The sequence below is a fragment of the Kitasatospora sp. NPDC032121 genome, from assembly GCF_055580145.1.
In genome coordinates this window covers 1186493-1244163 of the sequence record NZ_JBVILX010000001.1, presented here as the reverse complement: position 1 = coordinate 1244163, position 57671 = coordinate 1186493, and the positions used below count along the sequence as shown (strand labels likewise).

General features: G+C 72.7%; 47 protein-coding genes and 2 tRNA genes (1 of these 49 cut by a window edge). 36 read left to right on the top strand and 13 right to left on the bottom strand.

The features are described from left to right. The 4 genes from ACZ5OX_RS05780 to ACZ5OX_RS05765 all read left to right on the top strand — a co-directional run. A protein-coding gene (locus ACZ5OX_RS05780) for an ATP-binding protein (protein WP_465628858.1) crosses the window boundary here: on the top strand, positions 1-1929 show its 3' portion. 660 nt of this gene lie to the left of the window's left edge; the window shows 1929 of its 2589 coding nt (coding positions 661-2589); the start codon falls outside the window, past its left edge; its stop codon occupies positions 1927-1929. A 120-nt stretch (positions 1930-2049) separates the two neighbouring features. Continuing rightward, entirely contained in the window at positions 2050-2730 is a 681-nt protein-coding gene (locus ACZ5OX_RS05775; protein ID WP_049657530.1) for a response regulator, read from the top strand. Positions 2731-2795: 65 nt separating this feature from the next. Further along, positions 2796-3203: an OB-fold nucleic acid binding domain-containing protein gene (locus ACZ5OX_RS05770; RefSeq protein WP_392884363.1), complete on the top strand. Its 408-nt coding sequence runs from the start codon at positions 2796-2798 to the stop codon at positions 3201-3203. A gap of 2 nt (positions 3204-3205) precedes the next feature. Continuing rightward, positions 3206-3934: a DUF3159 domain-containing protein gene (locus ACZ5OX_RS05765; protein ID WP_465628857.1), complete on the top strand. Its 729-nt coding sequence runs from the start codon at positions 3206-3208 to the stop codon at positions 3932-3934. 97 nt (positions 3935-4031) lie between these two features. On the opposite strand, the gene ACZ5OX_RS05760 is transcribed toward ACZ5OX_RS05765, so the two are convergent. Continuing rightward, on the bottom strand, positions 4032-4703 hold the full coding sequence (locus tag ACZ5OX_RS05760) for a potassium channel family protein (RefSeq protein WP_359829049.1): 672 nt from the start codon (positions 4701-4703) through the stop codon (positions 4032-4034). Further along, positions 4703-5371: a potassium channel family protein gene (locus ACZ5OX_RS05755; RefSeq protein ID WP_392884361.1), complete on the bottom strand. Its 669-nt coding sequence runs from the start codon at positions 5369-5371 to the stop codon at positions 4703-4705. Before ACZ5OX_RS05755 ends, ACZ5OX_RS05760 begins: the two co-directional genes overlap by 1 nt. 248 nt (positions 5372-5619) lie before the next feature. On the opposite strand from ACZ5OX_RS05755, the gene ACZ5OX_RS05750 reads away from it, so the two are divergent. Together ACZ5OX_RS05750 and ACZ5OX_RS05745 are read left to right on the top strand one after the other, a co-directional pair. Further along, positions 5620-7695 carry an APC family permease gene (locus ACZ5OX_RS05750; protein WP_465628903.1) on the top strand — a complete coding sequence of 692 codons (2076 nt, stop codon included), beginning with the start codon at positions 5620-5622 and terminating at the stop codon, positions 7693-7695. Between the two features lie 377 nt (positions 7696-8072). Then, positions 8073-9422, top strand: coding sequence for a class I SAM-dependent RNA methyltransferase (locus ACZ5OX_RS05745; protein ID WP_449792698.1), 1350 nt, complete (start codon positions 8073-8075; stop codon positions 9420-9422). A 186-nt stretch (positions 9423-9608) separates the two neighbouring features. Here the strand turns inward: ACZ5OX_RS05745 and ACZ5OX_RS05740 are convergent, their stop codons facing one another. After that, positions 9609-9803, bottom strand: a complete 195-nt coding sequence (locus ACZ5OX_RS05740) for a hypothetical protein (protein ID WP_402417116.1) — start codon at positions 9801-9803, stop codon at positions 9609-9611. A 325-nt stretch (positions 9804-10128) separates the two neighbouring features. Here ACZ5OX_RS05740 and ACZ5OX_RS05735 point away from each other — a divergent pair, with 325 nt between their 5' ends. From ACZ5OX_RS05735 to ACZ5OX_RS05720, 4 genes are all read left to right on the top strand, one after another. After that, positions 10129-11079, top strand: a complete 951-nt coding sequence (locus tag ACZ5OX_RS05735) for a LysR family transcriptional regulator (protein WP_465628856.1) — start codon at positions 10129-10131, stop codon at positions 11077-11079. 156 nt (positions 11080-11235) lie between these two features. After that, entirely contained in the window at positions 11236-13878 is a 2643-nt protein-coding gene (locus tag ACZ5OX_RS05730; RefSeq protein ID WP_465628855.1) for a collagenase, read from the top strand. Between the two features lie 256 nt (positions 13879-14134). Further along, positions 14135-14371, top strand: a complete 237-nt coding sequence (locus ACZ5OX_RS05725) for a toxin-antitoxin system HicB family antitoxin (RefSeq protein WP_355260484.1) — start codon at positions 14135-14137, stop codon at positions 14369-14371. 29 nt (positions 14372-14400) lie between these two features. Further along, complete coding sequence (locus tag ACZ5OX_RS05720; RefSeq protein WP_449792699.1) at positions 14401-14796, top strand: fic family toxin-antitoxin system, toxin component; 396 nt, start codon at positions 14401-14403, stop codon at positions 14794-14796. A gap of 100 nt (positions 14797-14896) precedes the next feature. Here the strand turns inward: ACZ5OX_RS05720 and ACZ5OX_RS05715 are convergent, their stop codons facing one another. Beyond that, positions 14897-15775 carry a GNAT family N-acetyltransferase gene (locus tag ACZ5OX_RS05715; protein ID WP_465628854.1) on the bottom strand — a complete coding sequence of 293 codons (879 nt, stop codon included), beginning with the start codon at positions 15773-15775 and terminating at the stop codon, positions 14897-14899. A 286-nt stretch (positions 15776-16061) separates the two neighbouring features. Here ACZ5OX_RS05715 and ACZ5OX_RS05710 point away from each other — a divergent pair, with 286 nt between their 5' ends. The 6 genes from ACZ5OX_RS05710 (at position 16062) to ACZ5OX_RS05685 (ending at position 21757) form a co-directional block, all read left to right on the top strand. Next, positions 16062-16967: an ATP-grasp domain-containing protein gene (locus ACZ5OX_RS05710; RefSeq protein ID WP_465628853.1), complete on the top strand. Its 906-nt coding sequence runs from the start codon at positions 16062-16064 to the stop codon at positions 16965-16967. Next, on the top strand, positions 16964-17779 hold the full coding sequence (locus ACZ5OX_RS05705; protein ID WP_465628852.1) for an ATP-grasp domain-containing protein: 816 nt from the start codon (positions 16964-16966) through the stop codon (positions 17777-17779). Before ACZ5OX_RS05710 ends, ACZ5OX_RS05705 begins: the two co-directional genes overlap by 4 nt. A gap of 163 nt (positions 17780-17942) precedes the next feature. Then, on the top strand, positions 17943-18782 hold the full coding sequence (locus tag ACZ5OX_RS05700; protein ID WP_465628851.1) for a putative RNA methyltransferase: 840 nt from the start codon (positions 17943-17945) through the stop codon (positions 18780-18782). 255 nt (positions 18783-19037) lie between these two features. Then, positions 19038-20468 (top strand): AAA family ATPase, encoded by a 1431-nt coding sequence (locus tag ACZ5OX_RS05695; RefSeq protein WP_465628850.1) that lies wholly within the window; start codon positions 19038-19040, stop codon positions 20466-20468. Between the two features lie 32 nt (positions 20469-20500). Then, a complete protein-coding gene (locus ACZ5OX_RS05690) occupies positions 20501-20875 on the top strand; it encodes a nucleotide pyrophosphohydrolase (protein ID WP_449792700.1) in 375 nt (124 codons plus the stop codon). 165 nt (positions 20876-21040) lie between these two features. Beyond that, a complete protein-coding gene (locus ACZ5OX_RS05685) occupies positions 21041-21757 on the top strand; it encodes a DUF6099 family protein (RefSeq protein WP_465628849.1) in 717 nt (238 codons plus the stop codon). On the opposite strand, the gene ACZ5OX_RS05680 is transcribed toward ACZ5OX_RS05685, so the two are convergent. Next, on the bottom strand, positions 21703-21939 hold the full coding sequence (locus tag ACZ5OX_RS05680) for a hypothetical protein (protein WP_449807408.1): 237 nt from the start codon (positions 21937-21939) through the stop codon (positions 21703-21705). The genes ACZ5OX_RS05685 and ACZ5OX_RS05680 overlap by 55 nt on opposite strands. Before the next feature lie 490 nt (positions 21940-22429). Here ACZ5OX_RS05680 and helR point away from each other — a divergent pair, with 490 nt between their 5' ends. Then, entirely contained in the window at positions 22430-24586 is a 2157-nt protein-coding gene (helR, locus tag ACZ5OX_RS05675; protein ID WP_465628848.1) for an RNA polymerase recycling motor ATPase HelR, read from the top strand. 135 nt (positions 24587-24721) lie between these two features. Further along, positions 24722-25021 (top strand): DUF6087 family protein, encoded by a 300-nt coding sequence (locus ACZ5OX_RS05670; protein WP_392884343.1) that lies wholly within the window; start codon positions 24722-24724, stop codon positions 25019-25021. Positions 25022-25228: 207 nt separating this feature from the next. On the opposite strand, the gene dapD is transcribed toward ACZ5OX_RS05670, so the two are convergent. Continuing rightward, a complete protein-coding gene (gene dapD, locus ACZ5OX_RS05665; protein ID WP_465628847.1) occupies positions 25229-26233 on the bottom strand; it encodes a 2,3,4,5-tetrahydropyridine-2,6-dicarboxylate N-succinyltransferase in 1005 nt (334 codons plus the stop codon). A gap of 141 nt (positions 26234-26374) precedes the next feature. On the opposite strand from dapD, the gene ACZ5OX_RS05660 reads away from it, so the two are divergent. The 3 genes from ACZ5OX_RS05660 to argF all read left to right on the top strand — a co-directional run bounded on the left by ACZ5OX_RS05660 (position 26375) and on the right by argF (position 31839). Continuing rightward, entirely contained in the window at positions 26375-27952 is a 1578-nt protein-coding gene (locus tag ACZ5OX_RS05660) for a 3' terminal RNA ribose 2'-O-methyltransferase Hen1 (protein WP_465628846.1), read from the top strand. Beyond that, positions 27949-30660, top strand: coding sequence for a polynucleotide kinase-phosphatase (locus ACZ5OX_RS05655; RefSeq protein WP_465628845.1), 2712 nt, complete (start codon positions 27949-27951; stop codon positions 30658-30660). The genes ACZ5OX_RS05660 and ACZ5OX_RS05655 overlap by 4 nt, the downstream gene beginning before the upstream one ends. A gap of 177 nt (positions 30661-30837) precedes the next feature. Next, positions 30838-31839 carry an ornithine carbamoyltransferase gene (argF, locus tag ACZ5OX_RS05650; RefSeq protein ID WP_465628844.1) on the top strand — a complete coding sequence of 334 codons (1002 nt, stop codon included), beginning with the start codon at positions 30838-30840 and terminating at the stop codon, positions 31837-31839. Between the two features lie 113 nt (positions 31840-31952). On the opposite strand, the gene ACZ5OX_RS05645 is transcribed toward argF, so the two are convergent. Both ACZ5OX_RS05645 and ACZ5OX_RS05640 read right to left on the bottom strand, forming a co-directional pair. Further along, a complete protein-coding gene (locus ACZ5OX_RS05645) occupies positions 31953-32486 on the bottom strand; it encodes a superoxide dismutase family protein (RefSeq protein ID WP_465628843.1) in 534 nt (177 codons plus the stop codon). A gap of 96 nt (positions 32487-32582) precedes the next feature. After that, positions 32583-32990, bottom strand: coding sequence for a type II toxin-antitoxin system VapC family toxin (locus tag ACZ5OX_RS05640; RefSeq protein WP_465628842.1), 408 nt, complete (start codon positions 32988-32990; stop codon positions 32583-32585). 464 nt (positions 32991-33454) lie between these two features. On the opposite strand from ACZ5OX_RS05640, the gene ACZ5OX_RS05635 reads away from it, so the two are divergent. The 3 genes from ACZ5OX_RS05635 (at position 33455) to ACZ5OX_RS05625 (ending at position 37920) form a co-directional block, all read left to right on the top strand. Next, positions 33455-33610, top strand: coding sequence for a hypothetical protein (locus ACZ5OX_RS05635; RefSeq protein ID WP_465628841.1), 156 nt, complete (start codon positions 33455-33457; stop codon positions 33608-33610). Positions 33611-33793: 183 nt separating this feature from the next. Beyond that, on the top strand, positions 33794-36439 hold the full coding sequence (gene acnA, locus ACZ5OX_RS05630; RefSeq protein ID WP_465628840.1) for an aconitate hydratase AcnA: 2646 nt from the start codon (positions 33794-33796) through the stop codon (positions 36437-36439). 173 nt (positions 36440-36612) lie between these two features. Then, positions 36613-37920, top strand: a complete 1308-nt coding sequence (locus ACZ5OX_RS05625) for a glycoside hydrolase family 18 protein (protein ID WP_449792688.1) — start codon at positions 36613-36615, stop codon at positions 37918-37920. 139 nt (positions 37921-38059) lie between these two features. Here the strand turns inward: ACZ5OX_RS05625 and pepN are convergent, their stop codons facing one another. Further along, positions 38060-40651 carry an aminopeptidase N gene (gene pepN / locus ACZ5OX_RS05620; protein WP_465628839.1) on the bottom strand — a complete coding sequence of 864 codons (2592 nt, stop codon included), beginning with the start codon at positions 40649-40651 and terminating at the stop codon, positions 38060-38062. 225 nt (positions 40652-40876) lie between these two features. Here pepN and ACZ5OX_RS05615 point away from each other — a divergent pair, with 225 nt between their 5' ends. Beyond that, positions 40877-41509 (top strand): mycothiol-dependent nitroreductase Rv2466c family protein, encoded by a 633-nt coding sequence (locus tag ACZ5OX_RS05615; RefSeq protein WP_402413188.1) that lies wholly within the window; start codon positions 40877-40879, stop codon positions 41507-41509. A 151-nt stretch (positions 41510-41660) separates the two neighbouring features. On the opposite strand, the gene ACZ5OX_RS05610 is transcribed toward ACZ5OX_RS05615, so the two are convergent. Continuing rightward, entirely contained in the window at positions 41661-43088 is a 1428-nt protein-coding gene (locus ACZ5OX_RS05610) for an amino acid permease (RefSeq protein ID WP_465628838.1), read from the bottom strand. A gap of 265 nt (positions 43089-43353) precedes the next feature. Here ACZ5OX_RS05610 and ACZ5OX_RS05605 point away from each other — a divergent pair, with 265 nt between their 5' ends. The 4 genes from ACZ5OX_RS05605 (at position 43354) to ACZ5OX_RS05590 (ending at position 46807) form a co-directional block, all read left to right on the top strand. Next, positions 43354-43953 (top strand): biotin transporter BioY, encoded by a 600-nt coding sequence (locus ACZ5OX_RS05605; RefSeq protein ID WP_465628837.1) that lies wholly within the window; start codon positions 43354-43356, stop codon positions 43951-43953. A 113-nt stretch (positions 43954-44066) separates the two neighbouring features. Then, positions 44067-44552, top strand: coding sequence for a ribose-5-phosphate isomerase (locus ACZ5OX_RS05600; RefSeq protein WP_392884322.1), 486 nt, complete (start codon positions 44067-44069; stop codon positions 44550-44552). Between the two features lie 352 nt (positions 44553-44904). After that, complete coding sequence (locus ACZ5OX_RS05595; protein WP_392884321.1) at positions 44905-46131, top strand: PP2C family protein-serine/threonine phosphatase; 1227 nt, start codon at positions 44905-44907, stop codon at positions 46129-46131. A gap of 478 nt (positions 46132-46609) precedes the next feature. Then, positions 46610-46807, top strand: coding sequence for a hypothetical protein (locus tag ACZ5OX_RS05590; RefSeq protein WP_359914825.1), 198 nt, complete (start codon positions 46610-46612; stop codon positions 46805-46807). 57 nt (positions 46808-46864) lie between these two features. Here ACZ5OX_RS05590 and ACZ5OX_RS05585 read toward each other — a convergent pair whose 3' ends face one another. Further along, positions 46865-47656 carry a DUF6348 family protein gene (locus ACZ5OX_RS05585; protein WP_465628836.1) on the bottom strand — a complete coding sequence of 264 codons (792 nt, stop codon included), beginning with the start codon at positions 47654-47656 and terminating at the stop codon, positions 46865-46867. 190 nt (positions 47657-47846) lie between these two features. On the opposite strand from ACZ5OX_RS05585, the gene ACZ5OX_RS05580 reads away from it, so the two are divergent. After that, the gene (locus ACZ5OX_RS05580) at positions 47847-48404 is read left to right on the top strand and encodes a DUF6197 family protein (protein ID WP_465628835.1); all 558 of its coding nucleotides are present in this window, start codon (positions 47847-47849) and stop codon (positions 48402-48404) included. A gap of 83 nt (positions 48405-48487) precedes the next feature. Here ACZ5OX_RS05580 and ACZ5OX_RS05575 read toward each other — a convergent pair. Further along, a tRNA-Gly gene (locus tag ACZ5OX_RS05575) sits at positions 48488-48558 on the bottom strand. A gap of 192 nt (positions 48559-48750) precedes the next feature. Here ACZ5OX_RS05575 and ACZ5OX_RS05570 point away from each other — a divergent pair. The 5 genes from ACZ5OX_RS05570 to clpX all read left to right on the top strand — a co-directional run bounded on the left by ACZ5OX_RS05570 (position 48751) and on the right by clpX (position 53704). After that, positions 48751-48824 (top strand) — tRNA-Pro (locus ACZ5OX_RS05570). A gap of 303 nt (positions 48825-49127) precedes the next feature. Continuing rightward, positions 49128-50510 carry a trigger factor gene (tig, locus tag ACZ5OX_RS05565; protein WP_465628834.1) on the top strand — a complete coding sequence of 461 codons (1383 nt, stop codon included), beginning with the start codon at positions 49128-49130 and terminating at the stop codon, positions 50508-50510. 267 nt (positions 50511-50777) lie between these two features. Beyond that, the gene (locus ACZ5OX_RS05560; RefSeq protein WP_392884367.1) at positions 50778-51398 is read left to right on the top strand and encodes an ATP-dependent Clp protease proteolytic subunit; all 621 of its coding nucleotides are present in this window, start codon (positions 50778-50780) and stop codon (positions 51396-51398) included. Positions 51399-51454: 56 nt separating this feature from the next. After that, positions 51455-52117, top strand: coding sequence for an ATP-dependent Clp protease proteolytic subunit (locus ACZ5OX_RS05555; protein ID WP_392884317.1), 663 nt, complete (start codon positions 51455-51457; stop codon positions 52115-52117). 297 nt (positions 52118-52414) lie between these two features. Beyond that, complete coding sequence (gene clpX / locus ACZ5OX_RS05550; protein WP_045696864.1) at positions 52415-53704, top strand: ATP-dependent Clp protease ATP-binding subunit ClpX; 1290 nt, start codon at positions 52415-52417, stop codon at positions 53702-53704. A 71-nt stretch (positions 53705-53775) separates the two neighbouring features. Here clpX and ACZ5OX_RS05545 read toward each other — a convergent pair whose 3' ends face one another. After that, positions 53776-54645, bottom strand: a complete 870-nt coding sequence (locus tag ACZ5OX_RS05545) for a hypothetical protein (RefSeq protein WP_465628833.1) — start codon at positions 54643-54645, stop codon at positions 53776-53778. A gap of 192 nt (positions 54646-54837) precedes the next feature. Here ACZ5OX_RS05545 and ACZ5OX_RS05540 point away from each other — a divergent pair, with 192 nt between their 5' ends. Continuing rightward, positions 54838-57477: a valine--tRNA ligase gene (locus ACZ5OX_RS05540; RefSeq protein ID WP_465628832.1), complete on the top strand. Its 2640-nt coding sequence runs from the start codon at positions 54838-54840 to the stop codon at positions 57475-57477. The last annotated feature ends 194 nt before the right edge of the window (positions 57478-57671 follow it).

The following is a 57671-nucleotide window of genomic DNA, read 5'->3' as shown; positions in this document are numbered from 1 at the left end:
GAGCAGGGCATCGAGGGCACCTGGCAGGCCCGGGAGCGGATCGTGGTGGGTCTGACCGGCGGGCCGGAGGGGGCGACGCTGATCCGTCGGGCGGCCCGGATCGCCGCCAGGGTGTCCGGCGGCGAGCTGCTCGCCGTGCACATCTCCCGCTCGGACGGACTGGTGGGCACCGGCTCGCCGCAGACGCTGATCGAGCAGCGCGCGTTGGTGGAGAGCCTCGGCGGCTCCTTCCACGCCGTCCTCGGCGACGACCCGGCCGCCGGGCTGCTGGACTTCGCCCGGGGCGTGAACGCCACCCAGATCGTGTTGGGCACCAGTCGGCGGCCCGCCTGGCAGTACCTGTACGGGCCGGGCGTCGGCACCACGGTGACCAGGGAGGCCGGGGACATCGACGTCCACATGGTCACCCACGAACACGCCGGGCACGGGCGCGGCAGGATTCCGGTCCGCCGGATCACCGACCTGGGCCGTACCCGCACCGTCGCCGGCTGGCTGATCGGGCTGGTCGGCCCGCCGGTGCTGGCGATCGTGCTGACCGGGATCGGCGGGCTGGGGCTCTCCACCGACATGCTGCTGTTCCTGTCGCTGACGGTGTGCGCGGCGTTGGTCGGCGGGTTGCTGCCGGCGATCGGCTCGGCGCTGGTCGCCTCGTCGGTGCTGAACTACTACTTCACCCCGCCGCTGCACACCTTCACCATCAACGAACCGCAGAACATCATGGCGGTGGCGATATTCACCATCGTCGGCATATCGGTGGCGTCGGTGGTGGACCTCGCGGCGCGGCGCACCCAGCAGGCGGCCCGCAGCCAGACCGAGGCGCAGACGCTCAGCGCGCTGGCCGGCACGGTGCTGCGCGGTGCGCCGAACGGCGACGGGGTGCTGACCGCGCTGATGGAGCAGGTCCGGGAGACCTTCGGGCAGGAGAGCGCCGCGCTGCTGGAGCGGTCCGATCCGCTCGCGGCCTGGGCGCCGGTGGCCACCGCGGGACCGCGCCCGCCGGAGCGGCCGGAGGAGGCCGACGTGGACGTCCCGGTCGGCGACAGCCTGGCGCTGGTGCTGCGCGGCCGGGTCCTGCCCGGGGCGGACCGGCGCCTGCTGGGGGCGTTCGCCGCGCAGGCCGCCGTGGTGCTGGAACGCCGCCGGCTGTCCCGGGAGGCCGCCGAGGCCCGCCGGGAGGCCGAGGGCAACCGGATCAGGACCGCTCTGCTGGCCGCCGTCTCGCACGACCTGCGCACCCCGCTGGCGGGGATCAAGGCCTCGGTGAGCTCGCTGCGTTCGGCCGACGTCGACTGGGACCCGGAGGACGAGGCCGAGTTGCTGGCCGGCATCGAGGCCGGGGCCGACCGGCTGGACCACCTGATCAACAACCTGCTCGACATGAGCCGCCTGCAGACCGGGACGGTCACCCCGCTGATCCAGGAGACCGACCTGGACGAGGTGGTGCCGTTCGCGCTCGGCGGGGTGCCGCTGGAGTCCGTCCGGCTGGAGGTGCCGGAGACGCTGCCGATGGTGCGGGCCGACGGCGGGCTGCTGGAGCGCTCGCTGGCCAACCTGGTGGAGAACGCGGTCAAGTACAGCCCGGACGGGGTGCGGGTGCTCGTCAAGGCCGACGAGCTGCGGCAGCCGGGGCAGCCGGCCCGGGTGGAGCTGCGGATCGTGGACCGCGGCCCGGGCGTGCCCGAGGACGCCAAGGAGAAGATCTTCGCGCCGTTCCAGCGGTACGGGGACGCGCCGCGCGGCGCCGGGGTGGGCCTCGGGCTCGCGGTGGCGCGTGGCTTCGTCGAGGCGATGGACGGTACCGTCACCGCCGAGGACACCCCTGGGGGCGGGCTCACCATGGTGGTCAGCCTGCCCGTGGTCGAACGGCCGCCGGGAACGGGGGAGCCGGACGGCGAGGGTGGCGAGCCGCTCCCGGAACTGGTCACCTGAGAACCCGGCGGCGCGCCGGCCGGGCCCGTCGCCCCTCCCGAGGGGCGCACGCTGCATCGAAAGTCGTAGAGCCAGTCCCACAGTCCGTAAGTCAGACAGCCTGAAAGGCGGAGCCCGTAAATGACCCGGGTCCTCGTCGTGGACGACGAACCGCAGATCGTCCGCGCGCTGGTGATCAACCTCAAGGCCCGCAAGTACGAGGTGGACGCGGCCCATGACGGCGCGAGCGCCCTGGAGCTGGCCGCGGCCCGCCATCCGGACGTGGTCGTCCTCGACCTGGGCCTGCCCGACATGGACGGGGTCGAGGTGATCCGCGGTCTGCGCGGCTGGACCCGGGTGCCGATCATCGTGCTGTCGGCCAGGCACGCCTCGGACGAGAAGGTCGAGGCGCTGGACGCCGGCGCCGACGACTACGTCACCAAGCCGTTCGGCATGGACGAGCTGCTGGCCCGGATGCGGGCCGCCGTGCGGCGGGCCGAGCCGGTGGCCGGGGAGGCCGACTCGCTGGTCGTCACCGAGTCCTTCACCGTCGACCTCGCGGCCAAGAAGGTCAACCGGGACGGTGCCGACGTACGCCTCACGCCGACCGAGTGGCACCTGCTGGAGGTCCTGGTCCGCAACGCAGGGCGGCTGGTCAGCCAGACCCAGCTGCTGCAGGAGGTGTGGGGCCCGGCCTACCGCACCGAGACCAACTACCTGCGGGTCTACCTCGCCCAGCTGCGCCGCAAGCTGGAGCGTGACCCCTCGCACCCGCGCCACTTCATCACCGAACCGGGCATGGGATACCGGTTCGAGAGCTGACCGCGGGTGCCCCTGGCGGCTGAACGGCCTGCCGCCAGGGGGCCCGAACCCGGTACCCTTCCGACATGAGTGGTGACAACAGCAGCGGCCAGCCGCAGGGGCGGTTCCGCCGCATGCTCAGCCGGCTGACCTCGTCGGCCGAGGAGCTGGACGCCGAGGAGCTGCGTCAGGAGAGCGCCGCGGAGTCCGGCTGCACACCGATCGCCGGCTGCGGGGACCGCCAGTTGGTCACCGTGGCGGGCACGTTGCGCACGGTGACGCTCCGGCCCCGGGCGGGGGTGCCCGCGCTGGAGGCCGAACTCTTCGACGGCACCGAGGCGTTGGACGTGGTCTGGCTCGGTCGTCGCTCGATCGCCGGGATAGAGCCCGGCCGCCGGCTGATCGCCAGCGGCCGGATCAGCCACGCACGCGGGCGCCGCGTGCTGTTCAACCCCCGCTATGAGCTGCGTCCGGTCGGACACGGGAGCGAATGAGCGTGAGCAACCAGCCAGGCGGCGAGGCCGCCGCCCAGCTCGACCTGCCTGTCGATCCCGCGGACGCGGAGGCCGCCCGCAAGGCCGCCTCCAAGGAGGCCGCCGACACCGTGCTCCAGGCCTTCGGCGGCGTGCGCGGCATGATCGACATGACGCTGCCAGGCCTGGTCTTCATCGTCACGTACAACCTGACCCACCAGGTCAGCACCTCGGCCTGGGCCGCGCTGGGCCTGAGCGCCCTGTTCGTGGTGGCCCGGCTGGCGAAGCGGCAGACCATCCAGCACGCCTTCAGCGGGGTGTTCGGCGTCGCCCTCGGTGCCTGGATCTCGATGAAGAGCGGCAAGGCCGAGGACTTCTACCTGCCCGGCCTGCTCTGGAACGTCGGGTACTGCGTCGCCCTGGCGGCCTCCGCCCTGGCCCGCTGGCCGATGATCGGGGTGATGCTCGGCCCGATCACCGGTGAGATGTTCACCTGGCGCAAGGAGAACCCGGGCCGCCTGGCCGCCTACACCAAGGCGACCTGGGCCTGGGTGCTGATCATGGGCCTCAAGCCGGTGATCCTCTTCCCGCTGTACTTCACCCACAACGTCAACCTGCTGGGCTGGCTGAAGGTCGCCCTCGGCATCCCTCCGCTGCTGTTGGCGATGTACGTGACCTGGCAGATCCTGCTGAAGGCGCCGCCGCCGATCAAGGCGCAGCTGGACGACGACGAGGAGGATCCGGCTAAGTAGCCGGTCCCGGCCGGACCGGCCCGGACCGGACCCCGGCAACAGCGGAAGGGCCCGCACCCCGGCGAGGGGTGCGGGCCCTTCCGCCGCGAAGGGGCCGCTACTGGGCGCCCGAGGTGGCCGAGAGCAGCTGCTCCAGCTCCTCCTCGCGCTCCTGCGCGGCGACGAAGAGCAGCTCGTCGCCGCCCTCCAGGGTGTCGTCCTTGCCCGGCACCAGCACCCGGCCCTCGCGGATGATGGTCACCAGCGCGGTGTCCTGCGGCCAGGCCACGTCGCCGACCCGGGTGCCGACGAGCTCGGTGTCGGAGGCGAGGGTCAGCTCGACCAGGTTGGCGTTGCCCTGGCTGAAGCGCATCAGGCGGACGAGGTCGCCGACGCTGACCGCCTCCTCGACCAGGGCGGACATCAGGCGCGGGGTGGAGACGGCCACGTCCACGCCCCAGGACTCGTTGAAGAGCCACTCGTTCTTGGGGTTGTTCACCCGGGCGACCACCCGGGGCACCGCGTACTCGGTCTTGGCGAGCAGCGAGACGACCAGGTTGACCTTGTCGTCTCCGGTCGCGGCGATGACCACGTGGCAGCGCTGGAGCGCGGCCTCGTCCAGCGAGGTGATCTCGCAGGCGTCGGCCAGCAGCCACTCCGCCATCGGGACCCGCTCCACCGAGATGGAGTTGGGGTTCTTGTCTATCAGCAGGACCTCGTGGCCGTTCTCCAGCAGCTCGCCCGCGATCGAGCGGCCCACGGCACCGGCCCCGGCAATGGCGACCCGCATCAGTGACCCTCCTCCTTCGGCCCCTGCGCGAACGCGGCCTCGACGGCCGTCAGGTCGGTCCGGCGCAGCATCACGTGCACCAGGTCGCCCTCCTGCACCACCATCTGGGGCGAGGGGAGCACTCCCTCGCCGAGCCGGGTGACGAACGCCACCCGGGCGCCGGAGGCCTCCTCCAGCTTGCTGATCCGGTGGCCGATCCAGCGCGGGTCGTACGCGACCTCGGCGAGCTGCACGCCACCGCTCGGGTCCTGCCACAGCGGCTCGGCGCCGCTGGGCAGCAGTCGGCGCAGCATCTGGTCGGCGGTCCAGCGGACCGTCGCCACGGTGGGGATGCCCAGGCGCTGGTACACCTCGGCGCGGCGGGGGTCGTAGATCCGGGCGGCGACGTTCTCGACGCCGAAGTTCTCCCGGGCCACCCGCGCGGCGATGATGTTGGAGTTGTCACCGCTGGAGACCGCGGCGAAGGCGCCGGCCTCCTCGATGCCCGCCTCGCGCAGGGTGTCCTGGTCGAAGCCGACGCCGGTGACCCGGCGCCCGTTGAATCCGGCGCCCAGCCGACGGAACGCGGTCGGGTCCTGGTCGACCACGGCCACCGAGTGGCCCTGTTTCTCCAGTGCTCTGGCGAGGGCAGAACCCACGCGGCCGCAGCCCATGATCACGATGTGCACCGGCGCTTACCTCACCCGTCCCGAAGGGGCCTTGACCTGCGCAAACACCGTTCAGCTCCGTTTCCCGCCCGGTCGTCCGGGACGAGGTTCATCGTGGGGGCGCCGGCCCGACAACGCTCGACAACCAGAGTGTTGCCCGCCGACTCGTATCCGACACGCTAGCCGGTCCACCGAAAGCAGTCGCGACGAAGGGGGGGACAAACGGCGGAGCCTTGACCTGGGAGCCCCTACGATTCCTTAACGTGCCTATGCCGACTGACCTTCCGAAACGCATCCTGATCGGGCGCGCCCTACGCAGCGACAAGCTGGGCGAGACGCTTCTCCCCAAGCGGCTCGCGCTGCCCGTGTTCGCCTCGGACGCGCTCTCCTCGGTCGCGTACGCCCCCGAGGAGATCCTGCTCACCCTCTCCATCGCGGGCGCCTCGGCGATCCACTTCTCCTGGCAGATCGGCGTCGTCGTGGCGATCGTGATGCTCGCCGTGGTCGCCTCCTACCGGCAGAACGTGCATGCCTACCCCAGCGGTGGCGGCGACTACGAGGTCGCGACCGTCAACCACGGGCCGGCTGCCGGCCTGGTGGTCGCCAGCGCGCTGATGGTCGACTACGTGCTCACCGTGGCCGTGTCGACCACTTCGGGCGTCGCCAACGTCGTCTCCGCGGTGCCCGCGCTGCGCGGCCACGAGACCGTCCTGTCGGTGGTCGTGGTCGTGCTGCTGATGGGCATGAACCTGCGCGGTGTGCGCGAGTCCGGAAGCGCCTTCGCCGTTCCCACCTACGCCTTCATGGTCGGCGTGATCGGAATGGTCGGCTACGGGGTGTTCCGGCACTTCGCGCTCGGCCAGGACATGCCCGCCGAGAGCTCCACGTTCCACCTCGCCGCCACCCCCGGCAACGACTCGCTGGCCGGCTTCGCGATGGTGTTCCTGCTGCTGAAGTCCTTCTCCTCCGGCTGTGCCGCGCTCACCGGTGTGGAGGCGATCTCCAACGGCGTGCCGGCCTTCCGCAAGCCGAAGAGCAAGAACGCGGCCACCACGCTGCTGATGATGGCGAGCATCGCCGTCGTGATGTTCATGGGCATCATCTGGCTGGCCCGGCTGACCGGTGTCCAGATGGCCGAGAACCCGACCGAGCAGCTCGTCGGCGCCTCGCCGGACTACCACCAGAAGACGGCGCTGGCGCAGATCAGCGAGGCCGTGTTCAACAACTTCACGCCCGGCTTCTACTTCGTCGCCGCCGTCACCGGCCTGATCCTGGTGCTGGCCGCCAACACCGCGTTCAACGGCTTCCCGGTGCTCGGCTCGATCCTCGCCCAGGACCGGTACCTGCCGCGCCAGCTGCACACCCGCGGCGACCGGCTGGCCTTCTCCAACGGCATCATCCTGCTGGCGATCGCGGCGATCCTGCTGATCCTCGCCTTCGACGCCGACCCGACCCGGCTGATCCAGCTCTACATCGTCGGCGTCTTCGTCGCCTTCAACATGAGCCAGTCCGGCATGATCCGGCACTGGACCCGGCTGCTGCGCAGCGAGACCGACCCGGCCAAGCGCCGCCACATGCAGCGCAGCCGGGCGATCAACGCCTTCGGCCTGGTGATGACGATGGCCGTGCTGATCGTCGTCCTGGTCACCAAGATCGGCCACGCCTGGATCGCGATCGCCGCGATGGCCGTGCTGTTCGTGATGATGAAGGGCATCCGGCGCCACTACGACCGGGTCTCGGACGAGCTGACCGCCGCCGAGGAGCCGGACGACGTGGTGCTGCCCACCCGGGTGCACGCCATCGTGCTGGTCTCCAAGCTGCACAAGCCGGCGCTGCGTGCCCTGGCGTACGCCCGGCTGGCCCGGGCCCACACGCTGGAGGCCGTCACGGTCAACGTCGACCCGGCGGACACGGCGGCGCTGCGGCGGGAGTGGGACGAGCGCGGCATCGAGGTGCCGCTCAAGGTGCTGGACTCGCCGTACCGCGAGATCACCGGGCCGGTCCTGGACTACGTGAAGAACCTGCGGCGCAGCAGCCCGCGGGAGGTCGTCTCGGTCTACATCCCGGAGTACGTGGTCGGCCACTGGTACGAGCACCTGCTGCACAACCAGAGCGCGCTGCGGCTCAAGGGCCGGCTGCTGTTCAAGCCCGGCGTGATGGTCACCTCGGTACCGTGGCAGTTGGAGTCCTCGGAACGGCGCAAGCCGCAGAAGGCCTGGTCGGCGCCGGGCGCCGTCCGCCGTGGCGAGCCGCGGGCGCCGAAGGCCGTAGAGTCGAAGGATTCCGTCTCCACCGGTGCGAACGCCGGTGACACCTCCGAGCGCAGCAAGGACTCCTCCCAGTGACCCGCAACACTCCGCCCCGTTCCTCGGGCTCCTCCGGCAAGGGCGCCCGCCGGGGCGGCTCCCAGCCCGGGCAGGTCTCCCGGCCGCGCTGGGGCCGGCCGGCCCGTCCGGAGGCCACCGACCGCGACGGCCTCACCGCGCGCACCGCGCCGATCGTCCCGGGCGAGCGGGAGGACCGCGGGCCCGCCGGGCCGGCCGCCGAGAAGGGCGCGGGCAAGGGCGCCGCGGGCAAGGGCTCCGGCAAGGGCGCGCCGAAGAGTGCGTCGAAGGGTGCGTCGAAGGGCGCGGGCAAGGACACCGGCCAGGACGCGCCGAAGGGCGCCGCCGGGGCCGGTCGGAAGGCGCCGCGCAAGCAGGCGGTGCGGCCGCCCAAGGCGCTGCGCACCGCCGCCGCGCGGCCGTCGCGGCCCGAGGCGCCCTCCGGGGAGCCGCTGGCCGGGCAGCGCTACGAGGTCGAGGTCGGCCCGGTCGCGCACGGCGGCGGGCACTGCGTGGCCCGGCACGAGGGGCGGGTGCTGTTCGTGCGGCACGCGCTGCCCGGTGAGAAGGTCGTCGCGCTGGTGACCGACGGGACGACCACCTCACGCTTCCTGCGGGCCGACGCGGTGGAGGTGCTGGAGCCCGCCAAGGACCGGATCGAGGCGCCCTGCCCGTTCGCCGGTCCCGGCAAGTGCGGCGGCTGCGACTGGCAGCACGTCACCCCGGGCGGGCAGCGCAAGCTCAAGGCGGCGGTGCTGACCGAGCAGCTGGCCAAGCTGGCCGGGCTCACCCCGGCCGAGGCGGGATGGGACGGCAGCGTCGAGCCGGTCGGCGGCAAGCTGCCGGCCGGGCAGGTGCCGGCCTGGCGCACCCGGGTGCAGTACGCGGTGGACGCGGAGACCGGCAAGGTCGGTCTGCGCAAGCACCGCTCGCACGACGTGCAGGTGATCGACCGCTGCCTGATCGCGGCCGAGGGCGTCACCGAGCTGGGCATCGAGTCCCGGGACTGGCCGGGCGTGGCGGGCGTCGAGGCGATCGCGGCGAGCGGCTCCTCGGACCGTCAGGTGGTGCTGACCCCGCGGGACGGCGCCCAGCTGCCGCTGGTCGAGCTGGACAAGCCGGTGTCGATCGCCCGGGTGGACGCGCAGGGCGACCTGCACAAGGTGCACGGGCGCTCCTTTGTCCGCGAGCGGGCGGCCGGGCGGACCTGGCGGGTCAGCAACGGCGGCTTCTGGCAGATCCACCCGGAGGCGCCGGACACCCTGGTCGACGCCGTGCTGGACGGTCTGGACCCGCAGTGGGGCGAGAACGCGCTCGACCTGTACTGCGGCGTCGGCCTGTTCGCGGGCGCGCTGGCCGACCGGGTCGGCGAGGACGGCGCGGTGCTCGGCATCGAGTCCGCCAAGCAGGCCGTGGTCGACGCCCGGCACAACCTGGCCGCGCTGGACAACGTGCGGATCGAGTGCGACCGGGTCGAGACGCTGCTGCCGCGCACCGGCATCACCGCCACCGACCTGATCGTGCTGGACCCGCCGCGCTCCGGCGCCGGCCGTGAGACCGTCGCCCACCTCGTCGGCCTGGAGGCGCGCCGGATCGCGTACGTGGCCTGCGACCCGGCGGCGCTCGCCCGGGACCTGAAGTTCTTCCGCGAGGGCGGCTACCGGCCGGTCTCGCTGCGGGCCTTCGACCTGTTCCCGATGACGCACCACTTCGAGTGCGTGGCGATCCTGGAGCCGGCCGGGGAGTGATCCCGGGCCCCCCGGCACGCACGGCAGGAGGCGGTCACCCGTTCTGGGTGACCGCCTCCTGCGTGTTCGGGGCGCGGTCTCGTTCGGGGCGTGGCCTCGTTCGGCGCGGCCTCGCTCGGGGCGTGGTCTGGTTCGGCGCGGCCTCGCTCGGGGCGCGGTCTCGTTCGGAGCGGCCGCGTTCGGGGGCTACTCGTTGTGCTCCTCCTCGTCAGCGCTGTGCGGGAGGTCGATGCCGTGCTGGGCGGCGAGCCGCAGGAGCGAGGCGACCCGGCCCTCGTACGCCTGGACGCCGTCGGCGTCCCCTTCTGCCCGGGCCGCGGCGAGGTCGCGGCGGGCCTGTGCGAGCTGCTCGCGCAGCTCCTGGTCGAACATGTCTGTCATCGGTCGGCCTCCGCACCGTTCGGCGCCCGCTCGGGGGAACGCAGGGGGGATTTCAGCGTCCCGGACGGTGCGGGAGTCTTCAAGTCCCGCACCTAGCGGTGGGACACGGCGGACGGGGCCCGGGCCGGGGCGGAAGGTCAGGTGCCGGCAATGCGCTGGTAAAAGATGGCGCGGGTACGGCGGTCGGACCCCGGGAGGGGGCTTGACGAGGCAATTCTCCGGGGTGAAGGTGAGCCATTGACATGTGATGTGTGCTGTTGCACCGCCTGGTGGCAGCCACCCCACGCCGCCGGCCGGGGCCGGCCGGTGCGTGAGGGGGAGCGTCATGGAGTTGGAGCTTCGGCACCTGCGGGTGCTGTGCGCCATCGCCGACACCGGGAGCGTCGGCCGGGCCGCCGCCCTGCTCGGCGCCTCGCAGCCGGCGACCAGCACCCAGCTGCGCCGGATCGAGCGCCACCTGGGCGCCTCGCTGTTCGAACGCACTGCCGCCGGGGTCGCGCCGACCGGCTTCGGGGTGGAGGTGCTGGCCGCCGCCCGGGAGCTGCTCGCCCGCGCCGACAGTCTGGGGCGCCGACCGGAGGCCCAGGCCGGGCCCGCCCCGCGCGAGTTGCGGCTGGCGGCGGCCAACGAGGCGATCCTGCCCGGGCTGGTCGCCAGGGCCCGGCACCAGCGGCCCGGGCAGCGCTTGACCGTGACGTCGGTCCACCGCCCCTCGGACGCCGTCGAGTTGCTGGAGCTGGGCGAGGCGGACGCCGCGGTGGCCGTGGACTACCCGGGCCGGGAGCTGGGCCGCTCGCCGTCCGTCGCGCACCGCGGCATCGTCACCGAGCCCGTCTTCGTCGCGCTGCCGGCCGGCCACCGGCTGCGGCACCACGCCGAGGTGGCCCTGGCGGACCTCGCGGAGGAGGAGTGGCTCCTGGCCCCCGACGACGGGGCCGGCTGGCACGGAGTGTTCCACGGGGCCTGCGCCGCGGCGGGGTTCACCCCGGCGAGCGTCCACGAGTTCCTCGGCGGCCGGCTGGAGCTCCAGGAGATGGTCGCCGCCGGGCTCGGCGTCTCCGTCGTCCGGGCCACCACCCGGCCGCTCGCCGAGGTGCTGGTCAAACCGCTCGCCGGGACGCCGATCTGGGTCCGGCAGCTGCTGGTCTGGCGGCCGGCCGGGGTGGACGGGGAGGTCGTGGAGGCGCTGTTCGGGGCGGCGGTCGCGGCGTACCGGGACCTGATCGCGGCCGCGCCGGGCTTCCAGGCGTGGGCGGCGCGGACGTACCGGCCGTAGCGGGGCCGGGTCAGGGCCGGGTGTTATGGCAGGGCCAGGCAATGTCATATGACCTGTGACATTGTTCTGGCCTTCCGTCGCTGGCAGGATCATGACGCGTTCCCCCACCTCTCGGCAGTCCTCCCAGCGCCTCCCCCACAGGAGAAGGACCCACCAGTGCGCCCACGGATACCCCTCCCCACCCTGCTGGCCGGCCTCGTCGCCGGTTGCTGCGCCGCCGCCACGCTGCTGCCGGCCACCGCCTCCGCCGCCTCCGCCGCTTCCGCTGCCTCCGCCGCTTCCAGTGCGGCCGCCCGGCCGGCGGCCCCCGCGGCCGACCCGGGCTCCGTCCTGCCGAAGCCGCTCGGCGCCTTCCTCGCGGTCGACCCGGCCGAGCAGGCCCGTGCGACCGAGGAACCCGCCCCCGTCGCCAAGCCGCTGCCCCCGGCCCTGCTCGGCCAGGCCGTGATGGGCCAGCCGGCCGGCACCGCCGTGCAGACCGCGCCGCGCCCGGCCGATCCGAAGACCGCCGCCCCGGCCAAGGCGGCCCTCGCCGCCCGCGGTGCCGCCGGTGCGGCCGCCGCCGGGCAGAGCTGCACCCCGGCCGACTTCGGCAGCCGCAGTGGGGCCGACCTGGTCTCCTTCCTGGAGGCCTCGACCCCGGACTGCGTCAACACCCTGTTCAACGTCACCGGCGCGGACGCGGGCAGCATCTTCAAGGAGTCGAAGATGCTCACCGTCGCCAACGCCTTCCAGGCCGCGGCGGGCGGCTACACCGGCGACAACTCGACCGGCATCCTGCAGCTGGTGCTCTTCCAGCGGGCCGGCTGGTACGTGCAGTCGAACAACTCGGGCGCGGTGGGCCCGTACGACGCGGCGCTGACCGGCGCCTCCAAGGCCGCCCTCGACGCCTTCTTCGCCAGTGCCCACCGCACCGACGTCAGCGACGCCAACGGCACCGTGCTCAACGAGGTGCTGGTGCTCACCGACAGCGCCAACCTCCAGGGCAGCTACCTGGGCGTCTACAAGCAGGTCCTGACGGCGTACGACAACTCGTACAACGCCTTCCCGAAGATGCTCAAGGCGGTCAACGCGGTCCTCTCCGCGCCGCTGTGGCGGGGCAACTGGAACCCCGACTTCGTCAGCGCGGTCGGCGCCGACCCGAGCATCGGCCTCACCCTGGGCGACTTCGCGCTGAACCACAGGGACCTGCTCGGCACGGCCAACGCCTACCTGGACGTCAACGCGGGCAACGACCTCGGCCGGATGGCCGGCGACGGCCCGACGGTCGAGGCCGCGGTCAAGGGCAAGGTCAAGGCCGTCCTCGACGGCGCGCAGATCACCGGCGCCACCGGCCCGCTGTACGTCCACACCGCCTACCAGGCCAACAGCTTCGACCCCGGCCAGTGCTCCTACTACGGCACCTGCGACCTGCCGGCCAAGCTGACCGCCGCGGTGCTGCCGAACCAGCTGGTCTGCGACAACCGCACCATCCAGACCGAGGCGCTCTCGCCCGCCGACCTGTCCGCGGTCTGCGCCAGCCTGCGCGGCGAGGACGCCTTCTTCCACAAGCTGGTCAAGGACAGCGGCCCGATCCCCGGCCAGTACGACAAGGAGCTGACCCTCGCGGTCTTCGCCAACCAGGCCGACTACCTGACCTACTCCTGGGCGATCTTCAACAACTCCACCGACAACGGCGGACAGACCGTCATGGACCCGACCGACCCGAACAACCGGGCGGTGTGCGTGATGTACCAGAAGTCCTGGAACGACGGCTTCACCGCCAACGTGTGGAACCTCAACCACGAGTACACGCACTACCTGGACAACATCTACGACCTCAAGGGCAACTTCTCCACCGAGATCTCCGTCCCGGACATCTGGTGGATCGAGGGCGTCGCCGAGTACGAGTCCTACGCCTACCGCGGCACCACCGACACCCAGGCGATGGCCGAGGCCGCCAAGCACACGTACAAGCTGAGCACGCTCTTCCAGAGCACGTACGGCAACTCGAACAGCGTGCGCACCTACCCGTGGGGCTACCTGGCGGTCCGGTACATGTTCGAGAAGCACCCGGCGGACGTCGACGCCATGCTCGGGCACTTCCGCACCGGCGACTACCAGGGCGGCTACGCGGTCTACAACGGCATCGGCACCGGTTACGACGCCGACTTCGACGCCTGGCTCGACGCCTGCGCCGGCGGCGCCTGCTACGCGGCCGGCCCGACCGCGCTGTTCGGCCAGACCGTGAGCGGCCCGACCGTCACCCTGACCGACAAGTCGGTCCAGACCGGGTCCGGCCGGATCGCCGCCTGGCACTGGACCTTCGGCGACGGCGGCTCCTCCGACCAGCAGAACCCGACCCACACCTACGCGGCCGCCGGCACCTACACCGTCGCGCTGACCGTCACCGACGACACCGGCAGGACCGCCAGCACCCCCGCCTCCGTCACCGTGACCACCGGCGGAGGCGGCGGCCCCACCACCCCGCCGACCTGCACCGACCCGCGCACCGACGCGCTCGGCAAGAACTGCTCGCGCGCCAACCTCTCCGCCACCGCCGGCAACCTGGACTACCTGTACGTCTACCTGCCGGCCGGCACCAGCACCCTGAAGATCACCGCCTCCGGGGGCACCGGCACCGCCTCCCTGTACTACAACGAGAGCACCTGGGCCTCGCCGAGCGCGTACACCGCCTCGTCCACCAACCCGGGCACCACCCAGAGCATCACGGTGACCAACCCGACGGCGGGCTACCGGTACGTGAGCCTCTACGCGAACACCGACTTCAGCGGGGTGACCGTCAGCACCCAGTTCTGATCCGTCGTCCGCCGTGCGCCGTCCTCCGGGCGCGGGCCGGGTCCGTGGCAGCAGCCGCGGGCCCGGCCGTCCGGCGTTCCGGCGTTCCGGTGTTTCGGTGTTTCGGTGTCCGGGTGCTCCGATGCTCCGATGCTCCGGTGTTCCCCGGTTTCCTGCGTTCCGGTGACGGCGAGGTTGCGCGGGGGCGTGCCGCAGGTGTGCGGGCGGTGTGCGTGCGCCCTTGTTGTGCTAGCACTTGAGCGCTAGCTTGAACGGCATGGGTAAGAAGCAGCTGAACGTGCGGGTCGACGCCACGACCGCCGAGATGGCCCGGGAGCGGGCGGAGCAGCAGGGGATCTCCATGAACCAGTACATCGAGCGCCTGGTCCAACAGGACATGGGCGAGTCCGGGCGGGCCTTCGTGGACGCGGCCGCGCAGTTCATGAAGGAGTACGAGTCGGCCTTCCTCGCCGAGTTCGCGGAGCCGGGCGACCTCCAGGACGTGCGCCGTTGAAGCTGGAGGTCGACCTCTCGTGGTTGCTCATGACCGCCGAGCAGTACACCCCCGGTGACCCACAGGTCACCGACTACGGCGCACTGCTCGCGGCCGTCACCCGCCACCAGGCCGAGATATTCGACATCGCGGTCTACCCCGAACCACCGGACCGCGCCGCGGCGCTGATGCACCAGTTGATCCGGGTGCCCGCACTGGAGAAGACCAACGAACTCTTCGCGACCGCCGTCGCCTACGCCTACCTGGTCGCCAGCGGCTGCACCGTCGCCACCACCGCCCGCGAGGTGCGCAGCCTCTCCCGGGCCATCCGCGAGGGGCGGCTCGGGGTGTCGGGCGTGGCCGAGCGGCTGGCGGCCTGGGTGGTCGACGAGGCGGAGGGGGAGGGGGTCGCCGGAGCGGACGAGGAGGACGAGGACGACGACTGACCGGCGCCGTCCCCGTTCCTGGCGGGGTTCCCGGGTGCTGCTACGCGGCGGGCTCCGACCGGGGTCGGCCGTAGTCTGCCGGTCGGCCGGCTACTGCCGGTTACTGCCCGTCGGTGGGTTCCTGCTGGGCGGGGGGCTCCGCTATCAGGGCGGTCGCGAAGGGGCGGAAGCCGATCCGGCGGTAGATCCGGGCGACGTCCTCGTCGGCGGCGGACAGGAACACCGTCCGCACCCCGTTCGCCCGGGCGTGGGCGACCAGGGCCGCGGTGACCGCCAGGCCCAGCCCGCGCCGGCGTGCGGACGGGAGCGTGCCCACTCCGGCTACCTCGGTGACCGGGCCCACCGGGTTGTGCTGGCCCGCGCACAGAGTCGTACCGTCCTCGACGGCCGCGGCCAGCACGGTGGCACCGGCGGCGATCCGCCCGGCGATCCGCTCCGCCGTGCCGTCGGACGTCAACTTCGCCGCGGCCTCGGCGAGTTCGGCCGCACCGGCCGGGCCGATGGCGGTGCCCGGATCGTCGAAGGCCAGGTCCGGGGCGGCGATGGCGGCCGCCAGCTCCGGTGCGTCCGGTGTCAGCACCCGGACCTCCACCCGCTCCGGCAGCTCGGGCACCGGGGCCGTTTCGTCCTGCGGGCCCAGCACCAGCAGCGGGTGCTCGTGCACCGTCAGACCCGCCGCCTCGACCGCCGCGCGCAGCCCGGGGGTCTGCTCGGCCACCCACTCGAAGGCCTCCGGCACGCCCAGCTCCCGCTGCCGTTCCAGCACCCGGCGGACGTCCTCGGCGGTGGCGGCCGGGCCGGTGTGGCCGAGGGTCGGGCGGGCGTAGTACGGCCAGCCGGCATCCTCGCGGACGAACAGGGTCAGCGGTCCGAAGTCCTCGGTGCGGGCGGCGCCGCGCGGAACGGCGTCGTAGTAGCGCTCGATCTCGTCGAGCAGGGGGCGGTCGGGAGCATGATCGTCAGAGGTCACGGCGTGCATCCAAGCAGGGGAGGCGGTGCGGTGCCACCGATTTGTCGGGGTCGCGCGGTCCGCTCCCGTCGGGGGCGCGGGGCCCGCGCCGTCGACCCGGGGTCCGCGCCGTCGCCCCGGGGTCCGCGCCGTCGCCCCGGGGTCCGCTGTCGTCGTTCCGGGCCGATTGTTGCCGAACGCTTACCCGCTCGCAGCGATCTTGTGCGGACACGACGTGCATGCTGAAGCCTTTACAGCTCTGCCGAGGGGGACGGCGGACGTCTGCACTAGGCGAGGCAAGGGGGAAGACAGGCCGATGAGGCTCTGCTTTCTGGTGGAGGAACACTACCGGCACGACGGCATGCCGCTCGACGTGGCGCGCCAACTCACGGCGTGGGGGCACCGGGTGGACGTGCTGCGCCCCGGGGACTCGCTGCTGGCGATCTCCGAGGAGGTCCGGGCCGGCAGCCACGACGCCTGGGTGCTCAAGACCGTCTCCGGCGGACCCGGGCTGACCCTGCTGGAGTCGGCCGCCGCCGTCGGCCTCACCACGGTGAACGACGTGCGTTCGATCCGCGGGGTCAGGGACAAGGCGCTCGCCGCGGTCATCGGCCGTACCCGCGGCCTGCCCGTCCCGGTGACGTACGCGGCCGCGCGCTGGGAGCGGCTGGCGGAGATCCCGGCCACCGAGTACCCGCTGGTGGTCAAGCCCGCCGACGGCAGCTCCGGGCGCGCCGTCCGGCTGGTGCGCAGCCCCGACCAGCTGCTGGAGGTCGGGCCCGAGCTGGCGGGGGAGGGGCTGCTGATCGCGCAGCCGTACGTGCCCAACTCCGGGACCGACCTCAAGGTGTACTGCGTCGACGGCGAGCTCTTCGCGACGGAACGTTCCTCCCCGCTGCATCCCGGGCAGGGCGTGCGCGAGCGGCAGGTGCCGCTGCCGGGGAGCGTCGCGCGGATCGTGGCGCAGGTCGGCGAGGTGTTCGGGCTGGACCTGTACGGGGTGGACGTGCTGCTGGGGCCGGACGGGCCGGTGGTGGTGGACGTCAACGACTTCCCGAGCTTCCGGCAGGTGCCGGACGCGGTGGTCAGGGTCGCCCGGGCGGTGCTGCGGCTCGCGCGCAGCGGGACGGCCGTGTCGGTGCCCGGCGGGCCCGCCGAACTGGTGCCCGCCGGCGGCGACCCGTACGGGCAACTCGGCTTCGGTGAGGGGGAGTTGCGATGAAGGTCGGGCTGATCACCGGCGACCCGGGGCACCCGGTGTTGGCGGCCGCGGCCGAGCTGCTGGTACGGCAGGGGCACGAGGTCGAGGTCGTCCCGCCCGCCGGGTCCGTGGCCTGGCCGGCGGACGTCTACCTGCTCAAGGCCCGTACGCCGCAGGCGCTGGCGTTGGCGGGGGAGTTGGAGCGGCGGGGCGCGCCGGTGGTCAACTCGGCGGCGGCCACCGGGCTGTGCCAGGACCGGGTGCGGATGGCCGACCTCGCCCGCGCCGCCGGGTTGCCCTTCGCGGCCACCGAGGCGGTCGGACGGCTGGGCGAACTCGCCGATCCGGCCTACCCGTTCGTGGTCAAGAGCCGGCACAGCAGGCGGCACGACCTGGTCGCCCGGGTGGACGGGCCGGCCCGGCTGCGCGAACTCGCCGAGCGCTGGCCCGACGAGCCGGTCGTCACCCAGTCGTTCGTCCCGGGGACGGGCTGGGACCAGAAGCTGTGGGTGGTCGACGGGCAGGTGTTCGCGGCCCGGCGGCAGTCCGAACTCGCCACCGGCACAGGGAAGTCGGGGCGGGCGGAGGAGTGGGAGCCGTCCGCCGCGCGGGCCGCGCTCGCGCTGCGCGTGGGCGAGGTGTTCGGGCTCGACGTGTACGGGGTGGACCTGCTCGACGGGCCCGCGGAGCCGGTCATCGTGGACGTCAACGCCTTCCCCGGGGTCCGCGGCCGGCCCGGCGCGCCGGAGGCGCTCGTGGCGCTCGCGCTGCGGGTGGGGGAGGAACGGGGGCGGGCGCTCGCCGGGCTCGGGCTCGGGAGGGGTGTGCGGTAGGGCACGGGGCGGGGGGCTGGGGTGGGCCCTCCGCCGGGGCCGGGGTGCACGGTGGGGCCCTTCGCCGGGGGCGGGTCGGCGGCCCGGGGCGCCGACCCGCCGAGGTCGTTAGGCTGGCTGGCGCCCCGACCGGCCGGGGCGTACGGCGAGAGAAGACGGAACCTTGCTCCAGGACATCGAGCGCTACCTGGCCTGCCCGCACTGCGCGCAGGCCCTCACCCGGCACGACCGCAGCCTGCGCTGCCCGGCCGGGCACAGCTTCGACCTCGCCAAGCAGGGCTACGTCAGCCTCCTCGCCGGCGACGCCCACACCGGCACCGGCGACACCGCCGAGATGGTCGCGGCCCGCGCGGACTTCCTCGCCGCCGGGCACTACCGGCCGATCGCCGAGGCGCTGGCGCAGACCGCCTCCGCCGTGGTCGCCGGTGAGTCCGACGGCCTGGTCGCCGACCTCGGCGCCGGCACCGGCCACTACCTGGCACACGTCCTGGACGCCCTGCCCGGCACCGTCGGCGCGGCCCTGGACATCTCCAAGTTCGCGCTGCGCCGCGCCGCCAAGGCGCACCCCCGGATCGGCGCCGTGGTGTGCGACGCCTGGCGCCCGCTGCCGCTGCGGGACGCCTCGGCCGAGCTGATGCTCAACGTCTTCGCCCCGCGCAACGGGCCCGAGATCCGCCGGGTGCTGCGCCCCGGCGGCACCCTGCTGCTGGTCTCGCCGACCGCCCGCCACCTGCGCGAACTCGTCGACGCGCTGGGGCTGCTGTCGGTGGACGAGGAGAAGCAGCGGCGGATCGACGAGAAGCTCGGGCCGCACCTGGAGCCCGCGGGGCGGCAGGAGGTCGAGTTCACCCTGCGGCTGGGCCCGCAGGACGTGCGCACCGTCGTCGGCATGGGGCCGAGCGCCTGGCACACCGACCCGGAGCGGCTGGGCGCCGCGCTCGCGGAGCTGCCGGAGCCGGTCGAGGTGACGGCCTCGGTGACGGTGGCCGCGTACCGGCGCTGAGCACCGAGGTGGGCCGCGTGTCGGCTCGGCACCGATGCGGGCCGCGTGCCGGCGCTGAGCACCGACGCGTACCGCCCCTGCGTGCGATGCCGGCCGCGCACCGCCGTCGAGCGCCACGTTGGGATGAATCTGCCGCGCAGGCACGTTTCTGCCGCTCGGCCTGCGGCTAACGTCCGACGGGTGAACCGCGACGCCACCAGGCCCGCAAGGCCGTCCCAGCTCCGACCGGGCGCCCCGGGGCCCGACCGGCCGCCCGTGCCGCGCCCCACCGTCGAGGAGCTCCGGCTCACCTCGTTCAAGTCCTACCGGCGCGCGGTGCTGCCGCTCGCGCCCCTCACGGTGCTGCACGGGCCCGCCGGGGTCGGCAAGTCCAACGCGCTCGACGCGCTGGCCGTGCTGTCCCGGCTCGCCCTCGGCGAGGAGATCGCCGACTCGCTGGACGGGCTGCCCGAACGCACCGGCCCGCTCGCCGCACCCGTCCGGGGCGGCCTGGACGGGTGCGTCCCGCACGGACGGGACGCGATCATCCTCGGCTGCACCGTCCGCTCGCCGCACGGCCTGATCCGGCTCGACGTGGTCGTCCGCACCGACGGCCCGGTCCGGATCGCCCGGGAGTCGCTCACCCTCGACGGCCGGACCCTGATGGACACCGGCGAACAGGACGTCCGCAACCGGCGGGTCAACGTCTGCTGGCACAACGACACCCGCCAGGGCGACATCCGCGCGCCGTTCCCCAGCGGCACGATGATCACCGCCCAGCTGCCGCTGCGGGTCGCGGGCTCGTCCGCCGGGGAGTGCCTCGTCCTCGCCGCCACCGAGGACCTGCTCACCGCCCTGCGCGAGGTCTTCCCGCTGCACCCCGTCCCCGCGCTGATGCGCGGCTGGGCGCGGGCCGACCCGCAGGCCCGGCTGCGCAGCAACGCCGCCAACATCTCCGCCGTCGTCGCCCGGCTGAGCAACGAGTGCCCGCGCCGGTACGGGCAGCTGCTGCGCGCCGTGCAGTCCGCCGCACCGCACCCGCTGCTCGGGCTCACCCTCGCCGAGCGCGAGAGCGCGGGCGTGCGGCGGGTCCTCGCCGTCTTCGACGAGGGCGTCCTCGGGCGCACCGGCGCGGACCAGGCCTCCGACGGCATGCTGCGCCACCTCGCCTTCGCCGCGGTGCTGCTGACCGGGGCCGGGGTGCTCGACCTCGACGTGGCCGCCGAGGTGCCCTGGGCGCACCGGCAGCTCACCGTGCTGGCCGAGGACCTGGGAGCGGGGCTCTCCGGCGAGCAGACCGCGACGCTGCTGCGGCTGGCGCGGGACATGGCGGACCGCAGCCAGCTGCGGGTGGTCGCGGCCCTGCAGGAGCCGGCGGCGGCGCGGGAGGTGCTGGGCGGCGCGCCCGGGGGCGGGATGGTGCTGGTCGAGTGCCGGCGGGATCCGGACTCCGGGTTTACGGTGCTGCGGCCGGAGACGGCGCGGGTGCCGGTCCAGGGCGGACGCGGGGAGGCGGCCGGGGAGACGGCGGACCCGTTCGACGGGGTGCCGGCAGGGGGCGCGGTAGCGGACGAGGACCGGTCGGACGAGCCGTCGGGTGAGTGGCCGGCGGAGCAGGCGGGGTCGGCCGGATCCCCGGTGGGCGGTGGGGCGTCCACGGCGGGGGCTGGGGCGGTGGGCCGCGATGCGGTAGACCTGGAGGGGTGAGCGAACGAGTGACGGGGCCGGCGGAGCCCACCGTGGCGGCCCTGCGGCAGCGGTTGGTGGAATTCGCGGCGGCCCGGCGGTGGGAGCCCTTCCACACCCCGAAGAACCTGGCGGCGGCGCTGAGCGTGGAGGCGGGGGAGCTGCTGGAGATCTTCCAGTGGCTGACGCCCGAGCAGGCGGCGTCGGTGATGTCCGACCCGGAGCGCGCGCACCGGGTGCACGACGAGGTCGCGGACGTGTTGGCCTACCTGCTGCAGTTCTGCACGGCGGTCGGGGTGGATCCGCTGGCGGCCCTGGCGGCCAAGATCGAGCGGAACGAGCTCCGCTTCCCGGTGCCGGTGGACGCGGCCGAACCAGGTGAAAATGTGGCCGGCGTCAACTCGGAGGTGGACGACCAACCCTTGTGAGGGACGGGAGTTATCCACAACCCCCGACTTGTCCACAGCTTCTGACAACGTGGATGCGCGCTCGCGCTCTTCCTCGCACGCTTTCGCCGTGACCAGCCGTCACCACACGGACCGCCCTCCCGGCGGCCGGGGCGACGGCGACAGCGAGCGAGGGGAGCGGTGGCCATGGAGGCGCTGCGACTGATCAAGACGGCCCGGCACGCCCTGGCCGAGGCCAGGCACGTACCGGACGTCCTGGCCGAGGCGCGGCAGGCCGCGCTGCTCACCGAGGCGGTGGGCGCCAGGCTGGCGGAGTCGGAGGACGAGGAGCTCACCGGGCTGGGGCAGCAGCTGTCCGAGGCCGGGGCGCACGCGGCGGTCTGCCTGGACCGCTCCGTGGTCCGCGCCGCCCTGGTGAGCGGCGGCCGGGCCGCGCGGCTCACCGACCTCGGGGACTTGGAGCCCGCTCTCGGAGCGCTCGACGGGCTGCTCCAGGAGGTCGGCGAGACGCTGGTGGTGCTGGCCTGCGGGGCGGACACCGAGAGCCTCTACTGGACGTGCATCGACGGCGTCGACGCGGTGTCGGAGTGCAAGGACCTCACCGCGCGGCTGCGCGAGGCGGCGGTCCGGGGCGGAGAGGCGCAGCCCGCGCTGCTCGGAGGGGCGGAACGGGACCGGGCCGGTGGCGGGGCGCCGTTACTGGTGGTCCGGCTCGGCCCGCCGGGCGAGGCCGGTCCGCCGGGCGGCGGCGCGGCGAGTGGCCGCGGCTTGCCCTTCGGCAGTGGCCCGCCGGGCGACGGTGGCCCGCCCGGGGCCGGCGGGCCGGCCGAGGAGGAACGGTCGGCGGGCTACCGGGAGCCCGGGGCGTCCGAGGCCTCGGAGGTGTCCGTGCCGGTCGGATAGGCGGTGGAGTCGCCGCTCCCGGGGACGGAGCCCTGGAGTTCGTCGAGGTCCGCGGTGACGGAGGCGAGCAGTTCCTGCATCTGCTCCAGCAGGCTCTTGGGGGTTGCGGGTCCGGCCGAGGTGCCGTCGGCCGAGCCCGTCGGGCTGCTCGGGAACTGCGGCGTGGCAGATGGTTCGGACATCACGGGACCTCTTCGGATCGGTGGTGCGGCGTGGAGCGGCCGACGGTGGCTCGGCCGCACGGCGGGAGGCGGCAGTTGCCCGCCACCGGGGCACCCACCCCGCCGTTGCACCCAACGAACCGCTCCGGATGTCGTCACCCGGACACCACCCGATGCGGTCCAACTCCGGCGCGCGGTAAGCCTCCCGGGTGAGGCGGGGTTGCCGTCGCGGCGCTGCCTCGGCTAGGTGCGGAGCGGCTCGGGGCACGGAGCGAGACGGCGGCCGGTGACGCGGAGCCGGGTGGCGGCCGGTGACGCAGAGCCGCGTGGCGGTCGGCGACGCGGAGCGGGGCGTCGGCGGACACGCCCGGAGAGGAGAGCGGAGGTGGGGCGGAGACGGCTCGGGGGAGAACCCACCCCTTGCCACTCTCAACGTATAGCGCATGGGGGGTCTTGCGGCAAGGCCCCCGTGGGGGCGCACAATCGCAGGCCTCAGATCGGAGCTGATGCCATGAACAGCCGGACCACCAGCGCGTTCGACCTTCCCGCCCACCTCGCCGCCAAGGCCGATCCCGAGCTGATCGGCGAGGACGAGCGGCACTTCGCGGCCGTCGCGGAGAGCCTGGAGCAGTCGATCGCCGAGCTGTCCGACCGCCTCGACGCGCTCCGCCGCGCGCCGGGCGGTCTCGGGCGGGAGGCGATGGACCGGGACATCGAGGTGCACAAGCTGACCGGTCGGCTGCGTGCCCTGCGCCGCTTCGGGCTGGACCTGTGCCTGGGACGGGTCGTCCTCGCGGACGACCCGGAGCCGGTGTACATCGGGCGGCTCGGCCTCACCGACAGTGAGGGGCGCCGACTGCTGGTCGACTGGCGCTCGCCCGCCGCCGAGCCGTTCTTCGCGGCCACCCACGCCGACCCGATGGGTCTGGCGAGCCGTCGCCGGTACCGCTGGACGGGCGGCCGGATCGGCGACTACTGGGACGAGGTGTTCACCGCCGAGGCCCTGGAGGGGCACGCCGCGCTGGACGACCAGTCCGCGTTCATCGCCAGCCTGGGCGGCAACCGGTCGGCCCGGATGCGGGACGTGCTGGCCACCATCCAGGCGGACCAGGACGCCGTCATCCGGGCCGGGTCCCGGGGCACCCTGGTGGTGGACGGCGGCCCCGGCACCGGGAAGACGGTCGTCGCGCTGCACCGCTCCGCGTACCTGCTCTACTCCGACCCCAGGCTCGGCCACCGGCGCGGCGGCGTGCTGTTCGTCGGCCCGCACCAGCCCTACCTGGCCTACGTCGCCGACGTCCTGCCCAGCCTGGGCGAGGAGGGGGTGCGCACCTGCACCGTGCGGGACCTCGTCGCCGAGGGGGCGAAGGCCGGGGCCGAGCGGGACGCCGGGGTGGCCCGCCTGAAGTCCTCGGTCGACATGGTGAAGGCGATCGAGAAGGCCGTCCGGTTCTACGAGGATCCGCCGACCGAGGGCATGGAGGTCACCACCCACTGGGCCGACCTCTGGCTGAGCGCCGAGGACTGGTCCGACGCGTTCGACGCGCCGGACCCGGGCACCCCGCACAACGAGGCCCGCGAGCAGATCTGGGAGGAGCTGGCCACGATCCTGATGGACAAGCTGGACGAGGACGAGGGCGTCTCGCCGGAGCTGTTCCGCCGGTCCCTGCGGCAGGACCGCGAGCTGGTCGAGACGCTCAACCGGGCCTGGCCGCTGCTCGACGCGGCCGACCTGGTCGGCGACCTCTGGTCGGTGCCCGCCTACCTGCGGATGTGCGCGCCCTGGCTGGCGCCCGAAGAGGTCCGCCGGCTCCAGCGCAAGGACGCGCCCCAGGCCTGGACGGTCTCCGACCTGCCGCTGCTGGACGCGGCCCGGCAGCGGCTCGGCGATCCGGAGGCGGACCTGCGCCGGCGCCGGCGGGAGGCCGCGGCCGCCGCCGAGCGCGAACGGATGGCCGACGTCATCGGCGACCTCCTGCAGGCCGACGACGACGGCGAGGGCGCGGTGACGATGCTGCGCGGGCGCGACCTCCAGGACACCCTGCTCGACGAGACGGCCCTGCCCGTCGCCGACCCGGAACCGCTCGCCGGGCCGTTCGCGCACATCGTGGTGGACGAGGCCCAGGAGCTGAACGACGCGGAGTGGCAGATGCTGCTGCTGCGCTGCCCGTCCCGGAGCTTCACCATCGTCGGGGACCGGGCACAGGCCAGGCACGGTTTCACGGAGTCCTGGCGGGAGCGGCTCGAGCGGATCGGGCTCGACCGGAGCACGGTGGCCTCGCTGAGCATCAACTACCGGACGCCGGAAGAGGTCATGGCCGAAGCCGAGCCCGCGATCCGGGCCGCGCTGCCCGACGCCAACGTGCCGACCTCCGTCCGCAGCAGCGGCATCCCCGTCGCGCACGGGTCGGCGTCGGAGCTGGACGCCGTCCTGGACGGCTGGCTCGCCGAGCACGCCGAGGGGATCGCCTGTGTGATCGGCGCCCCCGGCTTCGAGGCGCGGCCGCGGGTCCGGTCGCTGACCCCGGAGCTGTCCAAGGGGCTCGAGTTCGACCTGGTCGTCCTGGTCGACCCGGAGGCGTTCGGCGGGGGCGTCGAGGGAGCCGTCGACCGCTATGTCGCGATGACCAGGGCGACGCAACGGCTGGTGGTCCTCAGGAGCACGTGAGAAGACGGCGTCGGGCGACGGCGGGCGGCGGAGGGAGTGGAGTGTGGAAGAAGGGAGCGAAGGGACTGAAACGCGCCTCGCCCGGTCGGGTGACGCGGGTGTCGGGCGACGGCGGCGGGAGGCCAGACTGGGGCGATGGACGAGGAGGAACCGCTGGCGTCGTGGGCAGCCAGGCGGGCGCAACGGCTACGGCCGGTCGGGCAGTTGCGGGCCGTACGGCTCACCGGCGGGCGACAGCGGGGCGCCCATGTGACGCCGGGTGAACCGAGGCTGATCGTGCGCTGGGACGGCTACCAGTGGCTGCCGGAGACGGTGGCCGAGGACTACGCCACCGCCCAACGGATCCTGTACGGGATCGAGGGCGCGGGAGCGCCGCGGCCCGGGCGTCAGGCCCGGCGGCCGAGGAAGGCGCCGGGGCGCCACCGCAAGCCCTGACGCCCGCGCGGGCAGGTCCACGCGCAGTGGTGCCCGATCCGCACCCGGACCACGAGCCGCCCCGGTCGCGGCCGCACCCGGACCACGACCGGCCCCGGTCGCGGCCGAACCCGGGGAACGAGCGGTTCCCGGGAAGCGCGCGGCCCCCGGAAGCGCGCGGGGTCCGGCGCCACCCGGCGCCGGACCCCGACAACCCCTGCCTGTAGGTCAGTTGTGGGCGTGCAGGTCGGCGTTCAGACCGCCCCAGGAGCCGGAGCGGGCGATGACCTCGACCGCGCCGCTCTGCGAGTTGCGGCGGAACAGCAGGTTGTCCTGGCCGGACAGCTCGACGGCCTTGGCCACCGTGCCGTCCGGAGTGGTGACCCGGGTGCCGGCGGTCACGTACAGGCCGGCCTCGACCACGCAGTCGCTGCCGAGCGAGATGCCGATGCCCGCGTTGGCGCCGAGCAGGCAGCGCTCGCCGACCGAGACGACCTGCTTGCCGCCACCGGACAGGGTGCCCATGATCGAGGCGCCGCCGCCGATGTCGCTGTGGTCGCCGACGACGACGCCCGCGCTGATCCGGCCCTCGACCATGGAGGTGCCCAGCGTGCCGGCGTTGAAGTTGACGAAGCCCTCGTGCATCACGGTGGTGCCGGCGGCCAGGTGCGCGCCGAGCCGGACGCGGTCGGCGTGGGCGATGCGCACACCGGTCGGGGCGACGTAGTCGGTCATCCGCGGGAACTTGTCGATCCCGTACACGGCCAGCTGGCCGCCCTGGGCGCGCACGGCCAGGCGGGCCTGCTCGACCTTGTCCACCGGGACGGGGCCGATGCTGGTCCAGGCGACGTTGGCCAGCAGGCCGAAGATGCCGTCCAGGTTCTGGCCGTGCGGCTTGACCAGCCGGTGGCTGAGCAGGTGCAGGCGCAGGTACACGTCGTGCGTGTCGAGCGGCTTCTCGTCCAGCGAGGCGATGGTGGTGCGCACGGCGACCACCTCGACGCCGCGGCGCGCGTCGGCGCGCAGCGCCTCGGCCGCGCCGGCACCGAGCTCGGCCTCGGCCTGCTCGGTGGTCAGCCGGACGGTGCCGGCCGGGCCGGGCTCGGCGGCCAGCGCGGGAGCGGGGAACCAGGTGTCGAGGACGGTGCCGTCGGCGGCGATGGTGGCCAGGCCGGCGGCCACGGCGCCGGTCGCCGCGGAGGTGGATTCGAGCGAGGTGGATTCAGCAGTCACACCGTGCACGTTAACCAATGCGGGGCCCCGGTGCCGAACACGCCCACCGGGCGGACGCGCCCGGCGGACGCGCTGGTCGGCGGCCCGCGTGGCGGGAAAACCCGGTGCTCGGCGCTCCGGTGCTGGGCAATACTTCAGCGGGTGTTCATGTCGATCTCCACCACCGGCAGCGCCGAGGCCCCGGCCACGGACCTCGGGTTCCTGCTGCACAAGCACCCCGGCAAGGTCCAGCAATTCACCACGTCGCACGGCGAGGCCCACGTCTTCTACCCCGAGGCGGGGGACGAGCTCTGCACGGCGGCACTGCTGCTGGACATCGACCCGATCGCACTGGTCCGCAAGGGTCGGGGCGACGGCAGGGGGCGCGGCGGCTCGCCCGACTTCGCGCTCTCCCAGTACGTCAACGACCGCCCGTACACCGCGTCCTCGCTGCTCGCGGTGGCGCTGCGGACGGTGTTCAGGTCCGCCATGAAGGGCGCCTGCCCGGCCCGCCCGGAACTGCCGGAGCGGGTGCGCCCGCTGCGGATCGAGCTGCCCGCCGTACCCGTGAACGGCGCGGGCGAGGGCGGCGGCGCGGCCCTGGTGGCCCGGCTGTTCGAGCCGCTGGGCTGGCGGGTCGAGGCGACGGCGATCGCGCTGGACGAGTCCTTCCCCGAGTGGGGCGAGTCCCGCCACGTGCGGATCGCGCTCACCTCCGACGCGGTCCGGCTCGCCGACGCGCTCCAGCAGCTGTACGTGCTGCTGCCGGTGCTGGACGGCGCCAAGCACTACTGGGTCGCCCCGGACGAGGTGGACAAGCTGCTCGCGGCCGGCCAGGGCTGGCTGGCGGCCCACCCGGAGCGCGCCCTGATCACCCGCCGCTACCTTGCCCGGCGCTGGTCGCTGACCAGGGCCGCGATGGAGCGACTGGAGCTGGCCCGGCTGGCGGAGGCCGACGACCGCGAGGTCGAGGAGATCGACAACGCGGTCGACGACCGGCCCGAGGAGGAGGTGCGGGAACAGCCGGAGCCCAGGCAGCCCTCGCTCGCCGAGCAGCGCCGCGCCGCGATCCTCACCGCGCTGCGCGAGACCGGCGCCGCCCGCGTCGCCGATCTCGGTTGCGGCCAGGGCGAGTTGATCGGCGAGCTGCTCAAGGACGCCCGGTTCACCGGGATCCTCGGCGTGGACGTCTCCACCAGGGCGCTGCGGGTGGCGAGTCGTAAGCTGGGCCTGGAGCGGTTGTCGGAGCGTCAGGCGGCCCGGGTGTCGCTGGTGCAGGGAGCGCTCACCTACACCGACGTCCGGCTCAAGGGCTTCGACGCGGCGGTGCTGTGCGAGGTGATCGAGCACCTGGACCTGCCGCGGCTGCCCGCGCTGGAATACGCGGTGTTCGGCGCCGCCCGGCCGAGGACGGTCGTGGTCACCACGCCGAACGCCGAGTACAACGTCCGCTGGGACAGCCTGCCGGCGGGCGCCGTCCGGCACGCCGACCACCGCTTCGAGTGGTCCCGGGCCGAGTTCCGCGCCTGGACCGGGAAGGTCGCCGCCGCGTACGGCTACACCGTGGAGCTGCGCCCGGTCGGTCCACAGGACGAGGAGGTCGGCGCCCCGACCCAGCTGGCCCTGTTCACCACGACCACCATGCCCACCCTGCCCACCGCGCCCACCACGTCCACTCCGACCGCTACGACCACGGCACCCACCACGACCACCACGCCCGAAGGAGGCGAGCCCCGATGACCGATGACGCGACCGACACCCCCGGCGAGAGCCGGGACCAGGACGGTGCGGAGAGCGCCACCCCCCGCCGCCTCCCCGTCACCGACGTCTCCCTCGTCGTCCTGATCGGCACCAGCGGCGCGGGCAAGTCCACCTTCGCCCGCCGCCACTTCCTGCCCACCCAGGTGGTCTCCTCCGACTTCTGCCGGGGCCTGGTCGCCGACGACGAGAACGACCAGTCCGCCTCCGCCGAGGCCTTCGACGTCCTGCACTACATCGTCGGCAAGCGCCTGGCGGCCGGCCGGCTGACCGTCGTGGACGCCACCAACGTGCAGCCCGAGGCGCGTCGGCAGCTGGTCGCGATCGCCCGCGAGCACGACGTGCTGCCGATCGCGATCGTCCTGGACGTCCCACCGGGGGTGTGCGCCGAGCGCAACCGCTCCCGTCCGGACCGTCAGCTGCCGGCCCACGTGATCCCCCGCCAGCACCGGGAACTGCGCCGCTCCCTCCGCGGCCTGGAGCGCGAGGGCTTCCGCAAGGTGCACGTCCTGCGCGGCGAGGCCGAGGTCGCGGCCGCCGAGATCGTGCTGGAGAAGCGCTACAACGACCTGCGTCACCTCACCGGCCCGTTCGACCTCGTCGGCGACATCCACGGCTGCCGCTCCGAGCTGGAGACCCTGTTGATCCGGCTCGGCTACACGCTCACCCGGGACGCCGAGGGCCGCCCGGTGGACGCCGCGCACCCCGCGGGCCGCACCGCCGTCTTCGTCGGCGACCTGGTCGACCGCGGTCCCGACACTCCGGGCGTGCTGCGCCTGGTGATGGGCATGGTGGCGGCCGGCCACGCGCTCTGCGTGCCGGGCAACCACGAGAACAAGCTGGGCCGGGCGATGGACGGCAAGAAGGTCAACGTCGCCTACGGCCTCCAGGAGTCGCTGGACCAGCTGGCGGGGGAGAGCGAGGAGTTCCGGGCCGAGGTCCGCGCGTTCATGCGCGGCCTGGTCAGCCACTACCTGCTGGACGGCGGCGCCCTGGTGGTCTGCCACGCCGGCCTGCCGGAGAGGTACCACGGCCGCAACTCCGGCCGGGTCCGCTCGCACGCGCTGTACGGGGACACCACCGGCGAGACCGACGAGTACGGCCTGCCGGTGCGCTACCCGTGGGCGGAGGAGTACCGGGGCCGGGCGCTGGTGGTCTACGGCCACACCCCGGTGCCGGTCGCGAGCTTCGTCAACAACACCGTCTGCCTGGACACCGGCTGCGTCTTCGGCGGCAGCCTGACCGCGCTGCGCTACCCGGAGCGCGAGCTGGTGAGCGTCGAGGCGGAGCGCGAGTGGTACGCCCCGGTGCGTCCGCTGGTCACCGACGCGCCGGGCGCCCGCGAGGGCCGTCCGCTGGACCTCGCCGACGTGGCCGGGCGCCGGATCGTCGAGACCGGGCTGCACGGGCGGGTGGCCGTCCGGGAGGAGAACGCGGCCGCTGCGCTGGAGGTGATGAGCCGCTTCGCGCTGGACCCGCGGCTGCTCGCCTACCTGCCGCCGACCATGGCACCGAGCGCCACCTCCCGCCGGGACGGCTACCTGGAGCACCCGGAGGAGGCCTTCCTCGGCTACCGGGCCGACGGCGTGCGGCACCTGGTCTGCGAGGAGAAGCACATGGGCTCGCGCGCGGTGCTGCTGGTCGCCCGGGACGAGGCCGCGCTGGAGCGCCGCTTCGGCGTGGCCGGCCCCGGTGCGATCTGGACCCGGACCGGCCGCGCCTTCCTCGCCGACGAGGAGCTGACCGGCGCCGTGCTCGGCCGGGTCCGGGAGGCCGCCGAGCGCGCCGGGCTGTTCGAGGAGCTGGCCACCGACTGGCTGCTGCTGGACGCCGAGCTGATGCCCTGGTCGCTGAAGGCGGTGGAACTGCTGCGCCGCCAGTACGCGGCGGTCGGCGCGGCGGCGGGCGCCGTCCTGCCGGAGGTGCTGTCCGCGCTGGAGCGGGCGGCCGGGCGCGGCCTGGACCTGGCCCACCTGACCGCCCGCCAGCGGCAGCGCGCGGCCGACGCGCAGGCGTTCACCGAGGCGTACCGGCGTTACTGCTGGCCGACGGAGGGCCTGTCGGGCATCCGGCTCGCACCGTTCCAGCTGCTCGCGGCCGAGCGGGCGAACCTGGCGGTGCGCCCGCACGACGAGCACCTGGCCCGGATCGACCGCCTGGTGGCCGCCGACGCGACCGGCGCCGCCGACGGCACGGAACACCCTCAGCCCCCGCAGCACCCGCAGCAGGACCCTCAGCACCCGGAGCACCCGGAGCACCGTAAGGAGCCGGTGCTGCACCGTACCCGCCGGATCCTGGTGGACACCGAGGACGAGGCCTCGATGGCCGCCGCCACCGCCTGGTGGGAGGAGCTGACCGGGGCGGGCGGCGAGGGCATGGTGGTCAAGCCGCTGGCCTCGCTGGTGCGCACGGTGCGCGGCGAGGGCCGGCCGGGCGGCCTGGTGCAGCCCGGGGTGAAGGTGCGCGGCCGGGAGTACCTGCGGATCATCTACGGCCCGGACTACACCGAGCACCTCGACCGGCTGCGCCTGCGCGCGCTGGGCCACAAGCGCTCGCTGGCGCTGCGCGAGTACGCGCTGGGCCTGGAGGCGCTGGACCGGCTGGCGGCGGGGGAGCCGCTGTGGCGGGTGCACGAGCCGGTCTTCGCGGTGCTCGCGCTGGAGTCGGAGCCGGTCGATCCGCGACTGTGAGCGCGGTGCCGGAAGGCGGGGAGCCCTTCTCGGGCTCCCCGCGGGCTCCCCGCGGCTCCCCGTGGGCTCCTCCGGAACCCCCTCCTGCGGGACCGTCCCGGCCTCGCTCTGTATAGAAATTCCGAGTATCGTATAGACTTGCCGCTTCCTCCAGTCCCGTCACCCCAGGAGCCCGGCATGGCCTTCAACCTCCGGAACAGGCACTTCCTCAAGGAGCTCGACTTCACGCCCCAGGAGTTCCGCTTCCTGGTGGACCTCGCCGCCACGCTCAAGGCGGCGAAGTACGCCGGCACCGAGCAGCCCAGACTGCGCGGCAGGAACATCGCGCTGATCTTCGAGAAGACCTCCACCCGCACCCGCTGCGCCTTCGAGGTCGCCGCCCACGACCAGGGCGCCACCACCACCTACCTGGACCCCACGGGCTCCCAGATCGGCCACAAGGAGTCCATCAGGGACACCGCCCGGGTGCTCGGCCGGATGTTCGACGGCATCGAGTACCGCGGCCACGGCCAGGAGATCGTCGAGGAACTGGCCGAGTACGCCGGCGTCCCGGTCTGGAACGGCCTGACCGACGAGTGGCACCCCACCCAGATGCTGGCCGACGTGCTCACCGTCACCGAGCACACGCCCAAGCCGCTCCCCGAGGTCGCCCTCGCCTACCTCGGTGACGCCCGCTCCAACATGGGCAACTCGCTGCTGGTCACCGGCGCCATGCTCGGCATGGACATCCGGATCGTCGCCCCGCGCGCGCTCTGGCCGACCGAGGAGGTGCAGAAGTCGGCGCGGGACCTGGCCGACACGACCGGGGCCCGGATCACCCTCACCGAGGACGTGGCCGAGGGCGTGGCCGGCGCCGACTTCCTCTACACCGACGTCTGGGTCTCGATGGGCGAGCCCAAGGAGGTCTGGGCCGAGCGGATCGAGCTGCTCAAGCCGTACCAGGTCTCCATGGACACCGTCCGGGCCACCGGCAACCCGGACGTGAAGTTCCTGCACTGCCTGCCCGCCTTCCACGACCTCGGCACGGTGGTCGGGCGGCAGATGTACGAGGCGACCGGCATGAGCGAGCTGGAGTGCACCGACGAACTGTTCGAGTCGGCGCACTCCATCGTGTTCGACCAGGCCGAGAACCGGCTGCACACCATCAAGGCGGTGCTGGTCGCCACCCTCGGCTCCTGACTCCCGGCTCCTGACCGAGGAGTGAGGGGCGAGGACCCTTCCGGTCCGAACGGCTCCTGGGCCCGAACGACTCTCCGGGCCACGGGCGGCTCCCCGCGGCGCCGGCGCCGGCCTCAGCCGTCCAGGCTGACGCAGGCCACCCGGTCACCCGCCGCGTGCCGGCCGGCCGGGGTACCCGCGTGCAGCACCAGCGAACGCGCCTCGCCCGGCCGCGGCTGCCAGGCCACCGCGGTGGCGGCGCTGCCCACTCCCTGCCGGTCGGTCCGCAGCACCAGCCGCAGCTCGTTGCCCTCGTTGGCGTACACCGGGTCGGTGGACGGCTGCACCGGGTCGACCACGTTCTGGTAGTGCGGGCCGGAGGAGGCCGGGTCGACCCCGCAGTCGCCGGTGTGGAGGTGCGCCGGGAACTCGTGGTCGGGGGCGAGCCCCGAGACCGTCAGGGTGAGCACCGTCCGCCCGGGCAGCGAGCGGTCGGTGACGATCCGGGCGTGCGAGCCGTACGGCACCAGGTCGCTCGCGTAGCTGATCGCGGTGGGCGGGACGAAGGCGGTGGCCGGGTCGAAGGCGGCCTCGGTGACGGAGACCGGCGAGGCGGCGGGGGCGAGTAGGGCCAGTGCCAGCAGGGCGGCGGCGAGCGGAGCGGTCATCGGGACGGGGCCTTCCAGGGGCGGGGCGACGGTCGCCCTGCTAACGCGGCCGGGGCTCCCAGGACACCCCCGGCCCTCCCCGTGCCGGCGACGCCCTCAGTCCGCGTCCCGCCGGATCCCCCGGATCTCGCAGCGCGGCCCGCTGGCCCGCATCAGCCGCAGGTCGGCGGTGACCAGCGGTACCCCGTACCGCTCGGCGACCGCGACGTACGCGGCGTCGTCCGGGGTCAGGTTGTCCTTGAGTTCCCAGATCCGGCCGAGCAGCGGCGCCACCTCGACCTTGCGGATCGTCACCGCCGCGAGCTCCCCGGCGAGTTCGGCGACCCGCTCGGCGGTCAGCTCCTTGGCCAGGTAGAGCCCGCGAAGCGACTGCATCACCTCGACGACGATGTGCTCGGGCGCCACCCACTCGCCGCCGGAGGCGAGTTCCGCGCGGGCCCTGACCCCGCGCGGGCCCTGGTCGGCGAGTGCCAGTACCAGAGCGGATGCGTCCACCACGATCATCAGTCGGCCCCTGCCCGTCCCCGCACGTCAACTCACCGGCCACGGTACCGGGGCGGCTCCCGTCCGGCGGAGCCGGGCCCGGGGCGCCCAGGGTGGGGTGGACGGAACGTTCCTGGCCGCGCCCCGTCGTGGCGGGCTCCGCCCGCTGCGATGGTCGGACGCCCGAGCCCGGCAGCCCGCGTTGCGGCCGGGGGAGGGCGGCGCTCAGGACCCGATCAGCAGCCCGGCCGGCAGGGAGGCGGCGGAGCGTTTCGACGCCCGGGCGCCGGAGCTGCGCGGGGTGCGGGCCTGGAGGCTGGGCGTGGGCGCGGGTGTGCTGCCGGCCCTGTTGTTCGCCGTGGATTGCGCCCAGGGCCGGTCGGTGTACGCGGCGTTGGCGAGTTACCCCGTGTATCTGGAGTTCCCGGTGCTGTTGATGCCGGTTCTGGGCCTGGAGCGAACCGGGCGCGAACGGAGGACGAAGAGTGACGACGACCCTGCCGGCCGACATCGCCCCCTCGCCGACCGGCGGATCCGGTGGTGAGCTTGTGGTGGTGCTGCTGATGGCGGCCGCCGTCGTGGCGGGTGCGGTCCGGCTGATCAGGCTGGAGCGCAAGCGGCGCGGCCCGGACGACCGGTGAGGCACGGCATGCACTATGGTTTATCTCGACATCGAGATAACTGCCCCCTACGATATATCTCGACATCAAGATACTTGCCGAGAGGCGCTCGCCGGCGATGCGGGCAAGGTAGGCCTAAGTAAGGCTGACCTTACCACCGCGTGACGGCCGGATACCGCACGAAGCACCCAGAAGGAGTCAGTCGTGTCCGCGAACAGCTTCGACGCCCGCAGCTCGCTGCAGGTGGGCGACGAGTCGTACGAGATCTTCAAGCTCTCCGCCGTCGAGGGTTCCGAGCGGCTGCCGTACAGCCTCAAGGTGCTGCTGGAGAACCTGCTCCGCACGGAGGACGGCGCGAACATCACCGCCGACCACATCCGCGCCCTCGGCAACTGGGACGAGAACGCCCAGCCGAGCCAGGAGATCCAGTTCACCCCGGCCCGCGTGATCATGCAGGACTTCACCGGTGTGCCGTGCGTGGTCGACCTCGCCACCATGCGCGAGGCCGTCAAGGAGCTGGGCGGCGACCCGGCGAAGATCAACCCGCTGGCCCCGGCCGAGCTGGTCATCGACCACTCGGTCATCGCCGACAAGTTCGGCACCAAGGACGCGTTCACCCAGAACGTCGAGATCGAGTACGGCCGCAACAAGGAGCGCTACCAGTTCCTGCGCTGGGGCCAGACCGCCTTCGACGAGTTCAAGGTCGTCCCGCCGGGCACCGGCATCGTCCACCAGGTGAACATCGAGCACCTGGCCCGCACCGTCATGGTCCGCGGCGGCCAGGCCTACCCGGACACCTGCGTCGGCACCGACTCGCACACCACCATGGTCAACGGCCTGGGCGTGCTGGGCTGGGGCGTCGGCGGCATCGAGGCCGAGGCCGCCATGCTCGGCCAGCCGGTCTCCATGCTGATCCCGCGCGTCGTCGGCTTCAAGCTGACCGGCGAGCTGCCGGCCGGCACCACCGCCACCGACCTGGTGCTCACCATCACCGAGATGCTGCGCAAGCACGGTGTGGTCGGCAAGTTCGTCGAGTTCTACGGCGACGGCATCGGCTCCATCCCGCTGGCCAACCGCGCCACCATCGGCAACATGTCGCCGGAGTTCGGCTCGACCTGCGCGATCTTCCCGATCGACGCCGAGACCATCAACTACCTGAAGCTCACCGGCCGTGACGAGCAGCAGCTCGCCCTGGTCGAGGCGTACGCCAAGGAGCAGGGTCTCTGGCACGACCCGTCGCACGAGCCGGTCTACTCCGAGTACCTGGAGCTGGACGTCTCCACCGTCGTCCCGTCGATCTCCGGCCCGAAGCGCCCGCAGGACCGCGTGATCCTGGCCGAGGCCGCCGAGAAGTTCACCGAGGCGCTGCCGACCTACTCCGCCGAGGCCTCGAAGCCGACCGCCGTCACCGCCCCCGACGGCTCGTCCTACGAGATCGACAACGGCGCGGTCGTGATCGCCTCGATCACCTCCTGCACCAACACCTCCAACCCCTCCGTCATGCTGGGCGCCGCCCTGCTGGCGAAGAAGGCCGTGGAGAAGGGCCTGCACGTCAAGCCCTGGGTCAAGACCACCCTGGCGCCCGGCTCCAAGGTCGTCATGGACTACTACGAGAAGGCCGGCCTGCTCCCGTACATGGAGAAGCTGGGCTTCAACCTGGTCGGCTACGGCTGCGTCACCTGCATCGGTAACTCGGGCCCGCTGCCCGAGGAGGTCTCGGCCGCCGTCAACGAGTCCGACCTCGCGGTCGTCTCGGTGCTCTCCGGCAACCGCAACTTCGAGGGCCGGATCAACCCCGACGTCAAGATGAACTACCTGGCCTCCCCGCCGCTGGTGGTCGCCTACGCCCTCGCCGGCAACATGAACGTCGACATCACCAAGGACGCCCTGGGCCAGGACGCCGACGGCAACGACGTCTTCCTCGCCGACATCTGGCCGTCGGAGCAGGAGGTCGCCGACGTCGTCGCCGGCTCCATCGACGAGGCCATGTTCGACAAGGGCTACCAGGACGTCTTCGCCGGTGACCACCGCTGGCAGTCGCTCCCGGTCCCGACCGGCAACACCTTCGAGTGGGACGCCGAGTCCACCTACGTCCGCAAGCCCCCGTACTTCGAGGGCATGGCCAAGACCCCGAGCCCGGTGACCGACATCGCCGGCGCCCGCGTCCTGGCCAAGCTGGGCGACTCGGTCACCACCGACCACATCTCCCCGGCCGGCAACATCAAGCCGGGCACCCCGGCGGCGCAGTACCTGACCGCCAACGGTGTCGAGAAGCGCGACTTCAACTCCTACGGTTCCCGTCGTGGCAACCACGAGGTGATGATCCGCGGCACCTTCGCCAACATCCGCCTGCGCAACCAGATCGCGCCGGGCACCGAGGGCGGCTACACCCGCGACTTCACCCAGGCCGACGCGCCGGTGTCGTTCATCTACGACGCCTCGCAGAACTACCAGGCCGCCGGCATCCCGCTGGTCGTCCTGGCCGGCAAGGAGTACGGCTCCGGCTCGTCCCGCGACTGGGCCGCCAAGGGCACCGCGCTGCTGGGCGTCAAGGCCGTCATCGCCGAGTCGTACGAGCGCATCCACCGCTCGAACCTGATCGGCATGGGCGTCCTGCCGCTGCAGTTCCCGGAGGGCGAGAACGCCGAGTCCCTCGGCCTGACCGGCGAGGAGACCTTCTCCATCACCGGCGTGACCGAGCTCAACGAGGGCCGCACCCCGAAGACCGTCAAGGTCAAGGCCGGTGACAAGGAGTTCGACGCGGTCGTCCGCATCGACACCCCCGGTGAGGCGGACTACTACCGCAACGGCGGCATCCTGCAGTACGTGCTGCGCTCGCTGATCGGCTGAGTCCCGGCACAGGCCTGAGAGGGGCCGGACCGCACTTCGCGGTCCGGCCCCTCTCCGCTTTTGCATACTGCGCCGGTTGCCGCCGACCCCTTGTGCGGTGAACGGCGGATGGACTAAACCTCTGTGCCATCTGGTCCAGACCATTTGACGTCGCTACAGAGAACAGGTCCGGTATGCCCACTCGCGCCTCAGCCCTGCTCGCCGCCGCCACCGTCGCCGCGCTGCTCGCCGCCCCCGCCACCGCCAACGCCGCCGACGGACGGCACGGCCCGAAGCTGAAGGGCCAGCGGGTCGGCTACTTCACCCAGTGGGGCGCCGACAGCTCCGCCAAGCGGGTCCAGGAGTCCGGCCAGGCGGCCAGGCTCACCGTCATCAACTACGCCTTCGGCAACGTCTCCGCCGACGGCACCTGCTTCGAGAGCAACGAGCCCGGCCAGGGCGACGCCCGCGACGACTACCAGCGCTCCTTCTCCGCCGCCGAGTCGGTGGACGGCGTGGCCGACGCCCCGGGCCAGCCGCTGAAGGGCCACTTCAACCAGCTGCGCAAGCTCAAGGCGAAGAACCCCCAGCTGCGCACGGTCATCTCGCTGGGCGGCTGGACCTGGTCCAAGTACTTCTCCGACGCGGCCGCCACCGACGAGTCCCGCAAGAAGTTCGTCTCCTCCTGCATCGACCTCTACCTCAAGGGCGACCTGCCGGTCCTGGCCGACTCACCGGAGGGCGGCCGGGGCGCGGCCGCGGGCGTCTTCGACGGCATCGACATCGACTGGGAGTACCCGGGCGGCGGCGGGGACGCGGGCAACGTGGTCCGCCCCGAGGACGGGCACAACTTCACGCTGCTGATGCGGGAGTTCCGCGACCAGCTGGACGCGCTGAGCGGCAGGAAGGGCAAGCACTACCTGCTGACCGCCGCCGTGGCCGCCAACGAGACCGTCGCCGACCGGCTCGAACTGCCGCAGCTGAGCGAGTCGATGGACTGGCTGAACGTGATGACCTACGACCTGCACGGCCCCTGGGAGGGCAAGGGCCCGGCCAACCACCAGGCCAACCTGTACTCCGACCCGACCGACCCGGACCCTCGGCAGCGCAGCGCCGACACCGCCGTGACCCACTACCAGGAGCGCGGGATGCCCTCCGAGCAGCTCGTCCTCGGCGCCCCGCTGTACGGCCACGGCTGGACCGGCGTCGCCCCCGGCAAACGCGGCGGCCTCTTCCAGAGCGCCACCGCGTCCGCGCCCGACCGCTCCTACCGGGAGATCAACGAGCTGCCGGGCAAGGTCCACCTGGACCGCGACCACGGCGCGTCCTGGAAGTACGACGGCACCACCTTCTACAGCTACGACACCGCCGAGGTGCTCACCCAGAAGGCGCGGTACACGCGCTGGAACGACCTGGCCGGGGTGATGGTCTGGTCGCTGGACGGCGACGACGCCCAGGGCAGCGCGATCGCCGCGCTGGACCGCGGCCTGCGCCGCGACTGACCGGCCTCCCACGGCAGAGGGCCCCGGCCGCTCCCTGGATTCCAGGAGCGGCCGGGGCCCTCTTTCACGGCGGCCCGGTCACGGCGGCGTACGGCCGGCGCGGCCCGCGGCCCGCGGCCATCGCGGTGTGCGCTGCCCGTCAGGCCCGGTCGCAGGCCTGCGCCCGCAGCGCGCGGGCCAGGTCGTCCCGGCGCTCCAGCACCAGGCGGCGCAGCGCCGGCGCGGCCTGCGGGTGCCCGGCCAGCCAGGCGTCGGCCTCGGCCAGGGTCTGCTCGTCGGTCTGGGCGATCGGGAAGAAGCCACCGACGATCCGCATCGCGATCTCGATCGTCCGCTCGGCCCAGATCCGCTCCAGCAGCTTGAAGTACGGCGCCGCGTAGAGGGCGCTCAGGTCGCGCTGGGAGGGGATCGAGAAGCCGGCGGTGTTGGCCTCGACCAGGGCGCTCGGCAGCTCGTCCGAGTCGATCACGGCCGACCAGGCGGCGGCCTTGGCCTCCGCGGTGGGCCGGGCGGCCAGGCACTGGGTGTGGTGCCGCTTGCCGCTCGCGGTGTTGTCGGCGGCCAGCTCGGCGGCCAGCTCCTCGTCGGTGGCCTGGCCGGACGCGGCCAGCGCCAGCCACAGCGCCCAGCGCAGGTCCTGGTCGACCTCCAGGCCGTCGATCCGGGCGCTGCCGGACAGCAGGCCGCGGACCAGGCCGAGGTGCTCGGCGCCGCCCGCGGTCTGGGCGAGGAAGCGGGCCCAGGCCAGCTGGTGGTCGCTGCCGGGGACGGCGTCGCGCAGCTCGCGCAGGGCGCCGTCGGCGAGCAGCCGGCCGCCCTCGCCGCGCCAGGCCGGGTCGGCGTACAGGTCGACGGCGGTCTTGGCCTGGGCGTGCAGCGACTGGAGCACGCCGATGTTGCCCTCCTGGCCGGCGAACCGCAGTACCAGGGCGACGTAGTCGCGGGCCGGCATCAGGCCGTCCCGGGTGAGGTTCCACACCGCGGACCAGGTCAGCGCGCGGGCCAGCTCGTCGCGGATGTCGCCGAGGCCGGTGCGCAGGCCCTCCAGCGACTCCTCGTCGAAGCGGATCTTGCAGTAGGTCAGGTCGTCGTCGTTGAGCAGCACCAGCGCCGGGCGGGCCAGCCCGACGGCCTCGGCGACGACGGTCCGGGCGCCGGTGACGTCCAGCTCGATCCGGCTGGTGCGCACCAGGGCGCCGTCGGCGTCCCGGTCGTACAGGCCGACCGCGATCCGGTGCGGGCGCAGACCACGCGACGGAGTCGGGGAATCGTCCGCAGCGCCGTCCTGGAGCACGGCCAGCTCGGTGATCCGGCCCTCGGCGTCGGTGGTGATCTGCGGGGTGAGCGCGTTGACCCCGGAGGTCTGGAGCCAGGCGGCGGCCCAGGCCTTGAGGTCGCGGCCGCTGGTCTCCTCCAGCACCTCCAGCAGGTCGCCCAGCTCGGTGTTGCCGAAGGCGTGGCGCTTGAAGTAGCGGCGGGCGCCCTCGAAGAAGGCCTCCGAACCGACGTACGCCACCAGCTGCTTGAGGACGGAGGCGCCCTTGGCGTAGGTGATGCCGTCGAAGTTGAGCTTGGCGTCCTCGAGGTCCCGGATGTCCGCGGTGATCGGGTGGGTGGTGGGGAACTGGTCCTGCCGGTAGGCCCAGGCCTTGCGCTGGTTGGCGAAGGTGACCCAGGCCGAGGAGTAGCGGGTGCGGGCGCCGATCAGGCCGTAGGAGCCCATGAAGTCGGCGAAGGACTCCTTCAGCCACAGGTCGTCCCACCAGCGCATGGTGACCAGGTCGCCGAACCACATGTGCGCCATCTCGTGCAGGATGACGTTGGCCCGGCCCTCGTACGCGGCGTCGGTGACCTTCGAGCGGAAGACGAACTCCTCGCGGAAGGTGACGCAGCCGGGGTTCTCCATCGCGCCGATGTTGTACTCGGGGACGAAGGCCTGGTCGTACTTGCCGAAGGGGTACGGGTAGTCGAACTCCTCGTGGAAGAAGTCGAGTCCGAGCTTGGTGACGCCGAGGATCTCGTCCGCGTCGAAGTACGGGGCCAGCGACTTGCGGCACATCGCGGAGAGCGGGATCTCCAGCGCGGTGCCGTCGGCCAGCTCGCGGCGGTAGTGGTCGCGGGCGACGTGGTACGGGCCGGCGACGACGGCGGTGAGGTAGGTGGAGATCGGCTTGGTCGGCGCGAACTCCCAGGTACGGGCGTCGCCTTCGGCGGTGACGTTCTCGTGCGGGGCGTTGGACCACACGTCCCAGGCCGCGGGGGCGGTCACGGTGAAGGTGAACGGGGCCTTCAGGTCGGGCTGCTCGAAGTTCGCGAACACCCGGCGGGCGTCGGCCGGCTCGTAGTGGGTGTAGAGGTAGGTCTCGCCGTCCACCGGGTCGACGAAGCGGTGCAGGCCCTCGCCGGTGCGGCTGTAGGCGCAGTCCGCCTCGACGGTCAGCACGTTCTCGGCGGCCAGGCCGTCGACGTGCACCCGGGCGCCGTCGTAGGCGGTGGCCGGGTCGAGGGCGCGGCCGTTGAGGGTGACCGAGCGGACGGCGGGGGCGAGCAGGTCGAGGAAGGTGTCCGCACCGGGCTGGGAGCAGCGGAAGGTGACGGTGGTGGTGGACCGGAAGGTGCCGGCCGCCTGGTCCGGGGCCGAGGTCACGTCCAGCCGGACCTGGTAGCCGTCCACGGCCAGGATGCTGGCCCGCTGCTGCGCCTCGTCGCGGCTGAGGTTCTTGCCCGGCACGGCGGTACTCCTTTGTCCGGCTCGCACGGTGGTGCGCCTGTGGGTGGTGCGGTCTCGGCGCGGGGTGTGCTCCGCGCGCGGGGTCATCCTTTCACGGTCCGCGCCGTCAGTACCATTGCACAGGCTGCCGCGTTCGCACCGGAATCACCGGCGCCGGGCGGGTGTTGGCGTTCCGGGGACGGAACTCCTCCCCGCCTCGGACCACCTCACGAAGGACGACACGCAGTGACGACTGCCGCTGAGCGCAAGACCGCCGACTTCTGGTTCGACCCGGCCTGCCCGTGGGCGTGGATGACCTCCCGCTGGCTGATCGAGGTCCAGCAGCTGCGTCCGGTCGACGTGCACTGGCACGTGATGAGCCTGTCGGTGCTCAACGAGCACCGGGACCTCCCGGAGAGCTACCGGGAGCTGCTGGACAACGCCTGGGGCGCGGTGCGGGTCTGCATCGCCGCCGAGCAGCAGCACGGGCCGGAGGTCCTCGGCCGGCTCTACACCGAGCTGGGCCTGCGCTTCCACAACCAGGGCCTGCCGCAGAACCGGGAGACCATCGAGGCCGCCCTGGTGGCCGCGGGCCTGCCGGTCGAGCTGGCCGACGCGGCCGGCACGGACGCGTACGACGAGGCCCTGCGCGCCTCGCACAAGGAGGGCATCGGCCTGGTCGGCGAGGACGTCGGCACCCCGGTGATCGCGGTCGAGGGCGCGGACGGCGAGCGGGTGGCCTTCTTCGGCCCGGTGGTCACCCCCGCCCCGAAGGGCGAGGCCGCGGCCCGGCTGTGGGACGGCACCCTGCTGGTGGCCTCCACCCCGGGCTTCTACGAGATCAAGCGCACCCGGACGGCCGGCCCCTCCTTCGAGTGAGCACGGCTCCTTCGAGTGAGCACGGCGTGGAACGCATGAGCACCGCGAGGAACGCATGAGCACCGCGCGGAACGCGTGAGCGCGGCGTGGAACGCGGCAGGGCCCGGTACCCATCGGTACCGGGCCCTCGCCGTAAGCGCGTCCGGGTGGGTCAGCGCAGGGCGGCGGCGTCCCGGCGCTGCTTGAGCAGCCCGGCGACGGTGAGTCCGGCGACCAGCACGCCGGCCGCGTACAGCTGGTCGCGGTTGCCCTCGGTGGTGGTCATCAGGGCGAGGATGCCGACCACCGCGGCCATCGCGACCCAGGTCAGGTACGGGTAGCCCCACATCTTCACGGTGAGCAGCTCGGGCGCCTCGCGCTGCAGCCGGCGGCGCATCCGCAGCTGGACCACGCAGATGAACAGCCAGACCACCAGGATCGCCACACCGGTGGTGTTCATCAGCCAGGTGAACACGGTGTCCGGCCAGAACTTGGCGGCCAGCACGGCGCCGAAGCCGAACAGGCAGGAGGCCAGCACGGCTCTGCGCGGCACCCCGCCGCTGACCTTGGCCAGCGCCTTGGGGCCCTGGCCGCGGCCGACCAGCGAGTACGCCATCCGGGACGCGCCGTAGATGTTGGCGTTCATCGCGGACAGCAGCGCGACCAGCACCACCACCTGCATGATCGTTCCGGCGGCGGGCACCCCGAGGTGGCTCAGCACGGTGACGTACGGGCCGTCGGTGACGACCTTCGGGTCCTTCCAGGAGACCAGGGTGACGACCAGGGCCATCGAGCCGATGTAGAAGATCCCGATCCGCCACACCGCGGTGCGCACGGCGTTGGCGACGTTCTTCTTGGGGTCGTCGGACTCGGCGGCGGCGATGGTGACGGTCTCCAGACCGCCGTACGCGAAGACCGAGGCGAGCAGGCCGATGATCAGCCCGTCGATGCCGTTGGGCAGGAAGCCGCCGTGGCCGGTGAGGTTCGTGGTGCCGGGGGCGCCGGGGCCGATCACGCCGGCGATGCCGAGCCCGCCGAGGACCAGGAAGGTGACGATGGCGGCGACCTTGATCGCGGCGAACCAGAACTCGAACTCGCCGAAGTTCTTCACCGCGGTGAGGTTGCTGGCGCAGAAGAAGACCATGAACAGGGCGACCCAGACCCAGGCGGAGACGCCGGGTATCCAGCCGTTGACGATCTTCCCGGCGGCGGTGGCCTCGGCGGCCACGCCGCAGCAGAGCATCACCCAGTACATCCAGCCGGCCGTGATCCCGGCCCAGGGGCCGATCTCCTTCTCGGCGTGCACCGAGAACGAGCCGGAGGCCGGACGGGCGGCGGACATCTCACCGAGCATTCTCATGATCAGCATGACCAGGAGGCCGGAGAGCACGAACGCCAGGATGATCGCCGGGCCGGCGGCCGCGATGCCGGCGCCGGAGCCGACGAAGAGGCCGGCGCCGATCACGCCGCCGAGGGCGATCATGGACAGGTGGCGCTGCTTCAGCCCGTGGGTGAGCTGCTGGCCACCCGACGCCGGGGCGGCGGCCGGGCGGGGGCCTGCGGGGGTCCCGGTCGCCGTAGGGGCGGGGGTGGGGGCCATAGGGGCGGTTCCAGACTGTGCGGTATGCGACATGAGCTGTCCAATATCCGGCGGCGCCCCTGTCCATGCCAAAGATGATCGCTTCGGGCTCACGATGCGGACCATGTCGAAACCTAACGTGATCATGTTGTGACCAGGAGTCGTCCGGGGCCGGTTCCGACAACGCCCGACGGCCCGGGTTTGTCCGAAACCGTGCCGTTCGCGCAGTGGATCACCGCGTAGGTTCACAGGTGTTCACTCACCTGGACCTCACGGAGGAGCCCCGATGGCCACTGTCACCACCCCGATACCGCGCCGCGCCGTCCTCGCCGACCTGCTGCCCGCCGCCTCCACCCGGCTCGGCGCCCAGGCCCGCGACCTGGCCCTGGTGGCCGGCGGCGCCGCGCTGACCGGCGTGGCCGCCCAGCTGTCGGTGAACGTCCCCGGCTCGCCGGTGCCGGTCACCGGCCAGACCTTCGCCGCCCTGCTGGTCGGCACCGCGCTCGGCGCCCGCCGCGGCGTCGCCTCGCTCGTGCTGTACATGCTGGCCGGCATGGCGGGCCTGCCCTGGTTCGCCGAGGGCACCTCCGGCTGGGCGACGGCCTCCTTCGGCTACGTGCTCGGCTTCGTCCTGGCCGCCGCCCTGACCGGCGCACTGGCCCGCCGCGGCGCCGACCGCACCCCGGTCAACACCGCCGTCACCATGGTCCTCGGCAGCCTCGCCATCTACGCGGTCGGCGTCCCGTACCTCGCCCTGTCGCTGCACGTGTCGCTCGCCCGGGCCGCCGAGCTCGGCCTCTACCCGTACCTGGTCGGCGACGCCCTCAAGGCCGCCCTCGCCGCCGGCGCCCTGCCGCTGGCCTGGAAGCTGGTCGGCCGGCGCTGACCCGCCCGGCCGGCGCCGACCCACCGGGCGACTCCACCGGGCGACTCCACCGGCCACCCCGGTCGGCGCACCCGTTGTCGGGCCCGGGCGCACGCGCATGCCACACTCATGGCATGCGCGTGTACCTGGGCTCCGACCATGCCGGATACGAACTGAAGAACCACCTCGTGGAGTGGCTCAAGGGGGCCGGCCACGAGCCGGTCGACTGCGGGCCGCACATCTACGACGCCGAGGACGACTACCCGCCGTTCTGCCTGCGTGCCGCCGAGCGCACCGCCGCCGACGAGGACGCCCTGGGCATCGTGATCGGCGGCTCGGGCAACGGCGAGGCGATCGCCGCCAACAAGGTCAAGGGCGTCCGGGCCGCGCTGGCCTGGAGCGTGCAGACCGCCGAGCTCGGCCGTCAGCACAACAACGCCAACGTGATCTCCATCGGCGGCCGCATGCACACCCTGGAGGAGGCCACCGAGTTCGTCGAGGTCTTCCTCAAGACCCCGTACAGCGGCGAGCCCCGGCACACCCGCCGGATCGAGATGCTGAGCGAGTACGAGACCACCGGCGAGCTCCCGCCGATCCCGGCCCACCACCCCCAGGGCTGATCCCCCCACCCACCCTCCCCGGCCGGCCGCACGCTCCCGTGCGACCGGCCGTCGCCGTCTCCGGACACCCCGGAAACCGCGGGACGGACGCCCCCGGAAGCCGCGTGACGCGCCCGGGACGACCCCGCACCGCCTGTGGGATCGGCCACAGGCCACCGCTCGCCGACACCCCCGCACGCGGGGCGCACGCGCCGCCCACGCGGTCCGTACGCCCAACCCGCGTACGCCTCCTGACGGCGCGCCCGCAACCCCGCCGATCGGCCGAAACCCACTGGGCGCCCCGCGCTCCGGCACCCGTGACCGCCCCCGGCCCGTCGACGCCGGGCGGTGCCCGTGGATAGGGTCGGACCCCATGGCTGGCAGAGCGCCGGGCACACCGCCCCAGACGACTGCGACGAGGCCCGGCGCCGCCCCGGCGTCCGAGTCCGTGACGGCCCGGTTGCGCAAGAGGGTCCGCCGGGTCCGCCGAAGGCTGCGCACAGCCGGTGTGGACTACTTCCGCGGCGGCGCCGCCGACTGGCCGGTGCTCTGCGCGCTCGCCCTGCTCGTGCCGCTGCTGATCCTGCTCAACATCTGGATGCCCGACTGGGCCCCGCCCACCTCCCTGGTCCTGCCGATCCTGGCCGGCGCCCTGCTGCTGCGCCCCGGCAGCCTGGTCGTGCTCTACGCGCTGGCCGCGCTCGGCCTCTCCTCCGAGTCCGTGATCCACACCGGCCAGCGGGTCGCCAGCGACAACCCCGAGGCCTACCTCTACGGCGTGACCCCGGGCGCGGCCCTGGTGGTCGGCGCCGCCGGGGTGGGCGGCCTGCTGCTCGCCCAGTTCCGGGCCCGGGTCGGCGTGCCCTGGTGGGGCGGCTCCACCATGCTGTTCGACCTGCGCGAGCGGCTGCGGGTGCAGAGCCGGGTGCCCGAGCTGCCGGACGGCTGGCACGCGGACATGGCGCTGCGCCCGGCCGGCGGCCAGTCCTTCTCCGGGGACTTCGTGGTCGCCGCGCGCACCGGCCCCGGCCAGCGGCTGCTGGAGGTGGTCCTCGCGGACGTCTCCGGCAAGGGCATGGACGCCGGCTCCCGGGCGCTGCTGCTCTCCGGCGCCTTCGGCGGCCTGGTCGGTTCGCTGCCCGCGCACGACTTCCTGCCCGCCGCCAACGGCTACCTGCTGCGTCAGTCCTGGGAGGAGGGCTTCGCCACCGCCGTCCACCTGGTGCTGGACCTGGACACCGGCGAGTACGAACTGCTCTCGGCCGGGCACCTGCCGGGCATGCAGCGGCTGGCCGGGGAGGGCCGCTGGGAGGTCAAGCAGGCCGAGGGCCCGCTGCTCGGGATCTACGACGGCGCCAAGTTCGACGGCGTGCGCGGCCGGCTGAACCGTGGCGACGTGCTGATGCTGTGCACCGACGGCATGGTCGAGGCGCCGGGCCGGGACCTCACGGAGGGCATGGACCGGCTGATGGGGGAGGCGGACCGGCTGGTGCCCGGCGGCGGACCCGGCACGGGCACCGGCGCCGCGGCCGCGCTGATCGAGACGGTCGCCCGGGACATCAACGACGACCGCGCCGTGCTGCTGCTCTGGCGGGACTGACATCCGTCCCGGGGCACATGCCGAGGGCGCCCGCCGCTGTCAAGCCTGGCAGCTGATCTTCAGCCAAATCGGACGGCCCGTCGACTGACCGGACCAGTGGCTTCCGCTACCCGCCCCCGACCGTTTTCCGGCCGCTCAGCCCGGCCCCGCCGACGATTCGTCAGGATGGCTCCGCTATCGTCCCGGTCGGCGGAAAGTCGTCTCGCACCGCAGGATATCGGCGTTGGACTGACTTTCAGACCTTTACGCAATCGGCACGGTCGACCACACTGAGTCCGGGCGGGACTGTTCAGGATTCGGGGGATGGGGGGCGTCACGTGCGGCACGACAGACAGCGGTCGACGCTGGGCTCCCTCGCCGGCGGCGTGCCGGACGGTCCGCGATTCCGCCTCGGGACCGTCGGACAGGCCGGGGTCCGGCTTTCGCAGGTGCCGCCGGGTGGTGGCACCCCGCTATGAAAACGAGGAAGTGAGTCCGGGTGGCACTCTCCGTCTCCGCACTGGTCCTGTTCGCGATCCTGTGCATCATCTTCATCCGCAACAAGCAGATGAAGATCCCGCACGCGATCGTCGCCGCCCTGTTCGGCTTCATGCTGCACGAGACCACGGTCGCGGGCTCCATCAACTCGCTGCTGGCCAACCTGGCGCACAGCATCTCCGGCATCACCGGCGGCTGATCCGGCCGGGCCGACCACCGGCGTCGGCACGCCCGGAGGTGATCGGGCGAGCCACCGTCACCGGCCGGCCCGTCTGGCTTCCCGCCAGCGAGCGAACAGTCCCCGGGGGCGTGCCGCCGCCGGGGCCGGGACACGCATCGGTGCGGGTGCCACGGCACCCGCCGACGTGTGCTGCCCCGCTGTCGTGGGCTCGGCCGCCAGCAGGACGAACAGCCGCGCCCAGCACAGCCGTTCACCCCGCGGCCAGTCCAGCGCGCGCAGTGCCGCCGACGCCGCCTCCGACACCTCGCCGCCCACCCGGACCTCGGCGACGTCGTCCCCCGCCTTCCCGCCCAGGAAGAGCTTGACGCCCACCGGCCCCGGGCCGGTCAACTCCGTGCGCAACGCGGGCGCCAGCGCGGGCAGCACCCGGTGCTCGGCCAGCCAGCCCGCCAGGTGCTCGTTGCCGAAGCCGAACACCGCGGCCGGTCCCTGCACCGCGCGCCAGCCCGGGAGTCCGGGCAGGTCCGGACGGTCGGCGTGCCCCCCGCGGTCGGCCGCGAACCCGACCAGCACCGAGGCGGTGGTGGTCGCCCACATCTTCACCGCGTTCGCGAGCTTCTCCTCCTCGGTCTTGCCGAGGCCGGCCGCGCAGTCCCACACCACCGGGGCGTCCGCCCGGCCCAGGTGCAGCACGAAGCCGAGGTCCACGTGCCCGGCGCCGTCGTCCCCGGGGTGCTCGCGGACCGCCACCGCCGTGGTGCCGGGGCCGCGGACCACCTCGCCGTCCGGGCGGAACACCTGGCCCAGTCGCGCCATCTCCCGGACCACACAGCGCTGAATGACGGCCAGTCGCTCCTGCGGACGCACCGGGACTCCTCCACCTCGGGGAGCGCGGCGGTTGGGGTCGCGCTCGAACTGCGCTCGAACGCGCCGAGGCTATCGGCCCGACAGCCCACCGGGAAACCGCGCGGACCCCGTGGTCCTCCGGTCGCGAGAATGTCCTGTATGCCCCACTTTGGGCAGCGGAACCTGAAAGCCGTCCGCCCGGAGGACCCGCATGCCCCGCACCACCGCCCCGCCGCCACCCGTCCTCCTCGCCCCCGGGCCGGCGCCGTCCGGCCCCGCGGGCTCCGGGCTGGTCGCCGAGATCGAGGCCTACCTCGCCTCGCTGCCCGCCCCCGCGCGCACCCCGACGCCGTACGTCTGCCCGTACGGCAGCACCCCGCGGCCCTGGCAGGCCGGCCACCCCGAGCCCAGGGCCACCCTGCTCGACCGGGCGCTCGGCCGGCCCGCCCGCCCCGTTCCGGTCAGCGCGGCCGACCACCTCAGGCTCGCCTCCCGCTACATCGGGGCGCACGGCTGGCTCCAGGGCGCGATGTGGGACGAGGCCGGCCGGGTCTGCCTGCTGGGCGCGCAGGCCGCCGTCCTGGCGCACGGCTACGGCACCCCGGCCACCGTGCGCACCGCCCGGGTCCAGCTGATGGAGGTGCTGCACGCCACCGGCCGACCGGCGCGTTCCCCGGACGAGTACAACGACCGCCCCACCACTCGTGAGGGCGACGTCCACCGGCTGCTGGACCGGGCCGCCGCCCGGGCCGCCCGGCTCGGGCTCTGAACACGCTCCGGGCTTCGGACGCCCGCCCGGCCCGGAAACGCCGACGGCCCCGGTGTGCTGAGCACACCGGGGCCGGACCGGAGAGCGGGCGACGAGAATCGAACTCGCGTGACTAGTTTGGAAGACTAGGGCTCTACCATTGAGCTACGCCCGCACGACGCTCCCAGCCGTCACCGGCCGGAAGTTCGGGGGACAGCCTACCTGGTCCGGGCGCCCGAGTGCACACCCCATCGCGCACGCCTCCCCTGCGCGCCCGCGCGGTTCGGGCGCGTCGCGCCCGCGCGGAACAAGCTGAACAACTCGGCGAGCCGTGCAGGCCCGGCGTGTACGCTTCCTCTCGGCACCACGGGGTGTGGCGCAGTTTGGTAGCGCGTCCGCTTTGGGAGCGGAAGGCCGTCGGTTCGAATCCGGTCACCCCGACAGTGCGGCAGGGTCTCGCCCACCGGGGCGGGGCCCTGTTCTGTATCGGAGCTGCACGACGGCGGTACGGTGGCGTCTGGCGTCCGCCTTTCGTGGTACCGGTAGGATGGGGCGCTGGCGGTAGTCCCTGTGGCGTCCACCCAGGTCAACCGCACGAGGGCGAGGAGTCAAGCTCACCGTCCACCCCACGGGAGATGCAGCTCCAACCGCCCATCGCCCGTCTCGTCCGACCCCTTCCGGCTCCGGCCGGGTGACGGGGACGGGCGGAGACAACCTGACCGCAAGCCCATAGGAGACCAAACCGTGAAGAGCGCCGTCGAGACTCTGAACCCGACCCGGGTTCGACTCACCGTCGAGGTGCCCTTCGAGGAGCTCAAGCCCAGCCTCGACGCGGCGTACAAGAAGATCAACCAGCAGGTCTCGGTCCCGGGCTTCCGCAAGGGCAAGATCCCGAACCGGGTCATCGACCAGCGCTTCGGCCGTGGTGCCGTGCTGGAGGAGGCCGTCAACGACGCCCTGCCGCGCTTCTACACGCAGGCCGTCGACGAGGGCAAGATCGAGGTCCTCGGACAGCCCGACATCACCAACATCGAGGGTGTCGAGAAGATCGCCGACGGCGGCGACCTCAAGTTCACCGCCGAGGTGGACATCCGCCCGGAGATCACCCTGCCGGAGTTCTCCTCCATCGAGGTGACCGTCGACCCGATCGCCGTCTCCGACGAGGACATCGAGAAGTCGCTGGAGCAGCTGCGCGAGCGCTTCTCCTCGGTCAAGGACGTCGAGCGCGCCGCCACGGCCGACGACATCGTGGTCGTGGACCTGGTCGCCAAGGTCGACGGCGAGGTGCCGGAGGACGGCACCGCCAACGGCGTCAGCTACGAGATCGGCTCGGGCCGCCTGATCGACGGCATCGACGAGGCCGTCATCGGCCTGTCGGCCGGCGAGGAGAAGACCTTCGAGACCGAGCTCAAGGGTGGCACCCAGGCGGGCAAGACCTCCGAGGTCACCGTCACCGTCACCGCCGTCCAGGAGAAGGAGCTGCCCGAGCTGGACGACGAGTTCGCCCAGCTGGCCAGCGAGTTCGACACCCTGGAGGACCTGCGCGCCGACTCCCGCAAGCGCCTCGAGCGCATGAAGGAGTACGACCAGGCCACCCAGGCCCAGGAGAAGGTCCTGGACGCGCTGCTCGCCCTGGTTGAGATCGAGTACCCCGAGAAGCTCCTCAAGGACGAGGTCGAGACCCGCAAGCACAACGTGGAGCACCACCAGCTCCAGCCGATGGGCCTCACCCTCGACGCCTTCCTGGAGACCCAGGGCAAGACCCGCGAGGAGTGGGACGCGGAGATCGAGGAGCAGGCGAAGAAGGGCATCAAGACCCAGTTCGTCCTGGACCAGATCGTCGCCAACGAGGAGCTGGGTGTTAACCAGGAGGAGCTGACCGAGCACCTCATCCGCCGCGCCGCCGGCTCGGGCCTCACCCCGGACCAGTTCGCCCAGCAGGTCGTCCAGGGCGGCCAGGTTCCGCTGCTGGTCGGCGAGGTCGCCCGCGGCAAGGCGCTGGCCACCGTGGTCGAGGCCGCCAAGGTCGTCGACACCGAGGGCAACGAGATCAACTTCGACGACGAGGACGAGACGGCCGAGGCCGCCGCCGAGGAGATCGCCGCCGAGGAGAAGACCGAGGCCTGAGCGCCCCGGTAGCCCCTCCAGGCTGCAGCGGGCCCGGACGCCGTACGGTGTCCGGGCCCGCTGTCGTCCCACCCGCGGCCGCCGCGACCCTGCGCTCACAGCGAACAGTTCTGCGTGAGGGATTCTGCGGCCCGGCCTGCGCGTTAGGGTCCTTGGACAGCAACAATCACGACGTGATACCCGGAAGCTGTGCGACACCGTGACGGCCGTGGAGCGACCGTCCAAACCGACTGAGCAGGTGGCTAAGTGACGTTCCCGCAGATGCAGATGCCTGGCCCGATGGCGCCGCACGCCGCCGCTGGTGACGTGCTCGGCGGCCTTGGCGACCAGGTCTACAACCGGCTGCTCAACGAGCGGATCATCTTCCTCGGCCAGGCGGTCGACGACGACATCGCCAACAAGATCACCGCGCAGCTGCTGCTGCTGGCCGCGGACCCGGACAAGGACATCTTCCTCTACATCAACTCCCCGGGCGGCTCGATCTCGGCCGGCATGGCGATCTACGACACCATGCAGTACATCAAGAACGACGTCGTCACCATCGCGATGGGCATGGCGGCCTCGATGGGCCAGTTCCTGCTGACCGCGGGCGCCCCGGGCAAGCGCTTCTCGCTGCCCAACTCGACCATCCTGATGCACCAGCCCTCGGCCGGCCTCGGCGGCTCCGCCACCGACATCCGCATCCAGGCCGAGCAGCTGCTCCGCACCAAGAAGCGGATGTCCGAGCTGATCGCGCACCACAGCGGCCAGTCCTTCGACCAGATCACCGCCGACTCCGACCGCGACCGCTGGTTCACCCCGGAGGAGGCCCTGGAGTACGGCCTCATCGACGCGATCATGCACAGCGCCGCGGACGTCCCCGGCGGCGGCGGCACGGGCGCTGCCTGAGCCTCGGCCCGGCCCGCGACACCACAGCCCCAACGCCCCGGAGGACAAGGACCCCCATGAACATCCCCAGCCTGTCGGCCGCCCAGGCCCGCGTCGAGGACATGCGCGCCGAGGGCCGCTACATCGTCCCGCGCTTCGTCGAGCGCACCACGCAGGGCATCCGCGAGTACGACCCGTACGCCAAGCTGTTCGAGGAGCGCATCATCTTCCTCGGCTCGCAGGTCGACGACGTCTCGGCGAACGACATCATGGCGCAGCTGCTGTGCCTGGAGTCGATGGACCCGGACCGCGAGATCCAGATGTACATCAACTCGCCCGGCGGCTCGTTCACGGCCCTGACGGCCATCTACGACACCATGCAGTACGTGAAGCCGGACATCACCACGGTCTGCATGGGCCAGGCGGCCTCCGCCGCCGCCGTGCTGCTCGCCGCCGGCACCCCCGGCAAGCGGATGGCGCTGCCGAACGCCCGCATCCTGATCCACCAGCCGTACACCGAGACCGGCCGCGGCCAGGTGTCCGACCTGGAGATCCAGGCCAAGGAGATCTTCCGGATGCGCGAGCAGCTGGAGGAGATGCTCTCCAAGCACTCCAACCGGTCGGCGGAGCAGGTGCGCGACGACATCGAGCGCGACAAGATCCTCACCGCCGAGGAGGCCGTCGAGTACGGCCTGGTCGACCAGATCATCTCCACCCGCAAGACCTCGCTGACCTCCTGAGGTCGGCTCCCTCCCAGCCCGCGAGCGGGCCGGGAGGGGCGCGTCGGGGGGGGGGGGGGGGGGGGGGGGGGGGGGGGCGGCGCCCCCCCCCCCCCCCCCGGCCCATCGGCGGGCCCGCGCGACGGCATCTGTTCGGTATCAATTCGCCCAGGGCGTAGGGCAGACCTGGCGAAGAGGACGGAATCACGAGCCCGGCAGAGTACCGTCGGATAGCGAGACCGAGCGCCGTCGGCGTTGACGGTCCACAGCACCAGGCCCCGGAACCCTGCGGGGCCCCTGGCGAAGGGGAAGCACCTCGTGGCACGCATCGGAGACGGTGGCGACCTGCTCAAGTGCTCGTTCTGCGGCAAGTCGCAGAAGCAGGTGAAGAAGCTGATCGCCGGCCCAGGCGTGTACATCTGCGACGAGTGCATCGACCTGTGCAACGAGATCATCGAGGAGGAACTCGCCGAGACCTCCGAGGTGCGCTTCGAGGAACTCCCGAAGCCGCGCGAGATCTACGAGTTCCTGGACCAGTACGTGGTCGGCCAGGACCTCGCCAAGAAGGCGCTGTCGGTCGCCGTCTACAACCACTACAAGCGCGTCCAGGCCGGTGAGGCGGGCCGCAGCGGTGGCAACGGCCGTGAGGACGCCATCGAGCTGGCCAAGTCCAACATCCTGCTGCTGGGCCCCACCGGCTCCGGCAAGACGCTGCTGGCGCAGACCCTGGCCCGGATGCTGAACGTGCCGTTCGCGATCGCGGACGCCACCGCGCTGACCGAGGCCGGCTACGTCGGCGAGGACGTCGAGAACATCCTGCTCAAGCTGATCCAGGCGGCCGACTACGACGTCAAGAAGGCCGAGACCGGGATCATCTACATCGACGAGATCGACAAGGTCGCGCGCAAGAGCGAGAACCCGTCGATCACCCGGGACGTCTCCGGCGAGGGTGTGCAGCAGGCCCTGCTGAAGATCCTGGAGGGCACCACCGCCTCGGTGCCGCCGCAGGGCGGGCGCAAGCACCCGCACCAGGAGTTCATCCAGATCGACACCACCAACGTGCTGTTCATCGTCGGCGGCGCGTTCGCCGGCCTGGAGCGGATCATCGAGGGCCGCGCGGGTGCCAAGGGCATCGGCTTCGGCGCCAACATCCGCTCCAAGCGGGAGTCGGACGCCAGCGACCACTTCCGCCAGGTGATGCCCGAGGACCTGGTGAAGTTCGGCATGATCCCCGAGTTCATCGGCCGTCTGCCGGTGATCACCAGCGTGCACAACCTGGACCGCGAGGCGCTGCTCCAGATCCTCACCGAGCCGCGCAACGCGCTGGTCAAGCAGTACCGCAAGCTGTTCGAACTGGACGGCGTGGAGCTGGAGTTCTCCCGGGACGCGCTGGAGGCGATCGCCGACCAGGCGATCCTGCGCGGCACCGGCGCGCGCGGACTGCGGGCCATCATGGAGGAGGTGCTGATGTCCGTGATGTACGAGGTCCCCTCGCGCCAGGACGTCGCCCGCGTGGTGGTCACCGGTGACGTGGTCTCCAAGCACGCCATCCCCACCCTGGTGCCGCGCGACATGATCAAGCGCGAGCGCCGGGAGAAGAGCGCCTGACTCGAAGACCCGCATGCGAGAGGGGCCCGCACCGGATCCGGTGCGGGCCCCTCCTCGTGCGCGCGCGGGCGTTACCTGGCGACCTTCATGGCGTCCCGGATCGCCCGGGTCCGCTCGGCGGCCTGGGTGACGGTGAGGGCCTGGGCGCCCCCGCCGGCGGAGACCTTGGTGAAGGTCACCCGGGCGTAGGTCGACTTGTCCGCCCAGATGCAGACCGTGGACTGGGTCTTGAGGGCCTGCAGCGTGTAGACGCCGCAGGAGAGCCGGCCGTTGGAGGCGTGGCCGTCCTGGGCCGGGAAATCGGCCAGCGGAGTGCTCCAGGCGAGGCCCGACCCGCCCTTCTTGGAGTCCTCGATGATCTGGTCGGGGTCGTTGATCGTCCCGTACAGGCCGGCCACGGAGATGCCGTCCGTCGGGTCGCCGCCCTTGTTGTAGGTGGCGACCACGACGTTGAGGTTGCTGCCGTACTTGTCGGCGTCCTTCGCCTCGGGCTTGGACGGGTCGACGGCCTCCTCCTTGGCGGTCTTCTGGACGTAGCCCTCCGGGAGGTTCTGCGGGGTGGAGATCTTGTAGCTGCCGCCGGAGTCGCTGCCGCCCGAGCCGCCGAGGAACTTCCAGGCGGCGAAGCCGCCGCCGCCCAGCACCAGCGCGCCGACGACCAGCGCGATCACCAGGCCGCCCTTGCCCTTGGGCTGGGGCGGCGGCGGGTAGCCCGGCTGCCCGTACGGCGCCTGCGGCGGCACACCGTACGGCTGCTGGGGCGCGCCGTAGGGCTGCTGCGGCGGCTGGCCGTACTGCGGCTGGCCGTACGGGGGCTGGGGTGCGCCGTAGGGCTGCTGGGGCGGCTGGCCGTACTGGGGCGGCTGCCCCCCGTACTGCGGCGGCTGGCCGCCGTAAGGCTGCGGCTGTCCCTGCGGGTACTGCTGTCCCTGGCCGTACATCTGCGTTCGTGCTCCCCCGCCGCACCCGCGGCCTGTCGTGGTGTCCGGTCGTTCCGGACCCGTCCGGTCCACCGGACGGGTTTTCGGGCACGCTACCGCACGGTGCCGGGCGGGGGCCGTCCGGCGGCGGCCCGCCCGGGCGCGCCGGAAGTGGTTTCGTGACCCTCCCCCCTGTTACGTAAACTGTGCGTCGTGACCGACACGACGAACCAGCGCCCCGTGAGCACCTCTGCCGGGGACGAAGCAGCAACCCTCCCGACGACCTACACCCCCGCGGACGTAGAGGGCGAGCTGTACGAGCGCTGGGTAGACCGTGGGTACTTCGCCGCGGACGCGAACAGCGACAAGCCCGCGTACACCATCGTCATCCCCCCGCCGAACGTCACCGGCGTCCTGCATCTGGGCCACGCCTTCCAGCACACGCTGATGGACGCGCTGACCCGCCGCAAGCGCATGCAGGGCTACGAGACGCTCTGGCTGCCCGGCATGGACCACGCCGGCATCGCCACCCAGAACAAGGTCGAGCAGCAGCTCGCCGAGGCCGGCCTGTCCCGGCACGACCTGGGCCGCGAGGCCTTCGTCGAGAAGGTCTGGGAGTGGAAGAAGAGCTACGGCGGCCGCATCCTCGGCCAGATGCGCCGCCTCGGCGACGGCGTGGACTGGTCGCGCGAGCGCTTCACCATGGACGAGGGCCTGTCCCAGGCCGTCCAGACCATCTTCAAGCGGCTCTTCGACGACGGCCTGATCTACCGCGCCGAGCGCATCATCAACTGGTGCCCGCGCTGCCTCACGGCGCTGTCCGACATCGAGGTCGAGCACGAGGACGTGCCGGGCGAGCTGGTCTCGATCCGCTACGGCGAGGGCGACGACTCGATCATCGTCGCGACCACCCGGGCCGAGACGATGCTGGGCGACACCGCGGTGGCCGTCCACCCCGAGGACGAGCGCTACAAGCACCTGGTCGGCCGCACCATCAAGCTGCCGCTGACCGACCGTGAGATCCCGGTCGTCGCGGACGAGCACGTCGACCCGGAGTTCGGCACCGGCGCCGTCAAGGTGACGCCGGCCCACGACCCGAACGACTTCGCCATCGGCCAGCGCCACGACCTGCCCAACCTGTCCGTCATGGACGAGCGCGGTGCGATCACCGTGCACGGCCCCTTCCTCGGCTTGGACCGGCTGGAGGCCCGTTCGGCCGTCGTCGGCGCGCTGCGCGAGCAGGGCCGGATCGTCGCCGAGAAGCGTCCGTACATGCACGCGGTCGGCCACTGCTCGCGCTGCCACACCGTGGTCGAGCCGCGGCTGTCGCTGCAGTGGTGGGTCAAGGTCGAGCCGCTGGCCAAGGCCGCCGGCGACGCCGTCCGCGACGGCAAGGTGGAGATCCACCCGAAGGAGCTGGAGCGCCGCTACTTCGACTGGGTCGACAACATGTACGACTGGTGCATCTCGCGCCAGCTCTGGTGGGGCCACCGGATCCCGGTCTGGTACGGCCCCGAGGGCGAGGTCGTCTGCGTCGGCCCGGACGAGCAGCCGCCGACCGGCGAGGGCTGGGTCCAGGACCCGGACGTCCTGGACACCTGGTTCTCCTCCGGCCTGTGGCCGTTCTCCACGCTCGGCTGGCCGGAGAAGACCGCCGACCTGGAGAAGTTCTACCCGACCGACGTCCTGGTGACGGGCCACGACATCATCTTCTTCTGGGTCGCCCGGATGATGATGTTCGGCCTGTACGCGATGGACGGCGAGGCGCCGTTCAAGACCGTCGCCCTGACCGGTCTGGTGCGCGACGAGTTCGGCAAGAAGATGTCGAAGTCCTCCGGCACCGCGGTCGACCCGCTGGACTGGATGGACGCCTACGGGGCCGACGCCGTCCGCTTCACCCTGGCCGGCGGTGCCAACCCGGGCGCCGACGTGCCGATCGGCGAGGACTGGGTCAAGGGCTCGCGCAACTTCTGCAACAAGATCTGGAACGCGACCCGCTTCGCGCTGATGAACGGCGCCACCGTCGAGGGCCCGCTGCCCGCGCCGGAGGAGATGACCGCGGTCGACCGCTGGATCCTGTCGCGGCTGAACGCCACCGTCGCCAAGGTGGACGCGCTGTACGACGACTTCCAGTTCGCCAAGGCCACGGACGCGCTGTACCACTTCGCCTGGGACGAGGTCTTCGACTGGTACGTCGAGCTCTCCAAGACCACCCTGGGCAAGGGCGGCCCGCAGGCGGACGCCTCGCGCCGGGTCCTCGGCGAGGTCCTGGACGTCACGCTGCGGCTGCTGCACCCGATCGTCCCGTTCGTCACCGAGGCGCTGTGGACGGCGCTCACCGGCGCCGAGTCGCTGGTCGTGGCCGAGTGGCCGAAGGACAGCGGCTACCGTGACGCGGCCGCCGAGTCGGAGATCGCCACGCTCCAGCAGGTGGTCACCGAGGTCCGCCGGTTCCGTTCGGACCAGGGCCTCCAGCCCGCGCAGCGCGTCCCGGCCCGGCTGGAGCTGGCCGGCACCGTGCTGGCCGTCCACGAGGACGCGATCCGCTCGCTGCTGCGGCTGACCGTCCCCGAGGAGGGCTTCGCGGCCACCGCCTCGCTGCCGGTCGCCGGCGCCACCGTCGCGCTGGACCTCTCCGGCACGATCGACGTCGCGGCCGAGCGCAAGCGCCTGGCCAAGGACCTCGCGGCCGCCGAGAAGGAGAAGGCCCAGACCACCGCCAAGCTCGGCAACGAGGCGTTCCTCGCCAAGGCGCCGGACGAGGTGGTCGCCAAGATCCGGGGCCGTCAGGAGGCCGCCGAGGCCGACATCGCCCGGATCACCGCCCAGCTCGCGGCGCTGCCGCAGGGCTGAGCCGCCGGTTTCGCCGAAGGCCGTACTCCGCGACGCGCGGGGTGCGGCCCTCGGCGTTTTCCGGGGCTGCCTTCCGGGCCCGCCTTCCGGGTCGCTTTCGCTACGCCTAATAGCCCAGCAACATTGCTCCCTTCCGGCGAATTATCATCCTGCGACCGGGTGAGGTCCTATTCCGAGCGAATTGATTCCGGTCT

What these genes read in the sequence shown, in the direction of transcription:
- ACZ5OX_RS05725 (WP_355260484.1), top strand. Translation starts at nt 14,135, where the DNA reads ATGGGTAAGAAGCAGCTGAACGTGCGGGTCGACGCCACGACCGCCGAG.
- ACZ5OX_RS05555 (WP_392884317.1), top strand. Translation starts at nt 51,455, where the DNA reads ATGAACATCCCCAGCCTGTCGGCCGCCCAGGCCCGCGTCGAGGACATG.
- ACZ5OX_RS05760 (WP_359829049.1), bottom strand. Translation starts at nt 4,703, where the DNA reads ATGCGGGTCGCCATTGCCGGGGCCGGTGCCGTGGGCCGCTCGATCGCG.
- ACZ5OX_RS05645 (WP_465628843.1), bottom strand. Translation starts at nt 32,486, where the DNA reads ATGACCGCTCCGCTCGCCGCCGCCCTGCTGGCACTGGCCCTACTCGCC.
- ACZ5OX_RS05770 (WP_392884363.1), top strand. Translation starts at nt 2,796, where the DNA reads ATGAGTGGTGACAACAGCAGCGGCCAGCCGCAGGGGCGGTTCCGCCGC.
- helR (WP_465628848.1), top strand. Translation starts at nt 22,430, where the DNA reads ATGAACAGCCGGACCACCAGCGCGTTCGACCTTCCCGCCCACCTCGCC.
- ACZ5OX_RS05775 (WP_049657530.1), top strand. Translation starts at nt 2,050, where the DNA reads ATGACCCGGGTCCTCGTCGTGGACGACGAACCGCAGATCGTCCGCGCG.
- ACZ5OX_RS05685 (WP_465628849.1), top strand. Translation starts at nt 21,041, where the DNA reads ATGGAGGCGCTGCGACTGATCAAGACGGCCCGGCACGCCCTGGCCGAG.
- ACZ5OX_RS05705 (WP_465628852.1), top strand. Translation starts at nt 16,964, where the DNA reads ATGAAGGTCGGGCTGATCACCGGCGACCCGGGGCACCCGGTGTTGGCG.
- ACZ5OX_RS05680 (WP_449807408.1), bottom strand. Translation starts at nt 21,939, where the DNA reads ATGTCCGAACCATCTGCCACGCCGCAGTTCCCGAGCAGCCCGACGGGC.
- ACZ5OX_RS05670 (WP_392884343.1), top strand. Translation starts at nt 24,722, where the DNA reads ATGGACGAGGAGGAACCGCTGGCGTCGTGGGCAGCCAGGCGGGCGCAA.
- ACZ5OX_RS05740 (WP_402417116.1), bottom strand. Translation starts at nt 9,803, where the DNA reads ATGACAGACATGTTCGACCAGGAGCTGCGCGAGCAGCTCGCACAGGCC.
- ACZ5OX_RS05750 (WP_465628903.1), top strand. Translation starts at nt 5,620, where the DNA reads ATGCCGACTGACCTTCCGAAACGCATCCTGATCGGGCGCGCCCTACGC.
- ACZ5OX_RS05625 (WP_449792688.1), top strand. Translation starts at nt 36,613, where the DNA reads ATGCCCACTCGCGCCTCAGCCCTGCTCGCCGCCGCCACCGTCGCCGCG.
- ACZ5OX_RS05545 (WP_465628833.1), bottom strand. Translation starts at nt 54,645, where the DNA reads ATGTACGGCCAGGGACAGCAGTACCCGCAGGGACAGCCGCAGCCTTAC.
- ACZ5OX_RS05735 (WP_465628856.1), top strand. Translation starts at nt 10,129, where the DNA reads ATGGAGTTGGAGCTTCGGCACCTGCGGGTGCTGTGCGCCATCGCCGAC.
- ACZ5OX_RS05715 (WP_465628854.1), bottom strand. Translation starts at nt 15,775, where the DNA reads ATGCACGCCGTGACCTCTGACGATCATGCTCCCGACCGCCCCCTGCTC.
- argF (WP_465628844.1), top strand. Translation starts at nt 30,838, where the DNA reads ATGGCCTTCAACCTCCGGAACAGGCACTTCCTCAAGGAGCTCGACTTC.
- ACZ5OX_RS05710 (WP_465628853.1), top strand. Translation starts at nt 16,062, where the DNA reads ATGAGGCTCTGCTTTCTGGTGGAGGAACACTACCGGCACGACGGCATG.
- ACZ5OX_RS05640 (WP_465628842.1), bottom strand. Translation starts at nt 32,990, where the DNA reads ATGATCGTGGTGGACGCATCCGCTCTGGTACTGGCACTCGCCGACCAG.
- ACZ5OX_RS05610 (WP_465628838.1), bottom strand. Translation starts at nt 43,088, where the DNA reads ATGGCCCCCACCCCCGCCCCTACGGCGACCGGGACCCCCGCAGGCCCC.
- ACZ5OX_RS05605 (WP_465628837.1), top strand. Translation starts at nt 43,354, where the DNA reads ATGGCCACTGTCACCACCCCGATACCGCGCCGCGCCGTCCTCGCCGAC.
- ACZ5OX_RS05655 (WP_465628845.1), top strand. Translation starts at nt 27,949, where the DNA reads ATGACCGATGACGCGACCGACACCCCCGGCGAGAGCCGGGACCAGGAC.
- ACZ5OX_RS05600 (WP_392884322.1), top strand. Translation starts at nt 44,067, where the DNA reads ATGCGCGTGTACCTGGGCTCCGACCATGCCGGATACGAACTGAAGAAC.
- ACZ5OX_RS05720 (WP_449792699.1), top strand. Translation starts at nt 14,401, where the DNA reads ATGACCGCCGAGCAGTACACCCCCGGTGACCCACAGGTCACCGACTAC.
- ACZ5OX_RS05580 (WP_465628835.1), top strand. Translation starts at nt 47,847, where the DNA reads ATGCCCCGCACCACCGCCCCGCCGCCACCCGTCCTCCTCGCCCCCGGG.
- ACZ5OX_RS05560 (WP_392884367.1), top strand. Translation starts at nt 50,778, where the DNA reads ATGCCTGGCCCGATGGCGCCGCACGCCGCCGCTGGTGACGTGCTCGGC.
- ACZ5OX_RS05595 (WP_392884321.1), top strand. Translation starts at nt 44,905, where the DNA reads ATGGCTGGCAGAGCGCCGGGCACACCGCCCCAGACGACTGCGACGAGG.